The sequence below is a fragment of the Kitasatospora sp. NRRL B-11411 genome, assembly GCF_000721345.1.
GTDB lineage: Bacteria > Actinomycetota > Actinomycetes > Streptomycetales > Streptomycetaceae > Kitasatospora > Kitasatospora cineracea.
Genome location: NZ_JOGH01000007.1, coordinates 57,672 through 114,721 on the forward strand (window position 1 = coordinate 57,672; position 57,050 = coordinate 114,721).

Genomic DNA, 57,050 nt, shown 5'->3' on the forward strand with positions numbered 1-57,050 from the left:
CACCACCGAGGGCTCGTTCAGCACGATGCCCTTGCCCCGGACGTACACCAGCGTGTTCGCGGTGCCTAGGTCGATCGCCAGGTCCCGGCCGAGAAACGACAGGTTGTTCGCCATGGGATGTCGAGTGCCTTCCCGAGTTCGGATCAAGGGCGGGGAGCGGACCGACCGCGTGGGCCCGCGAGCGGGCTGACGTCGGCTGAGCAGCCGTTCCGTGCCCGTGAGTTGGGTCCATCGTAGTCACGCCGGTCAGCGCGGACGGCGGGTACGGCGTGCCGCCCATTCTCCGGGGGCGAATCGGCTTCTCCTGGCATTGGGACGCCGTGTCGGAGGGTAGGGTTCCGTGATTTGAGGATTAACGCTCGGAGGGAGCAACCCGGGCCGCCGTCCGGCCCCTGAACTGCGACTTCCCCCGAAACGGCGCCCCATGCCCGGTGCGGGCACGGGACACCGGATCGCTACCGGATCCTCACGCGTGCGCGGGGAAGAAGATCTTGATCTCGCGCTCGGCCGACTCCGCGGAGTCCGAGGCGTGGATCAGGTTCTCCCGGGTGATGGTCGCGTAGTCGCCGCGGATGGTGCCCGCGCCGGCCGCCAGCGGGTCGGTCGCACCGGCCAGCGCGCGGATGCCGGGGATGACGTTCTCGCCCTCGACGACCAGGGCGATCGACGGGCCGGAGGTCATGAAGCCCAGCAGCGGCTCGTAGAAGTCGCGGCCGACGTGCTCGGCGTAGTGCTGCTCCAGGGTCGCGCGGTCGAAGGTGCGCAGTTCCATCGCAGCGAACCGCCAGCCGGCCTTGCGCTCGATCCGGCTGATGATCTCGCCGGCCAGGCCGCGCTGCACGGCGTCGGGCTTGAGCAGGACGAGAGTGCGCTGGGACACGGTACGGCTCCTGAGGTGTTCGGTCGTGCCTGACTGTGCCCCCGACACTACCCCGGCCGTGGGGGCGCCCCGACGCCCAGTCCCACGTCAGGCCGGTCGGGCCGCGGCGGGCGCCGCTCCGGCGGCCGCCTCGGCGGCGGTCTCTGCGGCGGCCCGCTGGGCCTTGAGCACGTCGATCTTGCGTCCGTAGTGCACCGAGCACCACCACAGGCCGCCGAAGACCACGCCGAAGGCGTACATGGTCGGCAGCACCAGTCCGCCGGCCAGCACGGCCAGTTGCAGCGCCCAGCCGACGTACACCGCGCCGGGGCGGGTGATCACGCCGCAGAGCAGCACGCACAGCGCGATCGCCACCGCGCTGACCGCCCAGATGGTGCCGGTGCCGACGTCGGTGAGCTTCATCGCGACCAGGCCGGCGAACATGATCAGCAGGGCCTCGCCGATCAGGGTGGAGGAGCACAGGGTGCGCATCGGCGGTTACTTCCTTCCGAACAGCAGGCGCGCCTCGCCCACCGTGATGACGGAGCCGGTGACCAGGACGCCGGCGCCGCCGAGGTCCTCCTCCTCGGCCAGGGTGACGGCGGCGTCGATCGCGTCGTCCAGCCGCGGCTCGACCTGCACCCGGTCCTCGCCGAAGACCTCGACGGCGATCGCGGCCAGCCGGTCGACCGGCATCGCGCGGTGGGTGGAGTTCTGGGTGATCACGACCTCGGCGAGGATCGGCTCGAAGACCTCCAGCAGGCCGGTGACGTCCTTGTCGCCGCTGGTGGCGATCACGCCGACCAGCTTGGTGAAGCCGAACGCCTCGCCGATCGCGGCGGCGGCAGCCTGCGCGCCGTGCGGGTTGTGCGCGGCGTCCAGGATGACGGTGGGGCTGCGCCGGACCACCTCCAGCCGGCCCGGGGAGGAGACGCCGAACAGCGCCTGCCGGACCTTCTCCTCGTCCAGGTGCTCGGCGCCGCCCTGGCCGATGCCGAAGAACGCCTCGACGGCGGCCAGCGCCAGCGCGGCGTTCTGCGCCTGGTGGTCGCCGTGCAGCGGGAGGAACAGGTCCTGGTACTCGTGGCCGCCGAGGCCGCGCAGGGTGACCAGCTGGCCGCCGACCGCGACCTCGCGGCGCAGCACGCCGAACTCCATGCCCTCGCGGGCCACCGTGGCGTCCACCTCGACGGCGCGGCGCAGGATCGTCTCGGCCGCGTCCAGCTGCTGCTGGGCGACCACGGCGAGCGCGCCGGGCTTGACGATGCCGGACTTCTCGACCGCGATCTCGCCGGTGGTCTCCCCCAGCTTGTCGGTGTGGTCCAGGCCGATCGGGGTGATCACGGCGACCTGGGCGTCGATCACGTTGGTGGCGTCCCAGGAGCCGCCCATGCCGACCTCGACCACCGCGACGTCCACCGGGGCGTCGGCGAAGGCGGCGTACGCCATGCCGGTGAGCACCTCGAAGAAGGACATCGCCACCGGCTGGGCGGCGTCGACCATCCGCACGTAGGGCTCGATGTCCCGGTAGGTCTCGACGAACTTCTCGGGGGTGATCGGCGCGCCGTCCAGGCTGATCCGCTCGGTGACGGACTCCACGTGCGGGGAGGTGTAGCGGCCGGTGCGCAGTTCGAAGGCGCCCAGCAGCTGCTCGACCATCCGGGCGGTGGAGGTCTTGCCGTTGGTGCCGGTGATGTGGATCGAGGGGTAGGAGCGCTGCGGCTGGCCGAGGATGTCCATCAGCGCCTCGATCCGGTCGAGCGAGGGCTCCAGCTTGTTCTCCGGCCAGCGGGTGGCCAGTTCGGCCTCGACGGCGCGCAGTTCGGAGTCGGTGCCGCCGGCGTCGGCGGGACGGACGGTGTAGGGGTTGGGCTCGGCCTTGTCGCTCACCGGGCCAGTCTAAGGACTCCGCACGCCGGGGCCGGACGGCCGCCCCGGACCGCAGGCCCTCTTGACACCGGAATTGGTCTACTCCACCGTGTGAGTCGCTCCCCCGCTCCACGCTCGAAGCTCCCCGCACCGCAACCCCATCGACACTCCCCCACATGGAGATGGCATGCGTGCACCACAGCCCCAACCACAGCCGGGCCGACGCACCGGACGGGCCCTGCTCGCCGGACTGGTCGCGGCCTCCACCGGCCTGGCCGGCCTGCTGATGGCCGGTTCCGGCACGGCCACCGCCGGCGTCGCGCCCAACGTGGACGTGATCGCCAACGGCGACTTCTCGGCCGGCAACCACATCAGCCCGTGGACCTGCGGCCCGACCGTCACCGCGGTGAACAACGCCGCCACCGGCTGGGACCTGCAGGGCGCCCCGGCCGGCACCGACTACGCCAACTGCAGCCAGACCGTCACCGTGCTGCCGAACTCGACGTACACCCTGAGCGCCGTGGTGCAGGGCGGCTACGTGTTCGCGGGCGTCACCGGCACCGGCGGCACCGACCCGTCCACCTGGAGCTCCAACTCCGGCTGGAACACCCTGACCTCGACCTTCACCACCGGCGCGGCCACCACCTCGGTGTCGGTCTGGTTCCACGGCTGGTACGGGCAGGCGCCGTTCACCGTGGACAAGGTCTCGCTGGTCGGCCCGGGCACCGCCGCCAGCCCGTCGCCGTCCGCCACCAGCCCGTCGCCGACGGTCTCGGAGTCCAGCAGCCCGCCGGCCTCGCCGTCCCCGTCGCCGAGCACCTCCACCAGCACGCCTCCGCCGCCGCCGCGCAAGCACCTGCTGACCGGCTACTGGCAGGACTTCTACAACGGCGCGACGCCGCAGCGGATCAGTGACGTCCCGGCCGCGTACGACATCATCGCGGTGGCCTTCGCGGACGCCACCAGCACCCAGGGCGGGATCAGCTTCACCCTGGACCCGACCCTGTCGTCCAAGCTGAACGGCTACACCGACGCCCAGTTCAAGGCCGACATCGCGGCCAAGCGGGCGGCCGGCAAGAAGGTGATCATCTCGGTCGGCGGGCAGAACGGCACCGTCTCGGTGGCCAACTCCACCGCGGCGGCCAACTTCGCCGACTCGGCCTACAGCCTGATCCAGCAGTACGGTTTCGACGGGATCGACATCGACCTGGAGAACGGCGTCAACTCCACCTACATGGCGCAGGCGCTGCACACCCTGGCCGCCAAGGTCGGGTCCGGGTTCGTGCTGACCATGGCGCCGGAGACCATCGGCATGCAGTCCACCGGCGGCGAGTACTTCAAGCTGGCGCTGGCCACCAAGGACATCCTGACCATCGTCAACATGCAGTACTACAACAGCGGGGCGATGCTCGGCTGCGACGGCGGCGTGTACTCGCAGGGCACCGAGAACTTCCTCACCGGCCTGGCCTGCATCCAGCTCCAGGGCGGCCTGCGGCCCGACCAGGTCGGCCTGGGCGTGCCGGCCTCCACCAGCGCGGCGGGCGGCGGCTTCACCAGCCCGTCGGTGGTCAACGCGGCGCTGGACTGCCTGGCCTCCGGCACCAACTGCGGCAGCTTCGTCCCGCCGGCCAAGTGGCCGACCATCGGCGGCGCGATGACCTGGTCCACCAACTGGGACGCCACCGCGGGCAACCAGATCGCCAACACGGTCGGCGCGCACCTGCACGCGATGCCGTGACCTGACCCGCCGGGCGCGGCCCGGGGCGGCGACCCGCCGTCCCGGGCCGCGCAGTGACGATCCGTCAGTACGTCGCGCGGGGCAGCGGCAGCCGCCCCGCGTGCCGGCGGCGCAGTTCGGCGGCGATCTCCTCGGCCTCGCCCTCCGGCAGCAGCGGCAGCATCATCGCCACCGCCTGCACCAGGCCGCCGAGCAGGTAGGTGGTGTCGGGCGTGCCGGCCACCAGGGTGCGCACCTGGGCGACGTCGCCCGCGGCGACCGCCTCCAGCAGCAGGGCGGCGCCGGCCGCCTCCTCGTCCACCGGCACCTGCGCGGTCTCGTGCGGGGCGCGCCGGGCCAGGCCGCGCAGCACCCGGTCGGCGACCTCGGGGGCGTACGCCTTGCGGACCGCCTCGGCGGCGATCCACACCAGCAGGGTGGCCACCTCGCGCTCGACGTGCTCGGCCAGCAGCCGGTCCAGCTCGGTGTCGAAGGCGATCTGGTTTCCGTGCCGGAATGCCAGCAGCAGCGTCGCCGCCCGGGCCTTTGCCGCCTCCACCTCTTCCGCCGGAAGTTCGTCCGGAAGTTCGTCGGCCAACTCCCCGGTCGCCATCATGTGCGTGCCCTCCGTTCGTGCCCCGCCCGAATGGGAACTTCCGCCCACCGTACACATCCGGTGTGCAAAGGTCGCTGAACGCGCGGGGGTGGGCAGCGCAATGCATTCCAAATGGCGCGGGCCGCCAATTGCCGCGTAATGACGCCGAATAGGGGGTGCGTCATCAGTACCGCGACGCGCGGGCAAGGGAATTGACAGACCGCCGGGAACAACTCGGGAAAAGGCGGAGGGCCGCCGCCCCCGGGGGGAGCGACGGCCCTTCCTGACGTGCGGTCAGCCCTGCGGCAGCGCCGCGAGCTGGGCGGTGATCCGCTCGATGTCGGCCTCGGCGGCCGCCAGCCGGGTGCGGATCTTGGCGACCACCTCGTCCGGCGCCTTGGCCAGGAAGGCCTCGTTGCCGAGCTTGCCGTTGGCCTGCGCCTTCTCCTTCTCGGCCGCCGCCAAGTCCTTCTGCAGGCGCTTGCGTTCGGCCGGGACGTCGATGGTGCCGGACAGGTCGAGCTCGACCGTCGTACCGGCCACCGGCAGCGCGGCGGTGGCGTGGAAGCCCTCCTCCGGCTGCGTCAGGCGCAGCAGCGAGCGGATCGCGGCCTCGTGCGCCTCCAGCCGGTGGCCGGCCAACTCCAGCCGGGCCGGGACCTTCTGGGTGTCGCGCAGGTTCTGGTCGTTGCGGAAGCGGCGGATCTCGGTGACCACCTGCTGCAGCTGGGTGATCTCCGACTCGGCGTCGGCGTCCCGGTAGCCGGAGTCCTTCGGCCACTCGGCGACGACCACCGACTCGGCGCCGGTCAGCGCCGTCCACAGCGCGTCGGTGACGAACGGGACGATCGGGTGCAGCAGGCGCAGCGTCACGTCCAGCACCTCGCCGAGGACCCGGCGGGCGCGGTCGGCCTGCTCGCCGCCCTTGTTCAGCGTGGTCTTGGAGAGCTCGACGTACCAGTCGAAGACCTCGTCCCAGGCGAAGTGGAACAGCGCGTCGGAGACCTTGGCGAACTCGAAGTCCTCGTACAGCGCGTCGACTTCGGTGACCGTGGCGTTCAGCCGGGACAGGATCCAGCGGTCCGCGGCGGTGAGCTCCTCCGGCGCGGGCAGCGGGCCCTGGACGGTGGCGCCGTTCATCAGCGCGAACCGGGTGGCGTTCCAGATCTTGTTGCAGAAGTTCCGGGAGCCCTTGACCCAGTCCTCGCCGATCGGCACGTCGGCGCCGGGGTTGGCGCCGCGGGCCAGGGTGAAGCGGACGGCGTCGGCGCCGTAGGCGTCCATCCAGTCCAGCGGGTCGACCGCGTTGCCGGTGGACTTCGACATCTTCTTGCCGAACTGGTCGCGGACCAGGCCGGTCAGCGCGACCGTCTTGAACGGGATCTCGCCGTCCATCGCGTACAGGCCGAACATCATCATCCGGGCGACCCAGAAGAAGATGATGTCGTGGCCGGTCAGCAGCACGTCGGTCGGGTAGAACTTCTCCAGGTCCGGGGTCTTCTCCGGCCAGCCGAGGGTGGAGAACGGCCACAGGCCGGAGGAGAACCAGGTGTCCAGGACGTCCGGGTCCTGGGTCCAGCCCTCGCCGGCGGGCGGCTGCTCGTCCGGTCCGACGCAGACGACCTCGCCGTCCGGGCCGTACCAGACCGGGATCCGGTGGCCCCACCAGAGCTGGCGCGAGATGCACCAGTCGTGCATGTTGTCGACCCAGTCGAAGTAGCGGCGCTCCAGCTCCTTCGGGTGGATCTGCACCCGGCCGTCCCGGACGGCGTCGCCCGCGGCCTTGGCCAGCGGCTCGACCTTGACCCACCACTGCAGCGACAGCCGCGGCTCGACCACGGTCTTGCAGCGCGAGCAGTGGCCGACGGCGTGGTCGTAGGGGCGCTTCTCGGCGACGATGCGCCCCTGCTCGCGCAGCGCGCCGACCACGGCGGCCCGCGCGTCCAGCCGGTCCAGGCCGAGGAACGGGCCGTGCACCGTGATGGCGCCGCGCTCGTCCATCACCGTCAGGTTCGGCAGGTCGTGGCGCTGGCCGATGGCGAAGTCGTTCGGGTCGTGCGCGGGCGTCACCTTGACGGCGCCGGTGCCGAACTCCGGGTCGACGTGCTCGTCGGCGACGACCGGGATCTCCCGGTCCGTCAGCGGCAGCTTGACCGTCCGGCCGACCAGGTGCGCGTAGCGCTCGTCGGTCGGGTGGACGGCGATCGCGGTGTCGCCCAGCAGGGTCTCGGCGCGGGTGGTGGCGACCACGATCGAGTCCTCGCCGTCGCCGTAGCGGATCGAGACCAGCTCGCCGGGGACGTCCTCGTGGTCGACCTCGACGTCGGAGAGCGCGGTCAGGCAGCGCGGGCACCAGTTGATGATGCGCTCGGCGCGGTAGATCAGGCCGTCGTCGAAGAGCTTCTTGAAGATGGTCTGGACGGCCTGGGAGAGGCCCTCGTCCATGGTGAAGCGCTCGCGCGACCAGTCCACGCCGTCGCCGAGGCGGCGCATCTGGCCGAGGATCCGGCCGCCGTAGTTCTCCTTCCACTCCCAGACCTTGTCGACGAAGGCCTCCCGGCCCAGGTCGTGCCGGGACAGGCCGGCCTCGGCGAGCTGCTGCTCCACCTTGTTCTGGGTGGCGATGCCCGCGTGGTCCATGCCGGGGAGCCAGAGCGCCTCGAAGCCGAGCATCCGCTTGCGGCGGGTCAGCGCGTCCATCAGCGTGTGCTGGAAGGCGTGGCCCAGGTGCAGCGCGCCGGTGACGTTCGGGGGCGGGATGACGATGGTGTACGCCGGCTTCTCGCTCTTCGCGTCGGCCGTGAAGTAACCGCGCTCCACCCAGCGCTCGTACAGCTCGCCCTCTACCTCGGCCGGGGCGTAGGTCGTCGGGAGGGTGGCTGCGTCGTCCCCGGCGTGGGAGCTCACGGGGCGCTGGTTCGTCGTGTCGGTCACGACGAACAGTTTACGGAAGGCGGGACCGCGGTTACGAACCGATTGTGTCCGGACCACTCGGGCGCGGTGGGGGGGCCGTACGATAGCGTGCCGCATACTCGACCACTCAACCGACCACAGGGCCGCGCAACTCGTAAGCGGCGGGGGAGACGACGACGATGTACGGCCAGGGGCAGGGACCGCAGCAGTATCCGCAGGGGCAGCCGCAACAGCCTTACGGCGCTCCCCCGCCGCAGCCCGGCTACGGCCAGCCGCCGGCCTACGGCGCCCCCCAGCCGCCCGCGTACGGTGCCCCGCAGCAGCAGGCCCCCGGCTACGGCTACCCGCAGCAGCAGCCCCCGGCCCCGCAGCCCGGCTACGGCCAGCCGCCGCAGGCCCCCCAGCAGTGGGGCGCGCCCCAGCAGCCCGGCTACGGCGGCTACCCGCCGCCGCCCGCGCCGTCCAAGGGGAAGGGCGGCATCATCGCGCTGGTGGTCGTGCTGGGCGTGGTCGCGGTCGGCGGCGGTCTGTGGTGGGGGCTGAAGGGCGGCAGCGGCGGCGGTTCGGACACCGCCGGCAAGTACAAGCTCGCGGTGCAGGACAGCGTGGCCGGCTACACCAAGAAGTCGTCCAACGAGAAGGGCGAGCTGAAGGGCCTGGAGGCCATCGGCACCTTCGAGGGCTCGCTGAGCGTCACCTACCAGAAGAACACCACCGACCTGGCCAGCTTCGGCGGCAGTTGGGGCACCGTGAAGGACCCCGGCAAGGCGATGGACGCCCTGGTCGCCAAGATGAACGACGCGATGAACAGCTCGGACGAGTCCGGCGGCTCCGGCAGCGGCGGCAAGGCGGTCTGGAAGCAGAAGCTGACCGACGTCGACGCCAACGACCCCAAGGACTCCGGCAGCCAGCTGCGCTGCGGCTCCCTCGGCGCCGAGGGCGGCAGCTCCTCCGCCGCCGCGCAGAGCGTGCCGGTGTGCGTGTTCGCCACGCACTCCACCATCGGCACCGTGACGACCAGCAGCCTCGACCCCAAGGGCAAGCAGCTCTCCGTCGACCAGGTGGCCGCGCTGGCCCGCCAGCTCCGGGACGCCTCCACCGTCGCCAAGTAGGACCCCCCACCAGCACCACCTTCACGTGTGAACGGAGCACCAGCCGTGTCCGACAACCAGTTCGGCCCGCCGCAGCCCGGTTTCGGGCCGCCGCAGACCCCCGGCGCCCCGATACCCCCGCAGGGCGCGCCCGCCCCGCAGGCCGGATACGGCTACCCCGGCCCGCAGCAGCAGCCGCCGCAGCAGCAGTCCTGGGGCGGCGCCGCGCTGCCGCAGCAGGGCTACCCGGCCGGTGCGCCCGGCGGCTTCCCGCCCGGGTACCCGGCTCCGCAGAAGAAGTCCCGCAAGGGCCTGTGGATCACGCTGTCCGTGGTCTCCGCGGTGATCCTGGCCGGCGCCGGCGTGGTCGGCTACTTCGCCTACGACACCGTCTCGAAGACCGGCAAGTACAAGGTCGTCATGCCCCCGACCTTCCAGGGCATGAGCAGCGAGGCCGGCGCGGACACCGCGCAGCAGATGGCCGAGCAGATGAAGCAGGACACCGCCTCCGACCCGGACTCGCTCCAGCCGGAGCAGACCGTCGCCGCGCTCTACGCCACGGAGGACGGCAGCCGGATGGTGATCGCGGCCGGCGCCTACGGCAAGGTCTCCCGGCCGTCCGCCCAGGTCGACCAGCAGTTCAAGGACATGGAGAAGGAGGGTGACACCGTCACCCAGAAGAAGTCGGTGGACGCCGGTCCGCTCGGCGGCTCGATGTCCTGCGCCATGGTCAAGAGCAGCGACACCCCGGACCTCGCGGTCTGCGTCTGGGCCGACTACTCCTCCGTGGTGCTGGTGATGGAGAAGTCCGACAGCGTCGACCTCGACAAGGCCGCCGCCGACACCCGCGAGCTGCGCCAGGCCGCCGAGGTGCTCAAGTAGCCTTCGCCGCAAGGCGGTTGGGCGGCCCGGAGGCCGCACGCGGAAGGGGCCCCGCACCGGTCGACCGGTGCGGGGCCCCTTTCCGTCCGGGCCGGGCGGCGCCTCAGGCGCTCTTCTCCCGGCGCTCGCGCTTGATCATGTCGCGCGGGACCAGGGTCGGGATGGCGTGCTTGGAGACGACGTCCCCGGTGACCACCACGCGGGCGACGTCCTGCCGGGACGGCACCTCGTACATCACGGACATCAGCACCTCCTCCATGATGGCCCGCAGACCGCGCGCGCCGGTGCCGCGCAGGATCGCCTGGTCGGCGATCGCCTCCAGCGCGTCCCGGGTGAACTCCAGCTCCACGCCGTCGAGTTCGAACAGCTTGCGGTACTGCTTCACCAGCGCGTTCTTCGGCTCGGTGAGGATCTGCAGCAGCGCCTCGCGGTCCAGGTTGTGCACGCTGGTGATGACGGGGAGGCGGCCGATGAACTCCGGGATCATCCCGAACTTCACCAGGTCCTCCGGCATCACCTGGCGGAAGTGGTCCGCCGAGTCCACCTCGCGCTTGGAGCGGATGGTCGCGCCGAAGCCGATGCCCTTGGCGCCGGCCCGGCCCTCGATGATCCGCTCCAGGCCCGCGAACGCACCGCCCACGATGAACAGCACGTTGGTGGTGTCGATCTGGATGAACTCCTGGTGCGGGTGCTTGCGGCCGCCCTGCGGCGGCACCGAGGCGGTGGTGCCCTCCAGGATCTTCAGCAGCGCCTGCTGCACGCCCTCGCCGGAGACGTCCCGGGTGATCGACGGGTTCTCGCTCTTGCGGGCGACCTTGTCGATCTCGTCGATGTAGATGATCCCGGTCTCGGCCTTCTTGACGTCGTAGTCGGCCGCCTGGATCAGCTTCAGCAGGATGTTCTCGACGTCCTCGCCGACGTAGCCGGCCTCGGTCAGCGCGGTGGCGTCCGCGATGGCGAACGGCACGTTCAGCATCCGGGCCAGGGTCTGCGCCAGCAGCGTCTTGCCGGAGCCGGTCGGGCCCAGCAGCAGGATGTTGGACTTGGCCAGCTCGATCGCGTCGTCCCGGCCGCTGCCGGAACGGCCGGCCTCGCCGGCCTGGACGCGCTTGTAGTGGTTGTAGACCGCGACCGACAGCGCCTTCTTGGCGAGGTCCTGGCCGACCACGTACTGGTCCAGGAACTCGTAGATCTCGCGGGGCTTCGGGAGTTCCTCGAAGCGCACCTCGGAGCTCTCGGCGAGCTCCTCCTCGATGATCTCGTTGCACAGGTCGATGCACTCGTCGCAGATGTACACGCCTGGCCCGGCGATCAGCTTCTTCACCTGCTTCTGCGACTTGCCGCAGAACGAGCACTTGAGCAGGTCGCCACCGTCTCCGATGCGTGCCACGAGGTGCTTCCCCTTCGCCAGGGGCCCCGCGGGGGTCGGGGCCTGGTGCTGTGAGACCGGCTTCGCCGTCGGCGGTCGGTCTGGTATCCGACGGTACTCTGCCGAGCCGCTGTTTCCGCCGACTTCGACCGCTCTGCCCTACGCCCTGGGCGAATTGATACCGAACAGATGCCGTCGCGGGCGCATGGACCCGACTGCCCATTGTGCGGGACGGGAGCCCGGACCGGAACGCCCCGGAGCGGGGCGTACGTCACGTACGCACCGCCCCGGGGCGGGGGTTCAGTCGGTGTAGGAGTTCTTCCGGGTCGAGACGATCTGGTCGATCAGCCCGTACTCCAGCGACTCCTCGGCGGTGAGGATCTTGTCGCGCTCGATGTCCTCGCGGACCTGGTCGACCGACTTGGTCGAGTGCTTGGCCAGCATGGTCTCCAGCTGCTCGCGCATCCGGAAGATCTCCTTGGCCTGGATCTCCAGGTCCGACACCTGGCCGCGACCGGTCTCGGTGTACGGCTGGTGGATCAGCACCCGGGCGTTCGGCAGCGCGAGGCGCTTGCCGGGGGTGCCCGCGGCCAGGATCACCGCGGCGGCCGAGGCGGCCTGGCCCATGCAGACCGTCTGGATGTCCGGCTTCACGAACTGCATGGTGTCGTAGATCGCGGTCAGCGCGGTGAACGAGCCGCCGGGCGAGTTGATGTAGAGCGAGATGTCCCGGTCCGGGTCCATCGACTCCAGGCAGATCAGCTGCGCCATGATGTCGTTCGCCGAGACGTCGTCCACCTGCGAGCCGAGGAAGATGATGCGCTCCTCGAACAGCTTGGCGTACGGGTCGTACTCGCGGATGCCCTGCGAGGTGCGCTCGACGAAGCGCGGGACGATGTAGCGGCCCTCGGCGCGCATGTCCTCCAGGCGGGCCTGGGCACCGGACAGGCTGGGGATGTTCATGGTTTCTGGTCCTCCGAAGCGTGCGGTCAGGGTTGCGATGCCGGTCAGCCGGCCAGGCCCGCGCCGGTGCCGCCGCCACCGGGGACGTCCGCGGCGCTGTGCATGATCTCGTCGATCAGGCCGTACGCCTTGGCCTCCTCCGGGGTGAACCAGCGGTCGCGGTCGGAGTCCGCGGTGATCTGCTCGAAGGACTGGCCGCTGTGGTGCGCGATGAGCTCGGACATCCGCTTCTTGGTGCGCAGCAGCTGCTCGGCCTGGATCCGGATGTCGGTGGCGGAGCCGCCGAGGCCCGCGGAGGGCTGGTGCATCAGGATGTTGGCGTTCGGCAGCGAGAAGCGCTTGCCCTTGGCGCCCGCGGTCAGCAGGAACTGGCCCATCGACGCCGCCATGCCCATCGCGATGGTGACCACGTCGTTCTTGATGTACTGCATGGTGTCGTAGATCGCCATGCCGGCCGAGATGGATCCACCCGGGGAGTTGATGTAGAGGTAGATGTCCTTCTCGGGGTCCGCCGCGAGCAGCAGCAGCTGGGCGGTGATCTTGTTGGCGATGTCGTCGTCGACCTGCTGGCCGAGGAAGATGATGCGCTCGTTGAGCAGCCGGTTGTAGACCTGGTCGCCCAGGCCGCCACCCACGTCGCCGCCGGCGGCGTGCGGTGCCATCGGGCCAGGCATCTGCATCTGCGGGAACGTCACTTAGCCACCTGCTCAGTCGATCTGCGTGTGTGTCGCTGTCCACCGACCCTAACGCGCAGGCCCCGCCGCTGAATCCCCCACGCAGAACTGTTCGCTGTGAGCGCAGGGTGAGCGGGCCGGGGCCGTCCGGAGCGCGCGAACGGGCCCGGACACCGTGCGGTGTCCGGGCCCGTTCCCGGTCAGGCGTCCCGTCGGTGGCCGACGGTCACGAGGCTCAGGCCTCGGCGGACTCCTCGGTGGACTCCTCCGCGGCGGCCTCGGCAGCCTCGGTGGTCTCCTCCTCGTCGTCCTCGAAGGAGACGGTCTCGCCGTTGGTGTCGGTCACCTTGGCGGCCTCGACCACCAGGGCCAGCGCCTTGCCGCGGGCGACCTCGCCGACCAGCAGCTGCACCTGGCCGCCCTGGACGACCTGCTGGGCGAACTGGTCCGGGGTCAGGCCGGAGCCGGCGGCGCGGCGGATGAGGTGCTCGGTGAGCTCCTCCTGGTTGACGCCCAGCTCCTCGTTCTTGACGATCTGGTCCAGCACGAACTGGGTCTTGATGCCCTTCTTCGCCTGCTCCTCGGTCTCCTTGTCGTAGTCCTCGCGGGACTTGTCCTGGGAGGCGAGGTAGGTGTCGAGGGTCAGGCCCATCGGCTCCAGCTGGTGGTGCTCCAGGTTGTGCTTGCGGGTGCCGATCTCGTCCGCGAGCAGCTTCTCCGGGTACTCCATCTCGACCCGCGCGAGCAGCTCGTCGAGGACCTTCTCCTGGGCCTGGGTGGCCTGGTCGAACTCCTTCATGCGCTCCAGGCGCTTGACGGAGTCGGCACGGAGCTCCTCCAGGGTGTCGAACTCGCTCGCCAGCTGCGCGAACTCGTCGTCCAGCTCCGGGAGTTCCTTCTCCTGGACGGTGGTCACGGTGACGGTGACCTCGGAGTCCTTGCCGACCTGGGTGCCGCCCTTGAGGGTGGTGGTGAAGGTCTTGGACTCGCCGGCGGACAGGCCGATCACGGCCTCGTCGATGCCGTCCAGCAGGCGGCCGGAGCCGATCTCGTAGCTCACGCCGGTGGCGGTGCCGTCCTCCGGCACCTCGCCGTCGACCTTGGCCTCCAGGTCGATCACCACGATGTCGTTCTCGCCCGCGGCACGCTCGACGTCCTTGACGGAGGCGAAGCGCTCGCGCAGCTGCTCGAGGGACTTCTCGACGTCCTCGTCGCCGACCACGACCGGGTCGACGACGACCTCGATCTCGGCGAACTCGGGGAGGGTGACCTCGGGGCGCACGTCGACCTCGGCGGTGAACTTGAGGTCCCCGCCGTCGGCCAGGTTCTCGACACCCTCGATGTCGGTGATGTCGGGCTGGCCCAGCACGTCGATCTGGCCCTCGTCGACGGCCTGCGTGTAGAAGCGCGGAAGCGCGTCGTTGACGGCCTCCTCCAGCACCGCGCCACGACCGAAGCGCTGGTCGATCACCTTGTTCGGGATCTTGCCCTTGCGGAAGCCCGGAACGGTGACCTGCTGGTTGATCTTCTTGTACGCCGCGTCGAGGCTGGGCTTGAGCTCCTCGAAGGGCACCTCGACGGTGAGTCGAACCCGAGTGGGGTTCAGAGTCTCGACGGCGCTCTTCACGGTTGGGTCTCCTAGGGGGCTTGCGGTCAGGGCGATAGGCGGTTGGGGCTGCAATGCTGTCCGTACTACCGCCAGCGGTCCATCCTACCGGTACCACGAAAGCGACTGTGCCCGGCACCTGGGTGCGGACGGGAGCGGGGACGGCGGCGCCGGGCCGCAACGACAACAGGGCCCCGCCGCCGACGAGACCCTGCCGCACACGGTCGGGGTGACCGGATTCGAACCGACGGCCTTCCGCTCCCAAAGCGGACGCGCTACCAAACTGCGCCACACCCCGTGGTGCCGAGCAGAAGAGTACACGTCGACCCGCCCCCGACCGGGGCGATATCGGCGAGCCGACAACGGGGAAGGAGTGTGCAATCCACCGACCCGACCAGGTACGCTGGGGCCGTCCTCACCACCGCTGCGGTGGCGGGGCGCTTTCCTGCGGGTGTAGCTCAATGGTAGAGCCCCAGTCTTCCAAACTGGTCACGCGAGTTCGATTCTCGTCACCCGCTCCACGACAAGGCCCCGACCGCGACGCGGTCGGGGCCTTCGCCGTTCCCCGCCCGCGGGCGGCCCCTCCCCTCCGTCCCGGCCCCCCGGACGGCCCGAAGGCCCCGCGCAGCGGAGCGCGGGGCCTTCGGGGGTGTGGTGCCGGGGGTCAGACGTTGACGCCGTGGGCGGCCAGGTAGGCGACCGGGTCGATGTCGGAGCCGTAGTCCGGGGTGGTGCGGATCTCGAAGTGCAGGTGCGGGCCGGTGACGTTGCCGGTGGCGCCGGACAGGCCGATCTGCTGTCCCGCCGTCACGGACTGGCCGGCCGAGACGGAGATCGAGGAGAGGTGCGCGTACTGGGCGTACTTGCCGTCGGCGAGCTTGATGACGACCTGGTTGCCGTAGGCGCCGCCGTTGCCGGCCGAGACCACGGTGCCGTTGGCGACGGCCTTGAGGCTGGTGCCGGTGGAGACCGGGAAGTCGATGCCGGTGTGGTAGCCGCTGGACCAGTTGGAGCCCGCCACCTTGTAACCGGTGGTGACGCTGCCCGGCGCGGGGGCGACGTAGCCGGAGGAGGAGCTCGCGGCGGAGCTGCCGGAGGTGGTGGCGGTCGACGACTTCGCGGCGGACGAGGAGGAGGACGAGGACGCCGACTTCTGGGTCGGGGCCTGGGCCTGGGTCTGCGTCTGCGCCTTGGCCTTCGCGGTGCCGGTGCTGCTCGACTTGGTCGAGGTCTTCGGGGCGGCGGCGGGGGCCGCGGCGTCCGAGGAGGAGGCGGCCGGGGCGGACGAAGTCGCCGCGGCGGCCTGGCCGTTGACGGTCAGCTGCTGGCCCGGGTAGATCAGGTTCGGGTTGCCGCCGATGACCGAGCGGTTGTCCTGGTAGAGCTTCTCCCAGCCGCCGTCCACGTTCTTCGCGGCGGCGATCTTGGAGAGGGTGTCGCCGGAGGCGACCTTGTAGGTCTCGGCGGCCTGCTGGGCGGCGGAGCCGGTGGTGTCGGCGACGGGGGTGGCGTCGACCGAGACGTTGGCCCACTGGCGGCCGCCGTCGTGCTGGTCGGCGGTGTGCGCGGAGGCGGCGGTGACCGGGAGGCCGACCGCGGCGCCGGCGACGCCGGCGGCGATGGCGATGCGGACGACGGTGGCCAGGCGCGGCTTGCGGTGCTTGCCCTGAGCGGACATGAAGCTGTTCCTCTCCGACGCCTGCGAGGTGAGCTGTCGGGTTCGGGCGAGAGTTGCCCGGCCGCGGTCTCCGCGGCTTCACCCCGAGCCGTCCCCGTGCGTTCCGGGTCCGGCGTACTACCTGTGGTTCCCCCGCTCCTGCCGTGGCGTGGTCTCTGGTCGGCACCGGGCGGCGGCAGGACTAGGCGTTCCGCTCGGCGGCCAGCCCGGCCGATGTCCGGGCTGCGGAGGAAGCAAAACCCACGGTTCGCGGAGCTGGCAAGCGCCGGTAGGCCCCGGTCCCGGGATCGGGAGGGGGCTGACGGTCCGCCAGGTCACGCTCCGCCGACGGCGGGCTGCGGTGCGCGTACGGGATCATGACGATGCGCCCACGAACCACATACGGTGGGCGACTTCGGCCACCGTATGCGCCCGGGCGCTGACCTGGCGTGACGGAGCGGGTGACCCTGGTCACCCGCGGGCAGGACTTCGGTCCGGAACGGGGGTGCCCCCGCCCGTCGGAACGCGCTCCCCCCGGTGCCGGCGGGGCGTCAGCCCGCGATGCCGGCGATGGCCTTGGAGACCGAGTTGAGGAACTGCTGGATCGGACCGGCCATGGTCGACTGGCTGAGCATGAAGCCGAACAGCGCGGCGACGATGGCGTGCCCGCCCTTCATCTGCTTGTTGCGGATGAAGATGGCGACGATGACGCCGAACAGGACAAGGGCGGAGACGGAGAAGGCCACCGGGACTCACTTCCTCGATTCGTGGCGGGGATTCAGGTCGGAACCGCCGACGGCTCCAGGCGGAAACCGGCCCCTGCCCCCCGTGTCCCCACCACTCCATCCGGACTCAGTGTGGTCGCTCGTGCGGACTGCGTAAAGGACTTGCCCCGTCGCCGGGGGCTCCAACCCGGGTGGTGGGACTGATTTCCGCCGACCGTGACGATAGCGGACGGGTTCTGACGGAACGTCGGCGGGAGGCGGTCCGCGGCGGCCCGGGCGGCAAACCGGCAGGCAGGCCGGTCGGCGGCCCACCGGCCGGGCCGGGCACCGGAATTGGCCGAAGATCAACGCCCGGGTTTGACACTCCGTGGGCACTCCGTGCACACCGCTCCCCCGCACCCGGCCGCGCCTCCGCACCGCCGCTTCACCGGCGCCGCTCGACCGCGCCCCCGGCGGGGCTCAGCGGCGCCAGACCAGCAGCACCGCCCGGTCGTCGTTGACGTGCTTGGCCACGCTGTCGATCAGCCGGACCGCGGCCCCGGGGCGGCCGGCCGCCGGGATGGTGGCGACCAGCCGGTCGGCCTCGCCCATCAGCCGGTCCATGCCCTCGCCCAGGTCCCGGCCGGGGACCTCCACCATGCCGTCGGTGCACAGCATCAGCACGTCGCCGGGTCCCAAAGTACCGCGCACGCCCTCGAACTTGGCGCCGTCGTAGACGCCGAGCAGCGGGCCCTCGGCCTCCTTGACCTCCCAGTGGCCCGCTCCGGCCAGGCGGTGCATGCCGGGCAGGTGGCCGGCCGAGAGGAGTTCGTACTCGCCGGTGTCCAGGTCGACCACCAGGTGGACGGCGGTGGCGAAGCCCTCGGCCCAGTCCTGGCGCAGCAGGTAGCCGTTGGCGGCAGGCAGGAAGTCGTGGGCGGGCAGCGAGCCGAGCAGGCCGCCGAAGGCGCCGGAGAGCAGCAGGGCGCGGCTGCCGGCGTCCATGCCCTTGCCGGAGACGTCGGCGAGCACCACTTCGAGCACCGGGCCGGTGCGGGCGGCGACCATGAAGTCACCGGAGAAGGACTGGCCGCCGGCCGGGCGGAGCGCGGTGTCGGTGTGCCAGCCGTCGGGCAGGTGCGGGACGCGGCCCTGCACCCGGATCCGTTCGCGCAGGTCGAAGAGCATGGTGGAGCCGCCGCGCCAGGGCACGCCGATCCGGCGGCGGAACTGGGCGACCAGCAGTCCGGCGACGCCGACCGCGCCGACCACCAGGGCGGCGCCGGGGGTGACGCCGTGGGTGTACGCCTCGGGGCGTTCGCTGGCCACCTGTTCGCCGGTGTGCACCAGCGACTCGGTGATCAGCCCGGCGGCGGCGACGGCGTACAGCAGCACCAGGGTGCCGGGGCGCAGCAGCAGCGCGCCGGCCAGCACCGGCAGCACCAGGGCGGTGGGCGGGGCCCAGTCCGGGACGAGGATGTTGAGCAGCACCAGCAGCGGGACGAGCAGGGCGAGCGCGGCGAACGCCCACCAGTCGGCGCCGTCGCCGCGGAAGTAGTCGACCCCGGTGCGGCGCAGCCTGCGCCGGGCCCGGTACAGCGCCGCGCGCAGCCGGGCCGTCACGGGTTCGCGGGACGGTCCGCCGTCCCGGCCCGTCGCACTGGGACGCGCGCTGCCGACCATGGGGACCGACCTTATCCACCGCGGGTGCCCGCGTCGACGGGGCGGGTGGCACCGGGTGCAGCGGGCGGTGCCGGGCCCGGCGGGTTTCGGCCGCCGGGGACACGCCGGCGGCGGGGCGGTTATTCGCTCGCCGGGGGTGGGGGGCGGTGATAGGGAGGGCGGCATGACGATTCGACACCCCGAGCTGACCGTACGGCCGTTGCGCGCCGAGGAGTGGGAGAGCTGGTACCGGAACCTGGAGGTGGCCTTCGGCGGTGACGAGGAGGCGCCGGAGGCCCGGGCGCTGTGGCGGGAGTTGACCGAGGTGGAGCGCTCGCTGGCGGTCTGCGAGGGCGGGCGGCCGGTGGGCGGGGCGGGGGCGTTCAGCTTCCGGCTGGCGGTGCCGGGCGGGGCGGTGGTGCCGGCCGCGGGGGTGACGATGGTGGGCGTGCTGCCGACCCACCGGCGGCGCGGCGCGCTGACCGCGCTGATGCGCCGGCAGTTGGACGACGTGCGGGCGGCCGGGGAGCCGGTGGCGGTGCTGACGGCGTCCGAGCCGGTGATCTACGGCCGGTTCGGGTACGGGCCGGGCAGCCGGAAGACGGTGGTGTCGGCGCTGCGCGGCAAGGTCCGGGTGCACACCCCGGAGCGGCGCGGCGGCCTGGTGCTGCGGCTGGCCGACCCGGTGGCGGAGCTGGCGCGCTGCGAGGAGCTGTACGGCCGGCTGGCCACCGGGCGGCCGGGCACCCTGGTGCGGCGGCCGGGCTGGGAGAAGCTGCCGGTGCTGGACCCGCCGGCCGACCGGAACGGCTACTCGCCGCTGCAGTGCGTGCTGGCCGAGGACCCGGACGGCGGCGAACTGCTGGGCTACGCCCGGTACGCGGTGAAGCCGGAGTGGAACGAGCGCGGCGCGGCCGGGGTGGTGCGGGTGCGGGCGGTGCAGGCGGAGCGGCCCTGGGTGTACGCCCGGCTGTGGGAGTTCCTGCTGGACCTGGACCTGACCGAGCGGGTGGAGGCGTACAACCTGCCGGTGGACGACGCGCTGCTGCACCTGGTGTCGGACGTCCGGCACCTGGCGCCGCGGATCGTGGACGGCCTGTTCGTGCGGCTGGTGGACCTGCCGGCGGCGCTGGAGGCGCGCGGCTACCCGGCGGCGGTGGACGTGGTGCTGGAGGTGACCGACGCGTTCTGCCCGTGGAACGCGGGGCGGTGGCGGCTGACGGCCGCGCCGGGCGGTCCGGTCAGCTGCGTGCGGACCGGCGAGGCGGCCGAACTGGAGCTGGACGTCCGCGAGTTGGGCGCGGTGTACCTGGGCGGCGGTTCGCTGGCGGCGCTGGCCGCGGCGGGCCTGGTGCGGGAGCTGCGGCCGGGGGCGCTGGAGCCGGCCGCGGCGGCGTTCCGCTCGGGCCTGGAGCCCTGGCTGCCGCACGGGTTCTGACGGCGCCTCGGGCGGGGGGACGCGCGGGCGTCCCCCCGTCCGCTCAGCCCTGCGGGTGGTGCGCCGGGATCGGCGGGAGCTCGCCGGTGGTCTCGTACTCGGACAGCATCTCGATCCGGCGGGTGTGCCGCGGCTCGCCGCTGTACGGGGTGTTGAGGAAGATCTCGACGAACTTGGTGGCCTCGTCGACGGTGTGCATCCGGCCGCCGACCGAGATCACGTTGGCGTTGTTGTGCTCGCGGCCGAGGGCGGCGGTCTGCTCGCTCCAGGCGAGGGCGGCCCGGACGCCCTTGACCTTGTTGGCGGCGATCGCCTCGCCGTTGCCGGAGCCGCCGATCACCACGCCCAGCGCCTCGGGGTCGGCGGCGGTGCGCTCGGCCGCCCGGAGGCAGAACGGCGGGTAGTCGTCCTCGGCGTCGTAGATGTGCGGGCCGCAGTCGACCGGCTCGTGCCCGGCCCCCTTCAGCCACTCGACGAGGTGGTTCTTCAGTTCGTATCCGGCGTGGTCGGAGCCCAGGTAGACGCGCATGCCCACGAGTGTGACATGCCGCCGGGCCCGCTCCCCGACAGGGGCGCGGACCCGGCGGTGGTGACGGTGCGTCAGCGGCGGCCGAGCAGCTTCCAGGTGAGCGGCAGGGCGCCCATGGCGAGCACCAGCTTGAGCGCGTCGCCGACCAGGTAGGGGTACAGGCCGAGGTGGGCGGCCTCGGCCAGCGGGACGTCCAGGGCGAAGGCCAGGTAGGGCACGCCGACGGCGTAGATGGTCAGGCTGCCGAGCGCCATCGCGCCGGCGGTGGCCAGCGGGCTGCGGTCGGCGCCGCGGCGGGCCAGCGCGCCGGTCAGCGCGGCGGCCAGCACGAAGCCGATCACGTAGCCGAAGGTGGCCAGGCCGGCGCCCGAGGTGCCCTCGGCGAACCAGGGCAGGCCGGCCGCGCCGGCCGCCAGGTAGAGGCCGAGCGCGGCGGCGCCGCGGCGGGCGCCGAGCGCGGTGCCGACCAGCAGGGCGGCGAAGGTCTGGCCGGTCACCGGCACCGGGGAGCCGGGGACGGGCACCGACAGCTGCGCGGCCAGGCCGGTCAGCGCGGCGCCGCCGGCCACCAGGGCCAGGTCGCGGGTGCGCGCACCGAGCCGGGTGGACGCCTGCGGCAGCAGGTCGGCGAGGACGGCGGTGGAGGGTGTCGGCGCGGCGATGGCCATGGCTGCTCCCGGGGGTCCGATGCGGGTGATCACCTGTGAACCTACGCGGGGTCAGGTGCTTCCCGCCGCGTCGGCCGTGACAAAAGCCGACCGTCCCGGCTTGTCGGGTCCGGCCTGTGACCGAGCCCTCACCCGCACCGCGGGTGCCCGCCTCGTCGCGCTGCGTGTCCCGGCCGTCCGGATGGCGGTACCGCCCTGGGAGGCCGCGGACGGATGCCGAATAGTGGACAGATCCCCGCGAAAGCGCCCGGTAGTCGAACAGTCTGGATCCTTCCGCATGACCCGCACCCCCACTCCCGAGACGGCGGCCGCCCCGCGGCCGGGCACCGAGGACGCGGGCCTGGCCCACGGGCTGAAGCAGCGCCACCTGTCGATGATCGCGCTCGGCGGGGTGATCGGCGCCGGGCTGTTCGTCGGCTCCGGCGCCGGGATCGCCGCCGCCGGGCCGGCCGTGGTGCTGGCCTTCGCCGCCTCCGGGCTGCTGGTGATGCTGGTGATGCGGATGCTCGGCGAGATGTCCGCGGCCCGCCCGGCCTCCGGTTCCTTCTCGGTGCACGCGGACCGGGAGATCGGGCCGTGGGCCGGGTTCACCGTGGGCTGGCTGTTCTGGGTGCTGCTGTGCGTGGGCGTCGCGGTGGAGGCGATCGGCGCGGCCGGGATCGTCTCCGGCTGGCTGCCCGGCGTGCCGTCCTGGGCCTGGGTGGCGGTCTTCATGGCGTTCTTCTGCCTGACCAATCTGGCGGCCGTGCGCAACTTCGGCGAGTTCGAGTTCTGGTTCGCCGCGGTCAAGGTGCTGGCCATCACCGCCTTCCTGGTGATCGGCGTGCTGGCGGTCTGCGGCCTGCTGCCCGGCACCCCCGCGCCCGGGCTGTCCAACCTGACCGGCCACGGCGGTTTCCTGCCGGGCGGCGCGAGCGGGCTGATCACCGGCCTGCTCGCCTCGGTCTTCGCGTACGGCGGGCTGGAGACCGTCACCATCGCCGCCGCCGAGTCCGAGGACCCGCGGCGCAGCGTGGCGATCGCGGTGCGCACGGCGATGTGGCGGATCGCGCTGTTCTACGTCGGTTCGATGGCGGTGATCGTCACGCTGGTGCCGTGGGACGACCCGGCGGTGGTGAAGCCGGGACCGTACGTCGCGGTGCTGGACGCGCTGGGCATCCCCGGGGCGGCGCAGCTGATGAACGTGGTGGTGCTGATCGCGCTGCTGTCCGCGATGAACGCCAACATCTACGGCTCCTCCCGGATGGCGCACTCGCTGATCGCCCGCGGCCACGGGCCGCGCCCGCTGGCCCGGCTCTCCGGCGGGGTGCCGCGCCGGGCGGTGCTGGCCTCCTGCGGGTTCGGCTTCCTCGCGGTGCTGCTCTCCTACTGGTGGCCGGAGACGGTCTTCTCCTGGCTGCTCAACATGGTGGGCGCGGCGGTGCTGGTGGTCTGGGCGTTCATCTGCGTGGCCCAGCTGCGGATGCGCCGCCGCTCCCCGGCGGCCGAACTGCCCGTCCGGATGTGGGCGTTCCCGTACCTGACGTACCTGGCGCTGGCCGCGATCCTGGCGGTGCTGGTGCTGATGACGCTGGACTCCGCCAACCGCGTGCAGCTGTACTTCACGGCCGGGCTGACGCTGGTGCTGGCCGTGGTGGGCGCGCTGCGGAGCAGGGGGGCCGGGACGGCGGGAACCCCGCGTCCCTGACGGGGCGCGGGGTTCCCTCCCCCTTCCGCGGGGGTGCTGCTCGGGGTGCTACTCGAAGGACGGGCCCGCGGTGCGGGTGCGCTTGATCTCGTAGAAGCCGGGGGTGGAGGCGACCAGGATGGTGCCGTCCCAGAGCCGGGCGGCGGCCTCGCCGCGCGGGGTGGGGGTGACGACCGGGCCGAAGAAGGCGACCCGGTCGCCCTCCGGGCCGTCGACGGCGATCACCGGGGTGCCGACGTCCTCGCCGACCAGGCCGATGCCCTCGGCGTGCGAGGCGCGCAGCGCGTCGTCGTACGCGTCGGTGTCGGCGGCGTCGGCGAGCTCCTCCGGGAGGTTGGCGGCGCGCAGCGCGGCGACGATGGTCTCCCGGTTGTTGGGCAGGCCCTGGTTGTGGAAGCGGGTGCCGAGCTCGGTGTAGAGCGGGCCGAGCACCTTGTCGCCGTGCGCCTGGGCGGCGGCGATCAGCACCCGGACCGGGCCCCAGCCGGCGGCCAGCATCTCCCGGTAGAAGTCGGACAGGTCGTCGCGGCCCTCGTTGAGGACGGACAGGCTCATCACGTGCCAGCGGGTGTCCACCGGGCGGAGCTTCTCGACCTCGAGCATCCAGCGGGAGGTCATCCAGGCCCAGGGGCAGATCGGGTCGAACCAGAAGTCGGCGATCTTGCGGGAGTCTGCGGTCGTCACTGACGGCGTCCTTCGGGTCGGCGGGCGGAGGCGTTCGGGAGTCCCCCGGGGGTGCAACCGCAAGGTGCCCGCGATGATTCCGCCTCCAGTGCAATGGCACAGCTCGGGGGGCGTGAAAGGATGCCCACGACGGAGTGCCATGAGCGCTCCGAAACCGTGTGTTCCGTACAGAGGAGTACCGACGTGCCGGGCAAGAACCTGAGCCGTGAGGAGGCCCGCGACCGGGCCGCGATCATCCGGGTGGAGAGCTACCGCGTCCACCTGGACGTCAGTGCGGCGGCCGACCCCGGCCGGCCCACCTTCCGTTCCACCACCCGGATCTCGTTCGACTGCGCGGAGCCGGGCGCCACCAGTTTCGCCGACCTGCTGGCCCCCGAGGTGGTCTCGGTCGAGCTGAACGGCCTCGCGCTGGACCCGGCGGAGGTGTTCGACGGCGCCCGGGTGACGCTGCCGGTGCTGGCCGCGCACAACGAGCTGACCGTGGTCGCCGAGTGCGCGTACAGCCGTACCGGCGAGGGCCTGCACCGCTTCGTCGACCCGGCGGACGGCGAGACCTACCTCTACACCCACTACGAGCCGGCCGACGCCCGCCGGGTCTTCGCGAACTTCGAACAGCCGGACCTGAAGGCCCCGTTCACCTTCACCGTGACCGCCCCGGCGGCCTGGGACGTGTACGCCAACGCGGTGCAGGAGCGGATCACCGACGAGGGCGCCGCCCGCACCTGGGAGTTCGCGCCGACCCGGCCGATCTCCACCTACCTGACCGCCGTGGTGGCCGGCCCGTACCACGTGGTGCGCGACCACTACACCCGCGAACTCCCGGACGGCACCCGGCTGGAGATCCCGCTGGCCGCCACCTGCCGGCGCTCGCTGGCCCCGCACTTCGACGCCGACGAGATCCTCACCGTCACCAAGCAGGGCCTGGACTTCTTCCACCAGGAGTTCGACTACCCGTACCCGTTCGGCAAGTACGACCAGTGCTTCGTCCCCGAGTACAACATCGGCGCGATGGAGAACCCCGGCTGCGTGACCTTCCGCGAGGAGTTCGTCTTCCGCTCGAAGGTCACCGAGGCCGCGTACGAGTCCCGGGCCAACGTGATCCTGCACGAGATGGCCCACATGTGGTTCGGCGACCTGGTCACCATGAAGTGGTGGGACGACCTGTGGTTGAAGGAGTCGTTCGCCGACTTCATGGGCTCCTACGCGCAGATCGGCGCCGGCACCAAGTACCGCTCCGCCTGGATCACCTTCGCCAACCGCCGCAAGGCGTGGGCCTACCGGCAGGACCAGTTCCCCACCACCCACCCGATCACCGCGGACATCCGCGACCTCGAGGACGCCAAGCTCAACTTCGACGGCATCACCTACGCCAAGGGCGCCTCCGTCCTCAAGCAGCTGGTCGCCTACGTCGGCCGGGACGCCTTCTTCGAGGGCGCCCGCGCCTACTTCAGGAAGCACGCCTTCGGCAACACCGTCCTGACCGACCTGCTGGACGCCCTGGAGGAGACCAGCGGCCGCGACCTGCGCGCCTGGTCCGCCGCCTGGCTGCAGACCTCCGGCGTCAACACCCTGACTCCCGAGCTGGTGCACGACGCCGAGGGCCGGATCACCGAGCTGGCGGTCCGCCAGGACGGCACGCCGCTGCGCCCGCACCGGATCGCGGTCGGCCTGTACGACCTGGCCGAGGACGGCGCGCTGCTGCGCACCGACCGCTACGAGCTGGACGTGGCCGGGGAGCGCACCGTGGTCGCCGCGGCGGCCGGGCGCCCGGTGCCCGCGCTGGTGCTGGTCAACGACGACGACCTGACGTACTGCAAGGTCCGGTTCGACGAGCGCTCGCTGGAGACCCTGCGCACCGGCCTCGGCGGCCTCGCCGACGAGGCCGGGCCCGACGCGCCCAGCCTGGCCCGGGCGCTGGCCTGGTCCGCGGTGTGGAACCTGACCCGGGACGGCCTGATGCCCACCCGGGACTACCTCGACCTGGTGCTGCGCTTCGCCGGCCGGGAGTCCGACGTCGGCGTGCTGCAGTCGCTGCACCAGCAGGCCGGCGACGCGCTGGCGGTGTACGCCGACCCGGCCAGGCGCGCCGAGTACGGCACCGCGCTGGCCGAGTGCGCGCTGCGCGAGCTGTCGCAGGCCGCCCCCGGCAGCGACCACCAGCTGGCCTGGGCCCGCTTCCTGGCCGACACCGCCGAGCGGGCCGACCACCTGCAGCTGCTGCGCGGCCTGCTGGACGGCACCGGCCGGATCGACGGCCTGACGGTCGACCAGGAGCTGCGCTGGAGCTTCTGGCTGGCGCTCGCCTCGCACGGGCGGGCCTCCGCCGAGGAGCTGGCCGCCGAGCTGGAGCGCGACAACACCGCCGGCGGCCGCCGCCAGCGGACCCAGTGCCTGGCCGCGCTGCCCACCCCGGAGGCCAAGGCCGCCGCCTGGGCCGCGGTGGTCGACTCCGACCAGCTGCCCAACGCCCTGGTCGAGGCCGAGATCGCGGGCTTCAACCGGCCCGGGCAGCGGGAGCTGACCGCGCCGTACGCCGCGCCGTACTTCGAGGCGCTGGAGACGGTCTGGGCGGAGCGCTCGATCGAGATCGCCATGCGGATCGTCGGCGGCTTCTTCCCGCGCTACCAGACCACCCCGGAGACCCTGGCGGCCACCGACGCCTGGCTGTCCACCCGCCCGGACGCCGCCCCGGCGCTGCGCCGGCTGGTGCTGGAGTGCCGGGACGACCTGGCCCGCGCGCTGCGCGCCCAGGAGTGCGACGCCCAGTGACGCAGAGTGGGGCGACTCCCTTCTCTGGAAAGGGAGTTGCCCCACGTGCGAGGGTACTGCGGCTACTTCAGGGTGGCCGAGGTCAGGCCCGCCTGGACCTGGCGCTGGAAGGACAGGTACACCACCAGCACCGGCAGCATGGCGATCGTCATGCCGGCGAACAGGCCGGGGAAGTCGCTGGCGTAGCCGGACTGCTGGGCCAGGTTCATCAGGCCCTGGGCCAGCATCGAGCGGTCCGGGTCACTGCTGCTCTGCTGCTGCATCAGGGTCAGCGGCAGCAGGTACTGGTTCCACTGGCCGAGCACGTTGAAGATGAACACGCTGATCAGGCCGGACTTCGCCATCGGCACCATGACCTGGAAGAACGCCCGGCTGTGCGAGCAGCCGTCGATCATCGCGGCCTCGTGGACGGCGCTGGGCAGCGACCGGAAGAACGAGTGCAGGAAGAACACGGTGAACGGCAGCGAGTAGGCCGTGTAGACCAGGATCAGGCCGGCGTACTGGTTCAGGCCGAGCCACGGGATGACGGTGCCGAGGTTCTTCATCATGAAGAACAGCGGGACGAGCGCCAGGTAGACCGGGAACATCGCGCCGGCCACGAAGAAGTAGTAGATGACCCGGTTGCCGCGGAACTCGTAGCGGGCCAGCACGTAGGCGGCCATCGAGCCGAGCAGCATGGTCAGCGTGAGCGAGCCCGCCAGCACGATCACGGTGCTGACGAAGAAGTCGCCGATGCCCTTGTCCCAGGCGCGGGTGAAGGCGTCGAAGCCCCAGTGCGAGGGCCAGCTCCAGGCGCTGTTGCCGATCTCGGTGTTGTTCTTGAACGAGCCGAGGACGATCCAGATCAGCGGGACGATGATCAGCACGGCCCACAGGGCCAGGAAGCCGTGCGAGAAGACGTTGAGGACTCCCCCGCCGTCGGCGAAGCGCTGGTTCTTGCCGGGCTTGCGCGGCTTGTCGTTCCCTCCGCTGCGCTGGGCCGGGACTCCGGTGGTCGCGTCGGTGTTGGTGCTCATGCCGGGAACCTCAGAACTCGATCTTCTCACGCCGGGTGACCCGGAGCGAGACGACGGACAGGACCAGGGTGATGAAGAAGATCACCACACCCATGGCGCAGGCGTAGCCGGCCTTGCCGTAGGTGATGAAGTTGCGCATCAGCAAGGTCGCCATGATCTCGCTGTGGTGGTCCGGGCCACCGCCGTAGTACGCGCCGGGGGTCATGGTGGAGACCAGGGCGAAGGCGTCCATCGCGGCGATCGCCAGGTAGACCCAGGCGGTCTGGATGCTCTCCCAGAGCAGCGGCAGCGTGATCTTGAAGAAGGTGGTGCCGCGCTTGGCGCCGTCCAGCAGGGCGGCCTCGTAGATGTCCTTCGGGATGCTCTGCATGGCGGCCGAGAACAGCACCAGGTAGAAGCCGACGCCGGACCAGATGATCACGCCCATGACGCACCACAGGCCGAAGGTCGGGTTGGACGCGAAGTCCCAGGGGTGCTGCTCGTCGACGATGCCGAGCGCGATCAGGACGCCGTTGAGCAGGCCGCCCTTGTCGGTCCGGTACACGCCCTGGAACAGCACCGACAGGATGGCGACCGACAGCACCTGCGGGAAGAAGAAGACGACCTTGTAGAAGGCCGAGCCGCGCACGCCCTGCACGCCGCCGGTGCCGCTCTTGCCGCCCACGTTGAGCATGAAGGCGAAGAACAGCGCCAGCAGGATGGTGGCCAGCGGCAGCACGATCAGCAGCAGCAGGTTGTGCTGCAGCGCGTCGAGGAAGGCGCTGTCCTGGAAGAGCTTGGTGTAGTTGTCCAGCCCGATGAAGTTCATGTCGGGCGAGGCGCCGGACCAGTCGGTCAGCGAGTAGCCGAAGGTCTGCAGGTAGGGCCAGATGACCAGGGCGATGTACAGCACGACGGGAACCACGAGGAACCCGAAGATGAAGGGTGTTTTACGGTGTCGCATGGGAGCTGCTCCTGTCCGCCGACAGCCTGTGGTCAGACAGGCCTGGAACTGCGGTATCGCGTGGAACGGCCGGGGCCCGCGTGCGGGCCCCGGCCTTGCGGTGACAAGCCGTCGGCCTGCTGGGGGGTCAGACCTTCTTGGAGGTGGCGGCCTTGCCGCGGGAGACCCACTCCGCCGGGGAGATGCGCTTGTTGACCAGCTCGTTGGTGGCGTTCTCGACCTCGGCGTCGAACGCGGTCTGCAGGTCCTGGAAGCTGAAGTTGAAGGTGACGTCGCCGGCCGCCTTGACCGCCGCGGCCGAGGACTTGGTGCCCGGCTTGAGCGGGACGTCCGCGTTGACGCCGTCCTTCAGGACGGTGAGCGAGTTCGCGGTGGCCACGAACTTCGAGGAACCGTCCTTGGTCAGCATCATGCGCAGGAACTCGAGGCCGCCGGCCTTGTTCTTGGCCTTGCTGGGGACCATGAACGGCTCGCCGGCGCCGGCCCAGAGGGCGGTGGCGGGCAGCTTGTCGTTCGGCAGCGACGGGATGGGCAGGAAGGCCATGTCGAAGTCGGCCGGGGTGGAGGCCAGCATCTCGTTCTCCAGCCAGGAGCCGGACGGGATGAAGGCGGCCTTGCCCTGGCACCAGGCGGTCTGCGACTCGGTGTGGGTCATGCCGTTGGTGCCGGGGAGGAGGAAGTCACCCTCCATGATCTTGTTGAACGCGGTGACGCCGGCCAGCACCGCCGGGTCGTCCCAGGCCGTCGCGTCGCAGGCGTTGATCTTCTTGACCAGGTCCAGGCCGCCCTGCTTGGCGATCAGGCTGAAGATGACGTAGTTCGCGTAGTAGGGGTACTTGCCCTGGTGCGCGAACGGGGCGATGCCCGCGGCCTTGATGGTGCCGCAGAGGGTGATGAACTCGTCCCAGGTCTTCGGCGGGGTCCAGCCCTTCTCCTTGAAGAGCTTGGCGGAGTACCACAGGCCGAACACGGTGTAGACGTAGTTCAGCGAGTACATCTTGCCGTTGATGGTGCCCTGCTCGACGGTGCCGGGCAGCAGCACGTCGCGGATCTTCTTGGACGGGTCGTCCAGGTACGGGGCGTCCAGCAGGACCGTCAGGTCGGTCAGCTGGTCGGCGCTGACCAGGACGTCCGCCTTCATGGCCTGGGCGCCGGAGTTGTCGAAGACGTCCGGCGGGCTGCCGGCGTTGAAGCGCGGCTGCAGCTTGCCGCTGATCTCCTGGGTGCCCAGGTGGGAGACGTTCGCACCGGCGTACGCCTTCTTGTAGGCGTCCTCGAAGACCTTGGCGTAGTCGTCGCCGTAGCCGCCCTTGAAGATCACGACGTCCAGCGCGTCGCTGGCCTTGACCCCGAACGGGTTCTTGCTGTCGCTGCCGAGCGACGGCGCGGCGCTCGACTTGCTGTCACCGCTGCCGGAACCGCCGGCACAGGCCGCGAGCAGCGAGGTGCCGCCGGCCGCGAGGACGGTGATCGCAGCCGCGCGCTTGAACAGGTCGCGGCGGTTGTACTCGGTTGCAGAGCCCATGCGTGCCCTAACCCCTCAGTTCCAGAAGAAGTGGACCGGAGCTGACGTATCGTCAACTCCCGTAGCCCGAAAGGTGCCCAGCGGCGAAGGTGCCGGTCAGAGGCGGTGTGATGATGCTGCAAAGGTATAGTCCACTGTTCACTCAGCGGCAATAGTCAGCGGGTCTGATAACAAACCTGACAGTCGAACCGTTGTCCGCGATGCAGCATGTGCAATGTGCAGGGACCCTGCAGATTACGTGTTCGCGCCAGGCATGCACCGGAATCTAGCGCGTTGATGCTCGCAAGAACATAGAAATGCGCAGCTTCGCGCAACACGGCGATCGAACCGTGATGTGCGAAGCTGCGCACGGAACCGCCCGACGGCGGTCAGTCCTCCCGGAGGCCCTTGTCCAGGGCGGCGACCAGGCTGCCCCGGGCGTCGTCGTTGTCCAGCGACCAGGCCATCACGCCGCCCAGGTCGTTCTGCTCGACGTAACGGGCCTTGCGGGTCAGCAGGTCCGGGGTGTCGTACGTCCAGAACTCGGTGCCGTCGTACTTCCAGGTCGCGCCGTGCGCGCGGTCGGTGAAGACCGTGCCCGGCAGGTCCTTGATCTGGTTGTACGGCAGGTTTCCGCCCCGGGACAACCCGGTGGCGGACTGGTACAGGCCGTCGCCCTTCGGGCCGGCCGGCACGCCCGTCCAGCCGTAGCCGTAGAACGGGACGCCCACCACGGCCTTCTTCGCGGGCAGGCCGCGGTCCAGGTAGGTCCGCACCACCCGGTCGACGCTGAGCTGCTGCCCGGAGGCGTCGGCCCGGTCCGAGTACAGGTTGGCGTCGTGGTTGGTCGGCCCCTGTGCCTCCCACGGGCCGTGCAGGTCGTAGGTCATCAGGTTCAGCCAGTCCACCGACTTGGCGACCTTCTTGACCTCGATCTGGTCGATCTTCGACTCGCCGGCCGGGACCGCCGCGGTGAGCAGGTAGTGCGGGCCCTTCTTGCCGGACAGCGCGTCCAGCTGGCGGCGGAACTCCTGCATCAGCAGGGTGTAGTTCCTGCCGTCCTCGGGCCGCACCACGTTGCCGCCGTCACCGCCGCCGCCCGGGTACTCCCAGTCGATGTCGATGCCGTCGAACACCCCGGCGCCCGCGCCCGCGCCGCCCTCGGCGGAGCCCAGCTGCGGCAGGTTCCCCCTGAGGTACAGGTCGATGCAGGAGGAGACGAACTTCTTCCGCGAGGCGTCGGTGAGCGCCGCGTCCGAGAAGTACTTGGACCAGCTCCAGCCGCCCAACGAGACCACCGCGCGCAGCTGCGGGTTCTGCGCCTTGAGCTTGCGGAGCTGGTTGAAGTTGCCCTTGAGCGGCTGGTCGGCGGTGTCGGCCACGCCGTCCACCGACTCCTCGGCGCCCACCGGGCGCTGGTAGTCGGCCCAGGCGTCGCCCACCCCGGCGCCGTTGGCCTCGAAGCAGGTGCCGTCGGCGGAGACGTTGCCGAAGGCGTAGTTGATCACGGTCAGCTTGCCGGCCTGGCCGCTGTCCTGGACCTTCTTGGCGGTGAAGCCGCTGTAGATGCCCCACTGGGTGAAGTAGCCGACCCGCTGGCCCTCCAGCCGGTGGTTCTTCTCGTGGGCCTGCGCCGGGGCGGCCGCGAAGGCGGAGGCGGAGGCGAGCAGGACGGCGGCGAGGACCGCGGATGTGCGTCTGGTCATTCCGTGAATCTCTCCGATTCAGCGTCAATTGGTATGGACCATGTGCTGAGGGAGAGGTTTAGTCCATTGGCCGGGAACGCACAAGGGGCCGGACCGCACGATGCGGTCCGGCCCCTCGCGGCCTACTGGCGCCGTCAGCCGATCAGGCTGCGCAGCACGTACTGCAGGATGCCGCCGTTGCGGTAGTAGTCCGCCTCACCGGGGGTGTCGATGCGCACCACCGCGTCGAACTCGGTGCTCGTGCCCGCCGGGCCGACCGCCTTGACCTTGACGGTCTTCGGGGTGCGGCCCTCGTTCAGCTCGGTGACACCGGTGAACTCGAAGGTCTCCTCGCCGGTCAGGCCCAGCGAGTCGGCGTTCTCGCCGGCCGGGAACTGCAGCGGCAGGACGCCCATGCCGATCAGGTTGGAGCGGTGGATGCGCTCGTAGGACTCGGCGATGACGGCCTTGACGCCGAGCAGCGCGGTGCCCTTGGCCGCCCAGTCGCGGGACGAGCCGGAGCCGTACTCCTTGCCCGCCAGGACCACCAGCGGGGTGCCCGCGGCCTGGTAGTTCTGCGAGGCGTCGTAGATGAACGACACCGGCGCGTCGGCCTGGGTGAAGTCGCGGGTGTAGCCGCCCTCGGTGCCGGGCGCGATCTGGTTGCGCAGGCGGATGTTGGCGAAGGTGCCGCGGATCATCACCTCGTGGTTGCCGCGGCGCGAGCCGTACGAGTTGAAGTCGCGCTTCTCCACGCCGTTGGCGGTCAGGTACTGCGCCGCCGGGGTGCCGGGCTTGATGTTGCCGGCCGGGGAGATGTGGTCGGTGGTGACCGAGTCGCCCAGCTTGGCCAGCACGCGGGCGCCGGAGATGTCGCTCACCGGGCTCGGGGTCTTGGCCATGCCCTCGAAGTACGGGGGCTTGCGGACGTAGGTGGACTCGGCGTCCCACTCGAAGGTGTTGCCGGTCGGGATGGGCAGCGACTGCCAGCGGTGGTCGCCGGCGAAGACGTCCGCGTAGTCCTTGGCGAACATGTCCTGGTCGATGGAGTTGGCGACCGTGTCGGCCACCTCCTGCTCCGACGGCCAGATGTCGGCGAGGAAGACGTCGTTGCCGTCGGCGTCCTGGCCCAGGGCGTCCTTGGTGATGTCGACGTTCATGTTGCCGGCCAGGGCGTAGGCGACCACCAGCGGCGGGGAGGCCAGGTAGTTCATCTTGACGTCCGGGTTGATCCGGCCCTCGAAGTTGCGGTTGCCGGAGAGCACCGAGACCACCGCGAGGTCCGACTCGTTCACCGCGGCGGAGACCTCCTCGGGCAGCGGGCCCGAGTTGCCGATGCAGGTGACGCAGCCGTAGCCGACCAGGTTGAAGCCCAGCTTCTCCATGTACGGGAGCAGGCCGGCCTTCTCGTAGTAGTCCATGACGACCTTGGAGCCGGGCGCCAGGGTGGTCTTGACCCAGGGCTTGACGTGCAGGCCCTTCTCCACGGCCTTCTTCGCCAGCAGGGCGGCGCCCAGCATGACGGAGGGGTTGGAGGTGTTGGTGCAGGAGGTGATCGAGGCGATCACGACCGCGCCGTTGTCGATCTCGTAGGTCGAGCCGTCGGGGGAGGTGACGGTGGTCGGCTTCGAGGCCTCGGCCGAGTAGGTCGGCAGCGCCTCGGCGAACTTGGTGGCGGCCTCGGCCAGGACCACCCGGTCCTGCGGGCGCTTCGGGCCGGAGATCGACGGGACGACGGTGGAGACGTCCAGCTCCAGGTACTCGGAGTAGACCGGCTCGACCGACGGGTCGTGCCAGAGGCCCTGCTCCTTGGCGTACGCCTCGACCAGGGCGAGCTGCTGCTCGTCGCGGCCGGTGAGCTTCAGGTAGTTGATGGTCTCGGCGTCGATCGGGAAGATCGCACAGGTCGAGCCGAACTCCGGCGACATGTTGCCGATGGTGGCGCGGTTCGCCAGCGGGATCGAGGTGACGCCCTCGCCGTAGAACTCGACGAACTTGCCGACCACACCGTGCTTGCGCAGCATCTCGGTGATGGTGAGCACCAGGTCGGTGGCGGTGGTGCCGGCCGGGAGCTGGCCGTTCAGCTTGAAGCCGACCACGCGCGGGATCAGCATCGAGACCGGCTGGCCGAGCATCGCGGCCTCGGCCTCGATGCCGCCGACGCCCCAGCCCAGCACGCCCAGGCCGTTGACCATGGTGGTGTGCGAGTCGGTGCCGACGCAGGTGTCGGGGTACGCCTGGCCGTTGCGGACCATGACGGTGCGGGCCAGGTGCTCGATGTTGACCTGGTGGACGATGCCGGTGCCGGGCGGGACGACCTTGAACTCGTCGAACGCGGTCTGGCCCCAGCGCAGGAACTGGTAGCGCTCCTTGTTGCGGCCGTACTCGATCTCGACGTTCTGGACGAAGGCGTCCGGGGTGCCGAACTTGTCGGCGATGACGGAGTGGTCGATGACCAGCTCGGCCGGCGCCAGCGGGTTGATCTTGGACGGGTCGCCGCCCAGCTCCTTCACGGCCTCGCGCATGGTGGCCAGGTCGACCACGCAGGGCACGCCGGTGAAGTCCTGCATGATCACGCGCGCCGGGGTGAACTGGATCTCCTCGGACGGCTCGGCCGTCGGGTCCCAGCCGCCCAGGGCGCGGATGTGGTCGGCGGTGATGTTGGCGCCGTCCTCGGTGCGGAGCAGGTTCTCCAGCAGGACCTTGAGGCTGTACGGCAGCCGCTCGGCACCCTCGACGGCGGAGAGCTTGAAGATCTCGTACGACTCGTCGCCCACCTGCAGCGAGCTGCGGGCGTCGAAGCTGTTCGCGGACACGACTGACTCCTTCTTGGTCCACCCGGTGATAAGGTAAGCCTTAGCTAACCTGCCTGCTGTCGCTTACCGGGCCGATGATGGAGGTCCGCACCTCTGGACCCCTCGGCAAGTATCTTGACGTCAAGATAAATCGTAACGCGGAATGTATCTCGATGTCGAGATAAACCATAGTGCATGGGCTCCGCCCACACTCCACCGGCTCGCCCCACCACCGCGCTGCCGTGCTTCCCACCAGGGTGCACCTCCCGACCCCCCGAGCACGACCGGGGCGTAACGCAACCGGCCGCCCCGCGCGTCTGTCTTCTGAGTACGGGGACGGCGACAGGGGTGCGCGGGTGGTGGTGGGACGACGCAGGGCCGCCGAGGAGCGGCGCGAGTTCGAGGAGTTCGCGCACACCCGGGGCGCCGCGCTGTTCCGCACCGCGCTGCTGCTGTGCGGCGACTGGCACCTCGCCGAGGACCTCACCCAGACCGCCCTCGCCCGGATCTACGCCTCCTGGCACCGGGTCAAGCACGCCGAGAGCCCCGCCGCGTACGCCCGCACCGTGCTGGTCCGCTGCTACCTCTCGCACCGGCGGCTGCGCCGCAGCGCCGAACTCCCCGTGCTCCACAGCGTCCCCGAGCAGGCCGCCCCCGACCACGACCCCGCGCTGCGGGTCGCCCTGCTCGCCGCGCTCGCCGAACTGCCGCCCAAGGACCGGGCGGTGCTGGTGCTGCGCTACTGGGAGGACCGGAGCGTCGACGAGACCGCCGCCGAACTCCAGCTCTCCCCCGGCACCGTCCGGGTCCGCGCCCTGCGCGCCCTGACCAGGCTGCGCCGCCAGCTCGCCCCGCACCTGGACAGCCTGGTGCCGTGACCGCACCGACCGCCGCACCGGCCGACCGACCGCATTGACCACACCGACCGCACCGACCGTCAGAGAGCGAGAAACCTCCCGATGCCCGAGCAGGAGCTGAGCGACGTCTTCGTGCGGGCGGTCGGTGGCAGCGCGCCCGACCTCGGCCTGCTGGTCGCCGGGGCCACCGCCGAGGGGCGGGCCATCCGGGTGCGGCGGCGGCTCGCGCTGGCCGGGGCGGTCGCCGTCGTCGCCGCGCTCGCGGTGGGCGGCGGGCTGCTGCTGCGCCCCGGCGCGGGCCCCGGGCCGTCCGCGGTGGCGGCCGCCCGGCCCGGATCCGGATCCGGACTCGGACCCGGATCCGGTGGGCCGTCCGCCGTCCCCGCGCCCTCGGTCACCAAGGCCAGGCCCGTGGTGCTCGACCGGCTGCTGGTGTTCGTCCCGGACCTGGTCCTCGACAGCTGGAGCGAGGAGGGCTCGACCGCCGACGGCACGCGGACCGACACCGTCCGGGCCCGGTTCCGCACCGCCTCCGGCGCGGACGCCGGGACGGTCGAGGTGCGCGTGCAGCAGCCCGGCGGGACGCCGCGGGGCGTCGGCGAGAGCTACGACTGCCGCAACCACCGGGACACCGAGGAGTGCGCCCCGGTCACCGGCAAGGACACCAACGGCGTGCTGCTCGCGCTCTCCGACCAGCAGCACCGGACCACTTACCGGGCGGACCTGCTCGACCACCACGGCGTCCGGACCGTCCTGACCGCCACCGGCCCGGAGGGCGGCGACCCGCCGTTGGACCGCAACCGGCTCGCCAAGGCCGCCGCCGGACTGGACGCGCTGGCCAGCACCGAGGAGGAGCAGGCCCGGGAGTCCGCCCGGCAGCGGGCCCTGACGGCCGACACGAGCCCGCCCGCCACCACCGGCCCCTCCGCCTTCCCGCCCGCCGCCCCTTCCGCCACCCGGCCGCCGAACGCGGCGGATGGCGGGGCGGGTGGCTCGGCGGGCCCGGTCGGCGGCGGATGAGCACCCCGGTGGCGGGGCGGCCGGGGCGAACGGACTAGCGTGAGCCGAATGATCGTGGTGGACGCTTCCGCAGTGGTGCTGTCGCTCGCCGACCGGGGCCCCCGGGGCGACGCCGCCCGGGCCGCGCTGGCCGCCGACCCCGAGTGGGTGGCGCCCGAGCACGTGGTGATCGAGGTGATGCAGTCGCTGCGCGGGCTGTACCTCGCCAAGGAACTGACGGCCGAAGAGGTCACCGCCCTGACCCGCCGACTGCCCGGACTCGCCATCCGCAAGGTGGAGGTCGCCCCGCTGCTCGGCCGGATCTGGGAGCTCAAGGACAACCTGACCCCGGACGACGCCGCCTACGTCGCGGTCGCCGAGCACCACCATGCCCCGCTGATCACCGCCGACCTGCGCCTGATGCGCGCCAGCGGCCCGCGCTGCGAGATCCGCGGCATCACGGCGACGGGCTGACTGCCCGATGGCCGACCGGGCGGCGGGACGGCCTGGGTCGGGACGGGATGGGCCGGGACCGGACGGGCCGGGGACGGGATCGGACGGGCCGGCTGACCGTAGCGGTGCTGTTCGAGTGCCGGTTCCCGTACGGGTGACTGCGGGTGGCGGTGCGGCACGGCGGCGTGCGCGGCGGGGCGGGGGCGGCCACCGTGTCGGGTGTTGTTCTCCCTGACGGCCCGTCGGAAGGTCCGCGATGCCCCTGTCCTCCGCTGCCGGTGCGCTGCTGGTGCCGCTCGCCCTGCTGCCGATCGCTCCGCCCGCCGCCCAGGGCCCGGCCGGTGCTCCCGGACCGGCCAGTGCCTCCGGGGCCGCCGGCGTTCCCGGGACCGACCGGGTGGTGGACACCCGGTTCGACCGGGCGGACGGCTTCGTCCCGGCCCGGGCGATCACCCACGCGCCCGACCTGGTGCCGTACGGCTCGCAGGTGCGGGTCACGGTCGGCCGCGCGGCCGGGCACACCTCCGTCACGCTGGAACTCGCCGGGGTGGCCGGTGCGCACGAGTTCCCCGCGCACGTGCACACCGGGCGCTGCGGCGCCGACCCGGCGTCCTCCGGGCCGCACTACCAGCAGGTGGCCGGGTCGGACGCCGCCGACAACGAGGTGCGGATGACCGTGCGCACCGCCCCGGACGGGTCCGGCACCGCCTCGGTGGCCGTCCCGTGGGAGTTCCGGCCCGACGAGGCGCACTCGCTGGTGCTGCACGCGGGCACGCCCGCCGGTCCGCACGCCGCGGCCGACCGGGCGGCCTGCGTGGACGTCGACTTCTGAGGCCCTCAGGACCCGGGACCCCTCAGGACCCGAGGGTCGCCACCATCACGGCCTTGATGGTGTGCAGCCGGTTCTCGGCCTGGTCGAAGACCACCGAGTGCGCCGACTCGAACAGCTCGTCGGTGCACTCCAGTTCCGACATGCCGGTGAGCTCGTGCATCTGCCGGCCGACCTCGGTGCCGAGGTCGTGGAACGCGGGCAGGCAGTGCAGGAACTTGACCGCCGGGTTCCCGGTGGCGCGCACCGTGTCCATCGAGACCTGGTAGGGCTTCAGCAGCGCGATCCGCTCGGCCCAGACCTCCTTGGGCTCGCCCATCGACACCCAGACGTCGGTGTAGAGGAAGTCCGCCCCCGCGACGCCGGCCGCCACGTCCTCGGTGAGGGTGATCCGGGCGCCGCTGGCCCCCGCCAGCGACTCGGCCGCCTTGCGGACCTCCTCGGCGGGCCAGAGCGAGGCGGGCGCGACGATCCGGATGTCCATGCCCAGCAGCGCGCCGGTGACCAGGATCGAGTTGCCCATGTTGAAGCGGGCGTCGCCGAGGTAGACCAGGGTGGTCTCGTTCAGCGGCTTGCCGGAGTGCTCCTGGATGGTGAGCACGTCGGCCAGCATCTGGGTCGGGTGCCACTCGTCGGTCAGGCCGTTCCAGACCGGGACGCCCGCGTGCGCGGCCAGTTCCTCGACGATCTCCTGCCCGTCGCCGCGGTACTCGATGCCGTCGAACATCCGGCCCAGCACCCGCGCGGTGTCCTTGATCGACTCCTTGTGCCCCATCTGCGACCCGGCCGGGTCCAGGTAGGTGGTGGACGCGCCCTGGTCGTGGGCGGCCACCTCGAAGGCGCAGCGGGTGCGGGTGGAGGTCTTGGCGAAGATCAGCGCGATGTTCTTGCCGCGCAGCCGGGGCTGCTCGGTGCCCGCGTACTTGGCGGCCTTCAGCTGGGCCGCCAGGTCGACCAGGTGGCGGAACTCCTGGGGAGTGAAGTCGAGCTCCTTGAGGAAGTGCCTGTTCCGGAGGTTGAACGCCATACCGGTCTCCTGGGTCGATCAACGGACTGAGACGGGAAGTGTATACGAGGATTCGAATATTCATGCAACACTGTGATGGCCGACGCGTTGCCGGGGCCCGGACGGCCCGCTCCAGGCCGTCCGGGCCCCCGAGCCCTCCGGGCCCCGGGGTTTGCCCGGGGGCCCGGGACGCTTCGGGGTCAGAGCCGGGGGTCGACCGGTTCGGACTCCAGGGCCAGCACCGCGAACACCGCCTCGTGCACCCGCCACAGCGGTTCGCCGGCCGCCAGCCGGTCCAGCGACTCCAGGCCGAGCGCGTGCTCGCGCAGGGCGAGCGAGCGCTTGTGGCCGAGCGAGCGCTGGCGCAGCCGGTCCAGGTGCCGGGTGTAGTCCGGGCCGTAGATGATCCGCAGGTACTCGCGGCCGCGGACCTTCAGCCCGGGCTGGACCAGCCGCCCGGAGCCGTCCCGGTGCAGCGGGTCGACCGGCTTGACCACCACGCCCTCGCCGCCGGCCCCGGTCAGCTCCTCCCACCAGGCGACGGCGGCGGCGACCGAGGACTCGTCCCCGGTGTCGACCAGCAGCCGCCCGGTGCGGTGCAGCACCGGCTCCACGGCCGCCCGGTCGGCGGCCAGCCGGTCGGCCTCCACCAGCCGGTCGATCAGGGCGAGGTGCTCGGTGTGCGGGCGCAGCGCCAGGTTGGCGCCCTCGGCGGCGAGCAGCTGGAACGGGGCCAGCCGGATGCCTTCGAGGCCCTCGGTCGGCCAGCAGTAGCGCCGGTACGCCTCGGTGAAGGACCGGGCGTCCTCGGCCCGCTCCTGCTGGCGGACCGTCAGCTCCGCCACGTCCATCCCGCGGTCGGCGGCCCGGGCGAGGGCGTCGAGCGCGGCGGGCAGGGCGGCCCCGGCGGCCGCGCCGACGGCGGCGTACTGGCGGCGCAGCAGTTCGACCGCCTTGAGCGACCAGGGCAGCAGCTCGGCGTCCAGCAGCAGCCAGCCGGTGTCGAGTTCGTCGAACAGGCCGGCGTCCTCGGCGGCGGCCCGCAGCCGGTCGAGGATCGCCCCGGTGAGCTGCTGGTCGTTGAGGAAGGCGCGGCCGGTCCTGGTCCAGATCGCGCCGGGGCCGGGCAGGCCGAAGCGCTTCTCCAGGGCGGCCTCGTCCCGGGCGACCAGGACGACGGCCCGCGAGCCCATGTGCTTCTCCTCGCAGACCACCTGCTGCACCCCGTCGTGCCGGTAGGCGAAGAACGCCTCCTCGGGGTGCTCCAGCAGGCCCTCGCGCCGGGAGGTCGGCGAGGGGGCCATGGTGGGCGGCAGGTAGGCGAGCAGCCTCGGGTCGAGCGCGAAGCGGCTCATCACCTCCAGCGCGGCGGCGGCGTTCTCCTCCCGGACGGCGACGTTGCCGAACCGGGCGGTCTCCACCACCCGGCGGCCGGCCACGTCGGCCAGGTCGAGCGGACGGCCCTCGCGGCCGCCGGGCGCGTCGGTGTGCATCGGGCGGACCGGCTCGTACCACTCCTGCTCGGCCGGGACGGCGACGATCTCCCGCTCCGGGTAGCGCAGCGCGGTCAGGCTGCCGCCGAACACGCAGCCGGTGTCCAGGCAGATGGTGTTGTTGAGGAAGCTCGCCACCGGCACCGGGGTGTGGCCGTAGACCACCAGGGCGCGGCCGCGGTACTCCTCGGCCCACGGGTAGCGCACCGGCAGGCCGTACTCGTCGGTCTCGCCGGTGGTGTCGCCGTACAGCGCGTGCGAGCGGACCCGGCCGGAGGCGCGGCCGTGGAACTTCTCCGGCAGGCCGGCGTGGCAGACCACCAGCGCGCCGCCGTCCAGCAGGTAGTGGCTGACCAGGCCGCGCATGAACTCCCGCACCCGGGCCCGGAACTCGTCGCTCTCGGCGGACAGCTGGTCGATCGACTCCTGCAGGCCGTGCGAGACGGTGACCTTGCGGCCGCCCATCCAGCGGCCGAGCTTGTTCTCGTGGTTGCCGGGGACGCAGAGGGCGTGGCCGGCCTCGACCATGCCCATCACCAGGCGCAGCACGCCCGGGGTGTCCGGGCCGCGGTCGACCAGGTCGCCGACGAAGACCGCGGTGCGGCCCTCGGGGTGCGCGGCGTCCACGGCGCGGCCCTGCTCGTCGCGGGTGATCCGGTAGCCGAGCCGGCCGAGCAGGGTCTCCAGCTCGGAGCGGCAGCCGTGGATGTCGCCGACGACGTCGAACGGGCCGGTCAGGTGCCGCAGGTCGTTGTACCGCTTCTCCGGGACGATCTCGGCGCGCTCGACCTCCTCGACGCCGCGCAGCACGTGCACCTTGCGGAAGCCCTCGCGCTCCAACCCGCGCAGCGAGCGGCGCAGCTCGCGCTGGTGACGGGGGATCACGTGCGCCGGCAGCTGCCGGTCCGGCCTGGCCCGGTTGCGCTCGGCGCACACCTCGGCCGGGATGTCCAGCACGATGGCGATCGGCAGCACGTCGTGCTCCCGGGCGATGGCGAGCAGCTGGCGGCGGCTCTCCTGCTGGACGTTGGTGGCGTCGACCACGGTGAGCCGGCCCGCCGCGAGCCGCTTGCCGACGATGTAGTGCAGCACGTCGAAGGCGTCGGCGGAGGCGGACTGGTCGTTCTCGTCGTCGGCGACCAGCCCCCGGCAGAAGTCGGAGGAGACCACCTCGGTGGGCTTGAAGTGCCTGCGGGCGAAGCTGGACTTGCCGGAGCCGGTGCTGCCGATCAGCACCACCAGCGAGACGTCGGTGACGGGCAGCCGGCGGCCGGCCCGGGCAGGGGTCGGCTCCGGGGTTTCGGTGGTCATCGGTGGGCGCTCCCTTCCGGGGCGTGGTCGTGCGACGGGGTGCCGGTGACAGCGGGTCCAGCGGCGTCGGGTTCGGTGGTGACGGGTTCGGTGGCGGCGGGTTCGGCGGTGGCGGGTTCAGTGGTGGTGACGGGTTCGGTGGCGGCGGGTTCGGCGAGGCGGAAGTGCGCGAGCTGGGTGGGTGCGCCGACCTCGGGGTCGACCGGACCGACCGGCTCCAGTTCGACGGTGTAGCCGTAGTCGGCCGCGACCTGCTCCGTCCAGGCCGCGAACTCGGCGCGGCTCCACTCGAAGCGGTGGTCGTCGTGCCGCTTGTGCCCGGCGGGCAGGGTCTCCCAGCGGACGTTGTACTCGGCGTTCGGAGTGGTGACCACGACCGCACCGGGCCGGGCCGCGCCGAACACGGCGTACTCCAGCGCGGGCAGCCGGGGCAGGTCGAGGTGCTCGATGACCTCGCACAGCACCGCCGCGTCGTAGCCCTTCAGCCGGGCGTCGGTGTACGTCAGCGCACCCTGGACCAGCTTCACCCGGCGGGCCTGACGCTCCGGCAGCCGGTCCAGCCGCAGCCGGCGGGCGGCGATCGTCAGCGCGAGGGAGGACACGTCCACCCCGAGCACCTCGGTCACCCGCGGTTCCTTGAGCAGCGCGCCCACCAACTCGCCCTGCCCGCAGCCCAGGTCGAGCACCCGGGCCGCGCCGGTGCGGGCCAGCGCCGCCAGGATCGCCGTCCGCCGCTGCGCGGCGAGCGACTCCCCGCGCTCCCGGCCGTCCTCCGCAGCACCGGCGGTCTCCGCCACCGCCGTGATCGGTCCGGTCGACCCGGTGACGTTCACCTCCTCAGTGGTAGCCGTGACAGTCGTGACAGTCGTGACATCTGCGATGTCTGCGGTCTCCGGAGCGTCCGGGACGTCCGGGACGGCGTTGTCGATCTCCTCGGCCTCGCGGTCGTCGGCCTCGGCCAGCCGGGCCAGCGCCAGGCGCTCGGTGGCGAGCCTGGTCAGCGACCAGCGGCGGGAGAGGTAGCGGCGGATGATCAGGGCCCGTTCGGGGTGGTCGGCGAGCCAGCCCTGGCCGGCCGCGAGCAGCTTGTCGACCTCGTCGGGGGCGACCCAGTAGTGCTTGGACCCGTCGAGGACCGGCAGCAGCACGTAGAGGTGCTGCAGCGCGTCGGCGAGCCGCAGGGTGCCGGTCAGTTCGAGCCGCACGTACCGGGAGTCGCCCCACTCGGGGAAGGACTCGTCCAGCGGGACGGGCCGCGCGTCGACCTGCCAGCCCAGCGGGGCGAACAGCCGCTCCACCAGCCCGGGGCCGTCGCCGCCGGCCACCGGGACGGCGGGCAGCGCGATCCGCAGCGGCAGCGCCCGGCCGGGCAGTTCGGGCCGGTGCGCGCACTCGCCCTTCATCGCGGACCGGTAGACCGTGCGCAGCGCCACCGCGAGCAGCGAGGAGGCGGCGTACGGGCGGTCGTTGACGTACTGGGCGAGCGCGAGGTCGGGCGAGCCGGACCGGCCCTTGCCGCGGCCTTGGCGGAGCAGCGCGGTGGGGTCGATTTCCAGCAGCAGCGCGGCGGTGCACGCCTGCTCCCCGGCCTCGGGGTAGAAGACGTGGGCCGTGCCGTGCGCGGTGGCGAACCGCTGCACCTTGTCGGGGTGCTTGTGCAGCAGGAAGCCCAGGTCGGAGGCGGGGTTCTCGGCAGTGCCGGTGGTGGAGATCGATACGAACACCCGGCCGAGTATGGCCCGCCGGCCTGTTCGGGGGCACCAGGTTTTGTCCGTCCGGTGAGCGTGTTGGTCAGCCCTCGGCCCGATTGGTTACGGTGCGGGATGTGACTGCTGAAACCTCCACCCCCGCAAGCGGCGCGGTGGCCGCCGGCCTGGCGACCATCGCGGCCGACGGCACCGTCCTCGACACCTGGTTCCCCGCGCCCGAGCTGGCCGCCGCTCCCGGCCCGTCCGGCACCGTCCGGCTGAGCGCCGAGGAGGCCGAGCTGGCGCTCGGCCCGGGCGCCGCCGAGGCGCTCCGCACCGACGCCCGGCGCGGCGTCGAGGTGGTGGCGGTGCGCACCGTGATCTCCTCGCTGGACGAGAAGCCGTTGGACGCGCACGACGTCTACCTGCGGCTGCACCTGCTCTCCTCCCGTCTGGTGAAGCCGCACGGCCAGAGCCTGGACGGCATCTTCGGCCTGCTGGCGAACGTCGCCTGGACGTCGATCGGCCCGACCCCGGTCGCCAACGTGGAGCGGGCCCGGCTGGCGGTGCGCGCCGAGGGCGGGCAGCTGGCCCTGTACGGCATCGACAAGTTCCCCCGGATGACCGACTACGTGGCGCCGGCCGGCGTCCGGATCGCCCACGCCGACCGGGTGCGCCTGGGCGCGCACCTGGCCGAGGGCACCACGGTGATGCACGAGGGCTTCGTCAACTTCAACGCGGGCACCCTGGGCACCTCGATGGTCGAGGGCCGGATCAGCGCGGGCGTGGTGGTCGGCGACCACAGCGACGTCGGCGGCGGCTCCTCGATCATGGGCACCCTCTCCGGCGGCGGCAAGCAGGTCGTCTCGGTGGGCGAGCGCTGCCTGCTGGGCGCCAACGCGGGCATCGGCATCTCGCTCGGCAACGACTGCGTGGTCGAGGCCGGCCTGTACGTCACCGCCGGCACCCGGGTCACCACCCCGGACGGCTCGGTGGCCAAGGCCGTGGAGCTGTCCGGCCAGGACAACCTGCTGTTCCGCCGCAACTCGCAGTCGGGCGCGGTCGAGGTGATCGCCCGCTCCGGTTCGTGGGGCGGTCTGAACGCGGATCTGCACTCGCACAACTGACCTCCTGTCAGGCGGTGTTCGTCCGTCGGCCGGGCTCCTGCTCCCCAGCAGCCCGGCCGACGGCGGTCCCGGCGGCCCCGACGGCCGGGCCTCGCTCGTGCCCGGCGCCGTAGCCCAGCGGGGGCGGGCCCCGCAAACTCGGCTCACTCCTGCGGCTGACCAGGGCCGCCGGTTGGACCTCAACGGGTGGTCCGGGGTGACCGCGCGCGGCGGGGGCTCGTTGGACCGGCGGCGCCGACCCCCGGCGCTTCACACCGCACCACCGAGCTGAAGGGGCCCCCTCATGTCCGAGCCCTGGACCGAGCCGCCCACTGCGGACACCGCCGACGGCGACGCGCCCGCCACCCCGAAGTCGCTGTTGGAGCAGATGCAGGAACTGCTCGCCTCGATCAACACCGACCTGGCCGGACTCGACTCCGACCTGCGCTCCGCCGCCACCCGCGGCGAGCAGGACACCCCGGCGGACGGTTCGCCCCGCACCTGAGCGCCGCACGCCGCCGGGACCGGCGGGCCCAGCGGGACCACGAGCCTCGGCTCCTCCCGCCGGGCCGCACCCGGCGCCCCCGCGCCGAACAGGTCCTCCCCGCCCTCCTCCCGTTCCTCCCGTTCCTCCCTCTCCGCCCGCTCTCCCGGTCCGTCGTCCGGGGCCCGCGCACCCGCTGGACCCCGCTGCTCGCGCAGGAGTTCGGCCACCAGGTCGCGGCACTCGGAGCCGGCGTCCAGCCCGTCGATGCAGCTCCAGTACAGGCTCTCGGTCTCGGCCCCGCAGGCGAGCACCACCAGGCTCTCGTTCATCTGCTCCAGCAGCAGGGCGAGTTCGGTCAGCACCGGCTCCAGTTCGCCGAGCGCGCTGAACCGCTCGACCAGCGTCGGCCCGGACCACTCCGGGTACACCCCGACCGGGCCGCCGGGCAGGTCGTCCAGGCCCGGTTCGGGTGGCTGCCGCAGGCAGCTCGCGGTGTGCGCGCCGGCCTCGCAGAGCAACTGCCCGAGGGTGGCGAAGGACTCCCCGTCGTGGTCGGCGATCCGGGCTCCCACCGCTTCGGTGAGCAGCCCGGACTGCCAGGCCTCGTGCAGGATGTCGCCGGTCGTCCGGGCCTCGGTCAGGGCGTGCCGGACGGTCTTGATCAGCCGCAGCGCCTCCATGGTGCGCTCCCCTCGTCCACCGCCGCCGTCCTTCGGCGGTCGGTCACGGGGATCAGCGTGCCGCCGCCCGCGCGCTGCTCCCAGCGGGTTCGGCGCACCTGTGGACAACCCGGCCCTGTGGACAACCCGGGTCCCCCGCACGAGGGAATTCCGGCTGATTTCCCGGCACTTCGGGAACCCTCCCTAGGGCACCGGGAACCTGCTCTCGTTGCGCTCGATCTTCTCCGCCAGCGCCCGCAGCGGGTCCACCTCCAGCACGGTGCACAGCTGGAACAGGTAGGCCAGCACGTCGGCCACCTCGTCGCGGACCCGGTGCGCCGCCCGTTCGTCCGACATCACGTCGGCGGCCTGTTCGGGCGTCAACCACTGGAAGATCTCCAGCAGTTCGCCGGCCTCGACGGTCAGCGCCGAGGCCAGGTTCTTCGGGGTGTGGTACTGCTGCCAGTCGCGGGCGGCCGCGAACTCGGCCAGCCGCCGCTGCAGCCCGGACACCGTCAACCCCGGCCCTGGCACCGTCAACTCATTCCCCGGCACCGCCCCGGACACCGCCGCCCCGGGCTCCGCGTCCGGCACCGTCCGCTCTTCTTCGTCGCTCATTCCCCCAGGTCTACCACCGCGTCCTCGCCGCGCGCCGCGCCCTGCACCGGCACCCGGGCGGCGGGCTCGGTGCGGCGCAGCAGGCTGTGGCCGGTGGCCGGATCGCGTCGGCACTCGACCAGTTCGACGCCGTCCAGGCCGAGGGCCGCGCCGGGTTCCTGGAGGGTGGCCAGCAGCCGGATGTCGCCCTTGCCGGTGACCTCGCGGGCCAGCCGGAGCAGGGCGGCGGCCTGTTCGGCGGCCAGGCCCGCCCCGACGTCCTCGGCGAGCAGCACCAACTGGCGGTGCGCGTCCGGTACTTCGATGGCGGGGTCGACGTCCAGCACGGCCGCGCCGGTGAGCAGGACGGCAGCGAAGGCGAGCAGCCGCAGCATGCCGTCGGAGGCCTGGTCGGCGCCGGTGCGGCCGAGCACGCCCTCGTCGAAGACGGCGATCAGCCGCTGCCGTTCGGCCTCGCCGCGGCGGGCGACGCCGAGGCCGAGCAGCGGGTGCGGGGCGGCGGCCTGGACGGCGCGCAGCAGGCGGGCCCAGCGGCGCGGGCACTCGTGCTCCAGCCGGTGGAGCACCGCGGAGATGTTGCCCGCGGTACCGCGCAACCGGGCCTGCGGCTCGGGCCGCCCCCAGCCGCGCATCGCGGCCGGCACGGGGTGCAGCGCGAACATCTCGCGCAGCGCGGTGAGCACCTGCTCGGCGGCGGCCAGCACCTTGCGCTCGCCCTTGGAGGATCCGGCGACCCGCAGCGGGAGTTGGGCGGTGATCAGGCTGCCGCTGGGCAGCGGGGCCCGGATGTCGCCCTGCCGGGAGTCGTTGTGCCAGGTGACGTTGACCCGGCCGCGGGCAAGGTCCTGTTCGCCGGTCTCCATCAGGGTCCGGCCGTCCAGGGTGAGCAGTTCGCGGGCGATCCGGACGCGTTCGTCGGTGCGCACCACCACTTCGAGCCGGATCGTTCCGACGCAGGAGCGCACGGTGCAGCCCAGGATGATCGCGTTGCGCCCGTGCGGCACGCAGCCGATCAGCCCGCCGCGCACGGGGGCGGCGAGCGGGCCGCGCGGGCCGCCGACGCCGTCCAGCGAGGGCCTGATCTCCTCCCCGAGGGCCAGCCGGGAGAGCACGCTCAACGCGTCCAGCGCGTTGGACTTGCCCGCCCCGGACGGCCCGTGCACCACCGTCAGCGGCGCCATCGGCAGCACGGCCCGCCGGTAGGATTTGAAGGAGGTCAGCCGCAACTCCTCGATGATGGGGCGCTTCACCTCCGGCGCGGACGCGGTCGCGGGCGCCGTCACCGGTACGGGCGCCACCGTCGGAACGGGCGCCACCGTCGGAACGAACGGCTGCCGCGCCTCGCGGGGGGCGGCAGGCAGGGGCGGGGCCAAGGAAGCTTCGCTGGTCACCCGGAGCACTCTAGGTGCGCCCTGAGGTGCAGAAACGTCCCTCCTGACGCCCTTTCACCCCTTCGAGTCCCAACCGTCCCCGGCGCCGCCCGGCCCCGTCACTCGTACGCGGTGACCAGCACCGAACCGGTGACCTCCACCGGTTCGGGCAGCGCCGCCAGCGCGGCGGCCAGCGCGGCCGGTTCGGTGTGCCAGGCACTCGGGCCCATGCCGACCACGGCGGCGGCGTCCGCCCGCGACAGCCGCAGCGCGAACTCCACCTCGGTGCGCTCCACCGGCGCGAACCAGGGGCCGAGCTTCTCGCCGATCCGCCGCTCCTTGTCCTCGTCCACTGACAGCAGGCCCAGCGCGCCCACCAGTTCCCGCAGGTGGCGGGAGGTGGGGGCGGCCACCAGCAGCCGGCCGCCGGGGCGCAGCACCCGCCGCATCTCGGGGCCGTTGCGCGGCGCGAACACGTTCAGCAGCACGTCGGCGGCGCCGTCCCGCAGCGGCAGCGGCCGCCAGGCGTCGCAGACCACCGCGCCGATCCGCGGGTGCGCCTTCGCGGCGCGCCGCAGCGCGTACTTGGACAGGTCGAGCGCCGCGCCCGCCGCGTCCGGCCGGGCTTCCAGCACCCGGGCCAGGTAGTGGCCGGTGCCCGCGCCGAGGTCCGCGACCAGTCCGCTCTCCGCTGCGACCCCGGCGGCGGCCGCGGCCAGCGCCCGTTCCAGCGGGGCGTAGTGGCCGGCCGCCAGGAAGTCGCCGCGGGCCGCGACCATCTCGGCGGTGTCGGCGGTGCCCTGCTTGGCGTCCCCCGCCAGCAGGCTCACGTAGCCCTGCCGGGCCTGGTCGAAGCTGTGGCCGTCGGCGCAGCGCAGGGTGCGGCCGTCCAGTGCCAGCGGGCGGGCGCAGTGCGGGCAGACCAGGTAGGGCTCGATGTCCTGCAGCAACTCGCTCGCATCCTCGGCGCAGATCGTTCGGTGCCCGGGAACCGTCAGGGGCCGGGGGAACGTCGAGGGTATCCCGCCCGCGGGCGCCTCGTCGCTCTCCCGGCCCCTGACGCGTCGGGGCCGCCCGGTGGGGCTCCTCACTCCTCGCCGTCGTCGCCGACCTCTTCCTCCTCCGACTCGTCGACCACCCACATCGCCAGCCGCTCCGCCACGCCGGTGATGCCGAGCTTGCCCTCCCGGATCGCCCGGGCCAGGCTGCGCACCTCCCGCGCGGTGGTCGCCACCCGGCAGCCGCTGGCCACCAGGTACGCGTAGGCCACGGCGGTGGCGAACAGCTCGTTGTTGCGCTCCAGCGCGGGGACCCGGATCAGCTGGTGCATCAGCGCCGCCGCCCGGTCCTGCGGCTCGGGGTAGACCGCGATGTCGAAGACCTCGGCCTGGTGCCTGGTGATCGCCGCGAGCAGCGATCCGTAGTCGGTGACCTGCGGGTCACCGGGCGTGTACTGCTCGGCGGTCATGAGCAGCCACGAGAGGTCGACCTCAAGCTTCAACGGCGCACGTCCTGGAGTTCGCCGGGCGACCCGAACTCGGCGAGGAACACCGCCTCGTGCTCCTTCATGAACTGCGCCGCGGCGTCCACGAAGTTGCGCCCGGCCTCGCCCATGTCCTGCTGCACCAGCCGTTCGATGTACTGGTTCATGCTGATCCCCTGCTGCTCCGCCCGCTCGCGGGCCATCTCGGCGGTGGTCGCGTCCACCCTGACGTTCAGCTGCTTCTTGGCCATCCTTCAACGCTAGCGCCGAGGTGCTAGCACAACAAGGGCGCAAACCGGCCGCTCCCCCGCTCCCCCACCATGTCCGCCCACGCCCCCGCGAAAACCGGCCAACCGTCTCGATCCGCCAACTCCCTTGCCCGCCAAGCGGATCCCCCCGCCGCACGCCAGTACGACGGACGCCCGCCGGGACTACTCCACCTCGACGCCGTACCCGCGCACCAGCGCCTCCAGGCCGTGGTCGTAGCCCTGGCCGACGGCGCGGAAGCGCCACCGCGGGCCCCGGCGGTAGATCTCGGCCAGGAGCAGGGTGCGCTCGCTGGTGGCGGCGTCCAGCGTGGCCTGGGCGACGGCTGGGGCGTCGACGCCCGGGGCGAGCACCACCTGGACCGCCCCGACGCTCCCGAAGGTCTCGGCCCCGTCGATGGCCGCGGCGACCGCGATCCGGTGGGCGGCGGGCGGCAGCGCCGCGAGGTCGACGGCGATGCTCTGCTCGGTGGGGCCGTCGCAGCGGAGCCGGACGGATCCGTCGGGGCTCTCCGGCGCGCCGTAGAAGACGAAGTCCTCGTCGCAGGAGACCTGTTCGTCCTCGTCGAGCACGAAGGCGACGACGTCGATCTCGCAGTCCGCCAGCTGCGCCCAGGAGGCGGCCACGTGCCACTGCCCCGAGGTCGGCAGGTCGATGACTCCGCCGCGCGACAGGACCTCGGCCACCGCGCCGTTCCCGGCCGGGGCGTCCGCCGGCTCCGCCACGGGCGTTCCGAGCCAGCCCTGCGGGTGCACCGGGAGCCCCAGTGCCGTGACGCGGGCCATCCGGCGGTCGAGCTCTCCGCCCGGGAGGAGGACGACGTCGGTGACACCGGCCGAGAGGTTGATCGCTGCCGCCCCGCCCAGTTCGACGACCCGGGCCCGCACGACGGACGCCTCCTGGTGGGTGCCGCCGAGGACCAGGACCCGCCGACGGCCGAACGGCCTGGCCGTGTACGAGGCGGCGGACCGCTGTCGCGGGGGCGCCTCGGCCGGGCTGGGAACAGGCGCCTCGGCGGGGCTGGGAACAGGCGCCTCGGCGGGGCTGGGAACGGGCGGTGCGGCAACCGCGCTCGGCACGGCGGGGGCAGCGGGGCGCTCCGCCACCGACGGCTTCCCCCTCGTCGGCCCTTCGTGCGGCGTCCCCGGTCTCACGTCCGCCAACAGCTTGAGGAACGTGTGCTCGTCGACGACCGTGACGCCCTCAGCGGCCGCCCTCCGCGCCTTCGCCGAACCCGACGCCGAGTCGTTGGTGACCAGGACGCCGGTGTGCCGACTGACCGACGACATGATGTTCAGACCGGCGTCGACGGCTCGAGCCACCAGCTCCGCCCGGGAGGTGGCGGTCTCACCCGTGACCGCGATCTTCATGCCCTGCACCAGCGGGTCCCCCGGCGCCGGACGTCCTGGATTCCGGTAGGCGCACGGGGTCTTCGGCGGCTTCGGCGCGAACTGCGCGTCCTGCCGGGGCGGACAGGCCACCAGTGGCAGCGGGACGCCCAGCCGTGCGGCCTCGGCCAGCGAAGAACGGAAGATCCCCGCGAGGACACGCGTGTCGTCCAGCGCGTCGTGCGCACTGGTCTGCGGCACGCCGTAGTACTCGGCCAGGGCGGCCAGGCTGAGGCTCGCGACGGGTGGTTCCACCCGCCGGTTCAGGGCCAGGGTGCACAGGCGCTGCGCGACGGGGAGGTAGAGCCGGGCCCGGGCGAACTCGTGGGCCAGGAAGTCGTAGTCGAACTGGGCGTTGTGGGCCACCATGACGCGGTCCTGGAGGAGCGCCCCGATCCGGCCCGCCACCTGTTCGAAGGTCGGGGCACCGCTCAGCCGCTCCGCCGTCAGGCCGTGGACGTGCACCGGCCCGGGGTCGCAGCCCGGGTTGAGCAGGGTCGCGTACTCACCGGTCTGGACGCCGTCCGGCCCGAAGGTCAGCACCGCGATCGAGAGGACCCGGTCGCGCCGGGCGACCAGGCCCGACGTCTCGACGTCGACCAGGGCCCAGTCGTGCGCGTAGTCGGACAGGTGTGACACGTCGGGCGGGGAAGCGAGCGGCATGGCTGCAAGGATGGGCCGGGCCCGATCACCGCTTCAAGCCGAACGCCGATTTTCCCCGGCCCGTCCCCGGAAACGCCGCACGGGCGCGGGAAGGGCTCCCGCGCCCGTGTGGAGTGCCCCGTGCGCCGTTACCGGACCGGCTCCAGGATGGCGACGCACTCGAAGTGCTGGGTCATCGGGAACAGGTCGAAGGCCCGCAGCGAGACCGGGCGGTAGCCGCCCTCGCGGAAGAAGGCGAGGTCGCGGGCGAGGGCGGCCGGGTCGCAGGCGACGTAGGCGATCCGGCGGGCGGACAGGGAGCTGAGGTGGGCGACGGTGTCGCGGCCGGCGCCGGCCCGCGGCGGGTCGAGGACGATCAGGTCGGTGGAGGTGATGCCGGTGCGGGGCAGCAGGGTCTCGACCTTGTCGCACTCGATCCGGACGTGCTCCAGCGCGGCCAGGTTGTGCCGGGCGTCGGCGACCGCCTGCTTGCCGGACTCGATGCCGAGCACCGCGCCCTCCTCGCCGACCCGCTCGGCGAGCGCGCCCGCGAACAGGCCGACGCCGCAGTACAGGTCGAGCGCGCTCTCGCCCCACTGCGGGTCGAGCCCGGCGAGGACGGCGTCGACCAGGGTGTCGGGGGCCTCGGGGTGGACCTGCCAGAAGCCGCCCTCGGAGACCCGCCAGGTGCGGTCGGCGGCGCGCTCGCGGACGAAGGTGCGGCCGTGGACGCGGTGGAACAGGTCCTGCTCGTCGATCCGGGCGATGGACGTCTCGCGGTCCAGCTCGACCAGCGGCAGCTGCTCGCCGGGCCGCGGCCGCAGGATCACCTGCCGGTCGGAGGAGCCGGCCGCGGCGATCGCCTCGACGGCGGCCACCCCGGTCCAGTCGCGGGACTCGATGCCGAGCTCGCTGACGCCGGGCGCGGCGATCAGGCAGCGGTCGATCGGCTGGACGTCGTGCGAGCGGTGCTTGCGCAGGCCGATCACGCCCTCCTCGTCCACCGCGTACTGCACCCGGGTGCGCCAGGCCGGGACCTCGCCCGCGGGGAGCTTGCCGCCGACCGGCTCGACCGAGCCGTCCCAGCGGGCCTCCTCGGGGGTGAGGCCGGCCAGCTTGGCGAGCTGCTCGGTGAGGACGGCGGCCTTGAGCTTGCGCTGCCCGCCGGGGGTGACGTGCTGCCAGTCGCAGCCGCCGCACTTGCCGGGGCCGGAGAACGGGCAGGGCGCCTCGATCCGGTCCTTGGAGGCCTCCAGCACCTCCACCGCGTCGGCCCGCAGGAAGCGCGAGGTGGTGGTGCCCTCGGTGACCTGCACGACGACCCGCTCGCCGGGCAGCGCGTGCCGGACGAACAGCACCCGGCCCTCGTGCCGGGCCACGCAGTGCCCGCCGTGCGCGACCGGCCCGACCTCGACCTCGTAGCGCTCGCCGACCAGCGGGTCCCCGGAGGGCTGCCGCAGCACCGGCTGCGCGGGCCGCAGCACCTTCGGCGGGCGCACCGCCCCGGGCTTGCGCCCCTGCCGGGCCGGCTTCTTCCCGCCCGTGCCCCCGGCAGCGCCCTGCGCCTGCTTCGCCGCCTTCGCCGCCTTCTCGGTCTTCTCGGTCTTCGGCGCGGCCTTCCCGGCCTTCGCCGCCTTCTCGGTCTTCGGGGCAGCCTGCTCGGCCTTCGCGGGGCGCTGCTCGGCGGGCACGGGCGGCAGGCTGCGGGCGGTGTTGCCCTCCCGGTCGGTGGCCTCCGGCCGGGCGGGTCGGCTGCTCCAGCGCGGGTGCGCGACCTGCCCCGGCTTGGCGCCGGACGTGCGGCCGGGGCGGCCCTGGCGACCGGAGGAGCGGGGCGGGTTGTTGCGGGTCACGGGGGTCGCTTCCTTACGGGAGACAGCGGGAGGACGAGCGGGGTGGAGCGGGCGGAGCGGGTGGAGCGCGCCGTGCGGCAAACACGGCGGCCCGCGGCGGACCGGGAAGGATCCGCCACGGGCCCATTGAAGGCCATGCGGGGGTCGGACGGGCCGCGCGAGCCTCAGTCGCGCGGCGCGGTGTCCGTCCCGCCCCGGCCCTCGTCGGCCGGACCGGTCGAACCGGCCGAACCGGCCGGACTCGCCGAACCGGCCGGCGCCGGCCGCCGCCGCGGCTCGCCGCGGCGCACCGCGCCGGGCGCGGACCACGCCTTGGGCGGCTTGCGCCGCTCCGAGGACTCCAACTGCCAGGGTACGGAGGTCACCATCACGCCGGGCTTGAACAGCAGCCGCCCCTTGAGCCGCAGCGCGCTCTGGTTGTGCAGCAGGTGCTCGTACCAGTGGCCGACCACGTACTCGGGGATGTAGACCGCGACGACGTCGCGCGGGCTGGAGCGGCGCAGGTTCTTGACGTACTCCAGCACCGGCCCGGTGACCTCGCGGTACGGGGAGTCCAGGACCTTCAGCGGGACGTCGAGGCCGCGCTCGTCCCAGTCCTGCCGCAGCGCCGCGGTGTCCTCGGGGTCGACGTTGACGGTGACGGCCTCCAGGGTCTGGGCGCGGGCGAGGCGGGCGTACGCGAGGGCGCGCAGCGCGGGCTTGTGGATCTTGGAGACCAGCACGATGGCGTGCACCCGGGTCGGCGGGGCGGCGTCGTCGGGCTCCTCGGCGGCCTTGAGCTCGGCGTTGACCCGGTCGTAGTGGCGGCGGATCGCCTTCATCATGACGAACAGCACGACCATCAGGGCGATGGCGATCCAGGCGTGGCCGATCTTGGTGGCGAGCACCACGATCAGCACGGCCATGGTCATCACCAGGCCGAAGGTGTTGATCGCCCGGCTGCGCTGCATGTGGGCGCGCTTCTTCGGGTCGGTCTCGGTCTTCAGCAGCCTGGTCCAGTGCCGGATCATGCCGGACTGGCTCATGTTGAACGCCACGAAGACGCCGACGATGTACAGCTGGATCAGCCGGTTCGGGTCGGCGCCGAACGCCACGATGAACAGGATCGCCGCGCCGGCCAGCAGCACGATGCCGTTGGAGAAGGCGAGCCGGTCGCCGCGGGTGTGCAGCTGCCGGGGCAGGTAGCGGTCCTGGGCGAGGATCGAGCCGAGCACCGGGAAGCCGTTGAAGGCGGTGTTGGCGGCCAGCACCAGGATCAGGCCGGTGGTGGCGGCGACGAAGTAGAAGCCGGGCGTGAAGTTGGAGAACACCGCTTCGGAGATCTGCGCCAGCACGGTCTTCTGGTGGTAGTCCGCGGGCGCGCCGATCAGCTGCTCGGCCGGGTTCTCGGCCATCTGCGTGCCGGTCAGGTGGGCCAGGTAGATGATGCCCATGAACATCGTCACGGCGATGGAGGCCATCATCAGCAGCGTGGTCGCCGCGTTCTTGCTCTTCGGCTTGCGGAACGCCGGGACGCCGTTGGAGATCGCCTCCACACCGGTCAGCGCGGCGCAGCCCGAGGAGAACGCCTTCAGCAGCAGGAACACCAGCGCGAACCCGGCCAGCGAGCTGTTCCCGGGCGTCGCCGCCAGGTGGTACGAGGAGCTCTCCGCGGGCAGCGCGGCCCCGAACCCGAAGTGCCTGATCAGGCCGTACACCACCATGCCCATGACGCCGACCATGAACGCGTACGTCGGGACGGCGAACGCCGAGCCGGACTCGCGCACGCCGCGCAGGTTCATCCCCATCAGCAGGATGACCAGGAACACCGACAGCGCCATCTCGTGCCCGCGCAGCGCGGGCACCGCCGAGACCACGTTGGCCACGCCGGAGGTGGTCGACACCGCCACGGTGAGGATGTAGTCGACCATCAGCGCGCTCGCCACCACCAGGCCGGAGTTCGGCCCGTGGTTGACGGTGGCGACCTCGTAGTCGCCGCCGCCGCTCGGGTAGGCGTGCACGTTCTGCCGGTAGGAGGCGACCACCGCGAGCATCACGATGGCGACCACGACGCCGATCTGCCACGAGAAGTGGATGGCCGAGGCGCCGGCCAGCGACAGCGTCAGCAGGATCTCCTCGGGCGCGTACGCGACGGAGGAGAGCGCGTCCGAGGCGAACACCGGCAGCGCGATCCGCTTGGGGAGGAGCGTCTCCCCCAGCTTGTCGCTGCGCAGCGCACGCCCGATCAGGATGCGTTTCGGTAGGTCAGCAGGCATAGGCACAACAAGGGATCGTAAGGGCTCCGGGTGGCACCGGATGCCTCGCGGGGCCACCTTGCTCGCGACTGTGTTCGGCGGACCGGCTAGCGTGTCGGCAGAAGGGTTTGCGGGCAACACCGAGTTGCCCCCTCGCGTCGGATCACAGGCGCGGCCGACAAGTGGCCCCCGAAATCGGGTGCACGGAAGGACGATGAGCGGTGTTTACGCAGGTCATGACCCCAATGGATCGGGTGAGGTAGGCGCGTGCACATCGTCATCATGGGCTGCGGACGCGTGGGCTCCGCCCTGGCCAGAACGCTCGAGAAACAAGGCCACTCGGTCGCGGTCATCGACCAGGACCCGACCGCTTTCCGACGGCTCGGCGCGGGCTTCAACGGCCGCCGGGTCACCGGCGTCGGCTTCGACCAGGACACCCTGAAGGAAGCCGGCATCGAGGAGGCGGGCGCCTTCGCCGCCGTCTCCAGCGGTGACAACTCGAACATCATCGCGGCCCGGGTGGCCCGGGAGAACTTCGGCGTCGAGCACGTCGCGGCCCGCATCTACGACCCGCGCCGCGCCGAGGTCTACCAGCGGCTGGGCATCCCGACCGTGGCCACCGTCCGCTGGACCGCCGACCAGATGCTGCGCCGGCTGCTGCCCAGCGGCGCCGAGCCGGTCTGGCAGGACCCGTCGGGCTCGGTCCAGCTCGCCGAGGTCGCCTTCACCCCCGCCTGGGTCGGCCACCGGCTCTCCGAGCTGGAGGAGGCCGCCGGCGTCCGGGTGGCGTTCGTCACCCGGGTCGGCGAGGGCGTGCTGCCCACCCCGCAGATGGTGGTCCAGGAGGGCGACCTGGTGCACGTGATGCTGCGCCGCAACGAACTGACCGCGGTCGAGGCGGCGTTCGCCAAGGGCCCCGAGGAGGCTGGTCACTGATGCGCGTCGCCATTGCCGGAGCCGGAGCCGTCGGCCGTTCGATCGCCGGGGAGCTGCTGGAGAACGGCCACGAGGTCCTGCTGATCGACAAGAACCCGAACTCCATCTCGGTGGAGCGGGTCCCGCTCGCCGAGTGGCTGCTCGCCGACGCCTGCGAGATCACCTCGCTGGACGAGGCCGCGCTGCAGCGCTGCCACGTGGTGATCGCCGCCACCGGCGACGACAAGGTCAACCTGGTGGTGTCGCTGCTCGCCAAGACCGAGTACGGCGTGCCGCGGGTGGTCGCCCGGGTGAACAACCCGAAGAACGAGTGGCTGTACAACGAGTCCTGGGGCGTGGACGTCGCGGTCTCCACCCCGCGCCTGATGTCGGCGCTGGTCGAGGAGGCGGTGAGCGTCGGCGACCTGGTCCGCCTGATGCGCTTCTCGCAGGGCAACGCCAACCTGGTCGAGCTGACCCTGGCCGCGGACACCGCCCTGGTCGGCACCCGGGTCGGCGACGTCGCCTGGCCGGTGGACACCGCGCTGGTGACCATCATCCGCGAGGGCCGGGTGCTGGTCCCCGGCGGCAGCGACACCCTGGAGGCCGGGGACGAGCTGCTGTTCGTCGCCGCCCAGGAGCGCGAGGAGGAGCTGGAGACGCTGCTGGCCGGCTGATCCCGCCCCGCTCCACGACGGAGGGCCCCGCGCGGTGCGCGGGGCCCTCCGGTCACTCCTGCGGCTCCGTCACTTCCGCGGTTCCGCCTCGTCCTCGTCCAGCTCCGCCTTGATCGGCGGCGGCGCGGTCAGCAGGATCCGCCAGGTCACGTACATCGCCAGCAGCAGCGGCGGGATGCCGAGCGCGACCTTCAGCCAGCCCAGCAGGTTGATGTTGTGGGTGAAGTACAGCGGGAACAGGATCACCGGCTTCAGGCCCATGATCAGCACCCAGGCCCAGGTCGCCCTGGTGTAGGCGGCCAGCCGGCCGGGGTTCTGCTTGCGCCAGGTGAACATCTCGCCGGTGATCGGGCCGAGCATCAGGCCGATCATCGGCCAGCGCACCAGGGCGGAGACCGCCAGCGCCAGGCAGTAGCCGACGTTCCACAGCAGGCCC

Annotated in this window: 47 protein-coding genes, 2 tRNA genes and 1 riboswitch (2 of these 50 cut by a window edge); of the genes, 14 read left to right on the forward strand and 35 right to left on the reverse strand. The window is 72.2% G+C overall.

The genetic code is table 11. The annotated features are described in order from the left end of the window. The 4 genes from IH44_RS0105420 to IH44_RS0105435 all read right to left on the reverse strand — a co-directional run. Positions 1-102 carry the start of a rod shape-determining protein gene (locus tag IH44_RS0105420; protein ID WP_030458241.1) on the reverse strand. It extends 924 nt beyond the left edge of the window, so the window shows 102 of its 1,026 coding nt (coding positions 1-102); it begins with the start codon at positions 100-102; its stop codon lies beyond the left edge, outside the window. 364 nt (positions 103-466) lie between these two features. Then, a complete protein-coding gene (ndk, locus tag IH44_RS0105425) occupies positions 467-880 on the reverse strand; it encodes a nucleoside-diphosphate kinase (RefSeq protein WP_030458242.1) in 414 nt (137 codons plus the stop codon). An 87-nt stretch (positions 881-967) separates the two neighbouring features. After that, entirely contained in the window at positions 968-1,351 is a 384-nt protein-coding gene (locus IH44_RS0105430) for a DUF4233 domain-containing protein (RefSeq protein WP_030458243.1), read from the reverse strand. 6 nt (positions 1,352-1,357) lie between these two features. Then, complete coding sequence (locus tag IH44_RS0105435; protein WP_030458244.1) at positions 1,358-2,749, reverse strand: folylpolyglutamate synthase/dihydrofolate synthase family protein; 1,392 nt, start codon at positions 2,747-2,749, stop codon at positions 1,358-1,360. 166 nt (positions 2,750-2,915) lie between these two features. On the opposite strand from IH44_RS0105435, the gene IH44_RS0105440 reads away from it, so the two are divergent. Next, positions 2,916-4,466, forward strand: coding sequence for a chitinase (locus IH44_RS0105440; RefSeq protein ID WP_051816573.1), 1,551 nt, complete (start codon positions 2,916-2,918; stop codon positions 4,464-4,466). Between the two features lie 64 nt (positions 4,467-4,530). Here the strand turns inward: IH44_RS0105440 and IH44_RS0105445 are convergent, their stop codons facing one another. Both IH44_RS0105445 and IH44_RS0105450 read right to left on the reverse strand, forming a co-directional pair. Beyond that, positions 4,531-5,061, reverse strand: coding sequence for a hypothetical protein (locus tag IH44_RS0105445; protein WP_030458246.1), 531 nt, complete (start codon positions 5,059-5,061; stop codon positions 4,531-4,533). Positions 5,062-5,334: 273 nt separating this feature from the next. Then, positions 5,335-7,974 carry a valine--tRNA ligase gene (locus IH44_RS0105450; protein ID WP_030458247.1) on the reverse strand — a complete coding sequence of 880 codons (2,640 nt, stop codon included), beginning with the start codon at positions 7,972-7,974 and terminating at the stop codon, positions 5,335-5,337. A 158-nt stretch (positions 7,975-8,132) separates the two neighbouring features. Between IH44_RS0105450 and IH44_RS42385 the strand changes: the two genes are divergently transcribed. Next, positions 8,133-9,065: a hypothetical protein gene (locus IH44_RS42385; RefSeq protein ID WP_051816574.1), complete on the forward strand. Its 933-nt coding sequence runs from the start codon at positions 8,133-8,135 to the stop codon at positions 9,063-9,065. Between the two features lie 45 nt (positions 9,066-9,110). After that, positions 9,111-9,926: a hypothetical protein gene (locus IH44_RS46230; protein WP_030458249.1), complete on the forward strand. Its 816-nt coding sequence runs from the start codon at positions 9,111-9,113 to the stop codon at positions 9,924-9,926. Between the two features lie 103 nt (positions 9,927-10,029). Here IH44_RS46230 and clpX read toward each other — a convergent pair whose 3' ends face one another. The 5 genes from clpX to IH44_RS0105485 form a co-directional block, all read right to left on the reverse strand. Further along, positions 10,030-11,316, reverse strand: coding sequence for an ATP-dependent Clp protease ATP-binding subunit ClpX (clpX, locus tag IH44_RS0105465; protein ID WP_014135752.1), 1,287 nt, complete (start codon positions 11,314-11,316; stop codon positions 10,030-10,032). 279 nt (positions 11,317-11,595) lie between these two features. Then, the gene (locus IH44_RS0105470; protein WP_030458250.1) at positions 11,596-12,258 is read right to left on the reverse strand and encodes an ATP-dependent Clp protease proteolytic subunit; all 663 of its coding nucleotides are present in this window, start codon (positions 12,256-12,258) and stop codon (positions 11,596-11,598) included. Positions 12,259-12,302: 44 nt separating this feature from the next. Next, a complete protein-coding gene (locus IH44_RS0105475) occupies positions 12,303-12,932 on the reverse strand; it encodes an ATP-dependent Clp protease proteolytic subunit (protein WP_051816579.1) in 630 nt (209 codons plus the stop codon). 235 nt (positions 12,933-13,167) lie between these two features. Continuing rightward, positions 13,168-14,559: a trigger factor gene (gene tig, locus IH44_RS0105480; RefSeq protein ID WP_030458252.1), complete on the reverse strand. Its 1,392-nt coding sequence runs from the start codon at positions 14,557-14,559 to the stop codon at positions 13,168-13,170. A 203-nt stretch (positions 14,560-14,762) separates the two neighbouring features. Further along, positions 14,763-14,836, reverse strand: a tRNA-Pro gene (locus IH44_RS0105485). A 149-nt stretch (positions 14,837-14,985) separates the two neighbouring features. Between IH44_RS0105485 and IH44_RS0105490 the strand changes: the two genes are divergently transcribed. Continuing rightward, positions 14,986-15,059: transfer RNA gene (locus IH44_RS0105490), tRNA-Gly, on the forward strand. Positions 15,060-15,202: 143 nt separating this feature from the next. Here the strand turns inward: IH44_RS0105490 and IH44_RS0105495 are convergent. The 3 genes from IH44_RS0105495 to IH44_RS0105505 form a co-directional block, all read right to left on the reverse strand. Next, positions 15,203-16,216, reverse strand: coding sequence for a LysM peptidoglycan-binding domain-containing M23 family metallopeptidase (locus tag IH44_RS0105495; RefSeq protein WP_030458253.1), 1,014 nt, complete (start codon positions 16,214-16,216; stop codon positions 15,203-15,205). A gap of 5 nt (positions 16,217-16,221) precedes the next feature. Further along, positions 16,222-16,341: riboswitch (cyclic di-AMP (ydaO/yuaA leader) on the reverse strand. Between the two features lie 405 nt (positions 16,342-16,746). Then, the gene (locus IH44_RS0105500; RefSeq protein WP_030458254.1) at positions 16,747-16,941 is read right to left on the reverse strand and encodes a hypothetical protein; all 195 of its coding nucleotides are present in this window, start codon (positions 16,939-16,941) and stop codon (positions 16,747-16,749) included. 438 nt (positions 16,942-17,379) lie between these two features. Beyond that, positions 17,380-18,582 carry a PP2C family protein-serine/threonine phosphatase gene (locus IH44_RS0105505; protein WP_369794899.1) on the reverse strand — a complete coding sequence of 401 codons (1,203 nt, stop codon included), beginning with the start codon at positions 18,580-18,582 and terminating at the stop codon, positions 17,380-17,382. A gap of 163 nt (positions 18,583-18,745) precedes the next feature. Between IH44_RS0105505 and IH44_RS0105510 the strand changes: the two genes are divergently transcribed. Next, positions 18,746-19,999 carry a GNAT family N-acetyltransferase gene (locus IH44_RS0105510; RefSeq protein ID WP_030458256.1) on the forward strand — a complete coding sequence of 418 codons (1,254 nt, stop codon included), beginning with the start codon at positions 18,746-18,748 and terminating at the stop codon, positions 19,997-19,999. 43 nt (positions 20,000-20,042) lie between these two features. On the opposite strand, the gene IH44_RS0105515 is transcribed toward IH44_RS0105510, so the two are convergent. Further along, positions 20,043-20,528, reverse strand: a complete 486-nt coding sequence (locus tag IH44_RS0105515) for a ribose-5-phosphate isomerase (RefSeq protein WP_030458257.1) — start codon at positions 20,526-20,528, stop codon at positions 20,043-20,045. A 71-nt stretch (positions 20,529-20,599) separates the two neighbouring features. Continuing rightward, entirely contained in the window at positions 20,600-21,196 is a 597-nt protein-coding gene (locus IH44_RS0105520; protein ID WP_030458258.1) for a biotin transporter BioY, read from the reverse strand. A 277-nt stretch (positions 21,197-21,473) separates the two neighbouring features. Here IH44_RS0105520 and IH44_RS0105525 point away from each other — a divergent pair, with 277 nt between their 5' ends. Beyond that, positions 21,474-22,883, forward strand: coding sequence for an amino acid permease (locus IH44_RS0105525; RefSeq protein ID WP_030458259.1), 1,410 nt, complete (start codon positions 21,474-21,476; stop codon positions 22,881-22,883). Positions 22,884-22,931: 48 nt separating this feature from the next. On the opposite strand, the gene IH44_RS0105530 is transcribed toward IH44_RS0105525, so the two are convergent. Next, positions 22,932-23,501 carry a disulfide bond formation protein DsbA gene (locus IH44_RS0105530; RefSeq protein ID WP_232794830.1) on the reverse strand — a complete coding sequence of 190 codons (570 nt, stop codon included), beginning with the start codon at positions 23,499-23,501 and terminating at the stop codon, positions 22,932-22,934. A gap of 249 nt (positions 23,502-23,750) precedes the next feature. On the opposite strand from IH44_RS0105530, the gene pepN reads away from it, so the two are divergent. After that, positions 23,751-26,336: an aminopeptidase N gene (gene pepN / locus IH44_RS0105535; protein WP_030458261.1), complete on the forward strand. Its 2,586-nt coding sequence runs from the start codon at positions 23,751-23,753 to the stop codon at positions 26,334-26,336. 62 nt (positions 26,337-26,398) lie between these two features. Here pepN and IH44_RS0105540 read toward each other — a convergent pair whose 3' ends face one another. The 5 genes from IH44_RS0105540 to acnA all read right to left on the reverse strand — a co-directional run bounded on the left by IH44_RS0105540 (position 26,399) and on the right by acnA (position 34,300). Further along, the gene (locus IH44_RS0105540) at positions 26,399-27,352 is read right to left on the reverse strand and encodes a carbohydrate ABC transporter permease (RefSeq protein WP_030458262.1); all 954 of its coding nucleotides are present in this window, start codon (positions 27,350-27,352) and stop codon (positions 26,399-26,401) included. Between the two features lie 10 nt (positions 27,353-27,362). Then, positions 27,363-28,295: a carbohydrate ABC transporter permease gene (locus tag IH44_RS0105545; protein WP_030458263.1), complete on the reverse strand. Its 933-nt coding sequence runs from the start codon at positions 28,293-28,295 to the stop codon at positions 27,363-27,365. A gap of 127 nt (positions 28,296-28,422) precedes the next feature. Continuing rightward, positions 28,423-29,820, reverse strand: coding sequence for an N-acetylglucosamine/diacetylchitobiose ABC transporter substrate-binding protein (gene ngcE / locus IH44_RS0105550; protein WP_030458264.1), 1,398 nt, complete (start codon positions 29,818-29,820; stop codon positions 28,423-28,425). 368 nt (positions 29,821-30,188) lie between these two features. Beyond that, positions 30,189-31,505 (reverse strand): glycoside hydrolase family 18 protein, encoded by a 1,317-nt coding sequence (locus tag IH44_RS0105555; RefSeq protein ID WP_030458265.1) that lies wholly within the window; start codon positions 31,503-31,505, stop codon positions 30,189-30,191. A gap of 134 nt (positions 31,506-31,639) precedes the next feature. Beyond that, positions 31,640-34,300: an aconitate hydratase AcnA gene (gene acnA, locus IH44_RS0105560; RefSeq protein ID WP_030458266.1), complete on the reverse strand. Its 2,661-nt coding sequence runs from the start codon at positions 34,298-34,300 to the stop codon at positions 31,640-31,642. A 335-nt stretch (positions 34,301-34,635) separates the two neighbouring features. On the opposite strand from acnA, the gene IH44_RS0105565 reads away from it, so the two are divergent. The 4 genes from IH44_RS0105565 (at position 34,636) to IH44_RS42395 (ending at position 37,420) form a co-directional block, all read left to right on the forward strand. Beyond that, positions 34,636-35,157: a SigE family RNA polymerase sigma factor gene (locus IH44_RS0105565; protein WP_030458267.1), complete on the forward strand. Its 522-nt coding sequence runs from the start codon at positions 34,636-34,638 to the stop codon at positions 35,155-35,157. Between the two features lie 81 nt (positions 35,158-35,238). Next, positions 35,239-36,156 (forward strand): hypothetical protein, encoded by a 918-nt coding sequence (locus tag IH44_RS0105570; RefSeq protein WP_030458268.1) that lies wholly within the window; start codon positions 35,239-35,241, stop codon positions 36,154-36,156. 48 nt (positions 36,157-36,204) lie between these two features. Beyond that, positions 36,205-36,609, forward strand: coding sequence for a type II toxin-antitoxin system VapC family toxin (locus tag IH44_RS0105575; RefSeq protein ID WP_030458269.1), 405 nt, complete (start codon positions 36,205-36,207; stop codon positions 36,607-36,609). A gap of 235 nt (positions 36,610-36,844) precedes the next feature. Then, positions 36,845-37,420, forward strand: coding sequence for a hypothetical protein (locus IH44_RS42395; RefSeq protein WP_051816575.1), 576 nt, complete (start codon positions 36,845-36,847; stop codon positions 37,418-37,420). A gap of 22 nt (positions 37,421-37,442) precedes the next feature. Here the strand turns inward: IH44_RS42395 and argF are convergent, their stop codons facing one another. From argF to IH44_RS43930, 3 genes are all read right to left on the reverse strand, one after another. Next, positions 37,443-38,444 carry an ornithine carbamoyltransferase gene (gene argF, locus IH44_RS0105585; RefSeq protein WP_030458271.1) on the reverse strand — a complete coding sequence of 334 codons (1,002 nt, stop codon included), beginning with the start codon at positions 38,442-38,444 and terminating at the stop codon, positions 37,443-37,445. A gap of 179 nt (positions 38,445-38,623) precedes the next feature. After that, positions 38,624-41,227: a polynucleotide kinase-phosphatase gene (locus tag IH44_RS0105590; RefSeq protein WP_030458272.1), complete on the reverse strand. Its 2,604-nt coding sequence runs from the start codon at positions 41,225-41,227 to the stop codon at positions 38,624-38,626. Continuing rightward, positions 41,224-42,951, reverse strand: coding sequence for a 3' terminal RNA ribose 2'-O-methyltransferase Hen1 (locus IH44_RS43930; protein ID WP_081966733.1), 1,728 nt, complete (start codon positions 42,949-42,951; stop codon positions 41,224-41,226). The genes IH44_RS0105590 and IH44_RS43930 overlap by 4 nt, the downstream gene beginning before the upstream one ends. 101 nt (positions 42,952-43,052) lie before the next feature. Here IH44_RS43930 and dapD point away from each other — a divergent pair, with 101 nt between their 5' ends. After that, entirely contained in the window at positions 43,053-44,042 is a 990-nt protein-coding gene (gene dapD, locus IH44_RS0105600; protein ID WP_030458274.1) for a 2,3,4,5-tetrahydropyridine-2,6-dicarboxylate N-succinyltransferase, read from the forward strand. Positions 44,043-44,291: 249 nt separating this feature from the next. Here dapD and IH44_RS46235 read toward each other — a convergent pair whose 3' ends face one another. The 9 genes from IH44_RS46235 to IH44_RS0105645 all read right to left on the reverse strand — a co-directional run bounded on the left by IH44_RS46235 (position 44,292) and on the right by IH44_RS0105645 (position 55,043). Beyond that, positions 44,292-45,188: a DUF6099 family protein gene (locus IH44_RS46235; RefSeq protein ID WP_030458275.1), complete on the reverse strand. Its 897-nt coding sequence runs from the start codon at positions 45,186-45,188 to the stop codon at positions 44,292-44,294. A 183-nt stretch (positions 45,189-45,371) separates the two neighbouring features. Continuing rightward, positions 45,372-45,785, reverse strand: coding sequence for a nucleotide pyrophosphohydrolase (locus IH44_RS0105610; RefSeq protein WP_081966734.1), 414 nt, complete (start codon positions 45,783-45,785; stop codon positions 45,372-45,374). Next, the gene (locus IH44_RS0105615) at positions 45,782-47,176 is read right to left on the reverse strand and encodes an AAA family ATPase (RefSeq protein WP_157852116.1); all 1,395 of its coding nucleotides are present in this window, start codon (positions 47,174-47,176) and stop codon (positions 45,782-45,784) included. Before IH44_RS0105615 ends, IH44_RS0105610 begins: the two co-directional genes overlap by 4 nt. A gap of 98 nt (positions 47,177-47,274) precedes the next feature. Then, positions 47,275-48,105 (reverse strand): putative RNA methyltransferase, encoded by an 831-nt coding sequence (locus IH44_RS0105620; protein ID WP_030458278.1) that lies wholly within the window; start codon positions 48,103-48,105, stop codon positions 47,275-47,277. Positions 48,106-48,242: 137 nt separating this feature from the next. After that, positions 48,243-48,656, reverse strand: coding sequence for a hypothetical protein (locus IH44_RS0105625; RefSeq protein ID WP_030458279.1), 414 nt, complete (start codon positions 48,654-48,656; stop codon positions 48,243-48,245). Beyond that, the gene (locus IH44_RS0105630; protein WP_030458280.1) at positions 48,653-48,889 is read right to left on the reverse strand and encodes a toxin-antitoxin system HicB family antitoxin; all 237 of its coding nucleotides are present in this window, start codon (positions 48,887-48,889) and stop codon (positions 48,653-48,655) included. The genes IH44_RS0105625 and IH44_RS0105630 overlap by 4 nt, the downstream gene beginning before the upstream one ends. A 180-nt stretch (positions 48,890-49,069) precedes the next feature. Further along, positions 49,070-50,956 (reverse strand): TerD family protein, encoded by a 1,887-nt coding sequence (locus tag IH44_RS0105635; RefSeq protein ID WP_030458281.1) that lies wholly within the window; start codon positions 50,954-50,956, stop codon positions 49,070-49,072. Between the two features lie 128 nt (positions 50,957-51,084). Beyond that, entirely contained in the window at positions 51,085-52,416 is a 1,332-nt protein-coding gene (locus IH44_RS0105640; protein ID WP_369794900.1) for a class I SAM-dependent RNA methyltransferase, read from the reverse strand. 536 nt (positions 52,417-52,952) lie between these two features. Next, positions 52,953-55,043 (reverse strand): APC family permease, encoded by a 2,091-nt coding sequence (locus tag IH44_RS0105645; RefSeq protein WP_030458283.1) that lies wholly within the window; start codon positions 55,041-55,043, stop codon positions 52,953-52,955. A 246-nt stretch (positions 55,044-55,289) separates the two neighbouring features. On the opposite strand from IH44_RS0105645, the gene IH44_RS0105650 reads away from it, so the two are divergent. Together IH44_RS0105650 and IH44_RS0105655 are read left to right on the forward strand one after the other, a co-directional pair. Next, the gene (locus IH44_RS0105650) at positions 55,290-55,958 is read left to right on the forward strand and encodes a TrkA family potassium uptake protein (RefSeq protein ID WP_030458284.1); all 669 of its coding nucleotides are present in this window, start codon (positions 55,290-55,292) and stop codon (positions 55,956-55,958) included. Then, complete coding sequence (locus IH44_RS0105655; protein ID WP_030458285.1) at positions 55,958-56,614, forward strand: TrkA family potassium uptake protein; 657 nt, start codon at positions 55,958-55,960, stop codon at positions 56,612-56,614. Before IH44_RS0105650 ends, IH44_RS0105655 begins: the two co-directional genes overlap by 1 nt. Before the next feature lie 69 nt (positions 56,615-56,683). Here IH44_RS0105655 and IH44_RS0105660 read toward each other — a convergent pair whose 3' ends face one another. After that, positions 56,684-57,050, reverse strand: the 3' portion of a protein-coding gene (locus IH44_RS0105660; RefSeq protein ID WP_232794828.1) for a DUF3159 domain-containing protein. It continues 362 nt past the right edge of the window; 367 of the gene's 729 nt are visible here — the last part of the coding sequence; its start codon lies beyond the right edge, outside the window — the gene reads right to left on this strand; its stop codon occupies positions 56,684-56,686.

Bases quoted from the DNA above. Each gene is read 5' to 3' on its own strand.
- IH44_RS0105430 (WP_030458243.1), bottom strand. From the start codon at position 1,351: ATGCGCACCCTGTGCTCCTCCACCCTGATCGGCGAGGCCCTGCTGATC.
- IH44_RS0105440 (WP_051816573.1), top strand. From the start codon at position 2,916: ATGCGTGCACCACAGCCCCAACCACAGCCGGGCCGACGCACCGGACGG.
- IH44_RS0105445 (WP_030458246.1), bottom strand. From the start codon at position 5,061: ATGATGGCGACCGGGGAGTTGGCCGACGAACTTCCGGACGAACTTCCG.
- IH44_RS42385 (WP_051816574.1), top strand. From the start codon at position 8,133: ATGTACGGCCAGGGGCAGGGACCGCAGCAGTATCCGCAGGGGCAGCCG.
- IH44_RS0105470 (WP_030458250.1), bottom strand. From the start codon at position 12,258: ATGAACATCCCCAGCCTGTCCGGTGCCCAGGCCCGCCTGGAGGACATG.
- IH44_RS0105475 (WP_051816579.1), bottom strand. From the start codon at position 12,932: ATGCCTGGCCCGATGGCACCGCACGCCGCCGGCGGCGACGTGGGTGGC.
- IH44_RS0105495 (WP_030458253.1), bottom strand. From the start codon at position 16,216: ATGTCCGCTCAGGGCAAGCACCGCAAGCCGCGCCTGGCCACCGTCGTC.
- IH44_RS0105505 (WP_369794899.1), bottom strand. From the start codon at position 18,582: ATGGTCGGCAGCGCGCGTCCCAGTGCGACGGGCCGGGACGGCGGACCG.
- IH44_RS0105510 (WP_030458256.1), top strand. From the start codon at position 18,746: ATGACGATTCGACACCCCGAGCTGACCGTACGGCCGTTGCGCGCCGAG.
- IH44_RS0105515 (WP_030458257.1), bottom strand. From the start codon at position 20,528: ATGCGCGTCTACCTGGGCTCCGACCACGCCGGATACGAACTGAAGAAC.
- IH44_RS0105520 (WP_030458258.1), bottom strand. From the start codon at position 21,196: ATGGCCATCGCCGCGCCGACACCCTCCACCGCCGTCCTCGCCGACCTG.
- IH44_RS0105525 (WP_030458259.1), top strand. From the start codon at position 21,474: ATGACCCGCACCCCCACTCCCGAGACGGCGGCCGCCCCGCGGCCGGGC.
- IH44_RS0105530 (WP_232794830.1), bottom strand. From the start codon at position 23,501: ATGACCTCCCGCTGGATGCTCGAGGTCGAGAAGCTCCGCCCGGTGGAC.
- IH44_RS0105540 (WP_030458262.1), bottom strand. From the start codon at position 27,352: ATGAGCACCAACACCGACGCGACCACCGGAGTCCCGGCCCAGCGCAGC.
- IH44_RS0105545 (WP_030458263.1), bottom strand. From the start codon at position 28,295: ATGCGACACCGTAAAACACCCTTCATCTTCGGGTTCCTCGTGGTTCCC.
- ngcE (WP_030458264.1), bottom strand. From the start codon at position 29,820: ATGGGCTCTGCAACCGAGTACAACCGCCGCGACCTGTTCAAGCGCGCG.
- IH44_RS0105555 (WP_030458265.1), bottom strand. From the start codon at position 31,505: ATGACCAGACGCACATCCGCGGTCCTCGCCGCCGTCCTGCTCGCCTCC.
- IH44_RS0105570 (WP_030458268.1), top strand. From the start codon at position 35,239: ATGCCCGAGCAGGAGCTGAGCGACGTCTTCGTGCGGGCGGTCGGTGGC.
- IH44_RS0105575 (WP_030458269.1), top strand. From the start codon at position 36,205: ATGATCGTGGTGGACGCTTCCGCAGTGGTGCTGTCGCTCGCCGACCGG.
- IH44_RS42395 (WP_051816575.1), top strand. From the start codon at position 36,845: ATGCCCCTGTCCTCCGCTGCCGGTGCGCTGCTGGTGCCGCTCGCCCTG.
- argF (WP_030458271.1), bottom strand. From the start codon at position 38,444: ATGGCGTTCAACCTCCGGAACAGGCACTTCCTCAAGGAGCTCGACTTC.
- IH44_RS0105590 (WP_030458272.1), bottom strand. From the start codon at position 41,227: ATGACCACCGAAACCCCGGAGCCGACCCCTGCCCGGGCCGGCCGCCGG.
- IH44_RS46235 (WP_030458275.1), bottom strand. From the start codon at position 45,188: ATGGAGGCGCTGCGGCTGATCAAGACCGTCCGGCACGCCCTGACCGAG.
- IH44_RS0105610 (WP_081966734.1), bottom strand. From the start codon at position 45,785: ATGAGCGACGAAGAAGAGCGGACGGTGCCGGACGCGGAGCCCGGGGCG.
- IH44_RS0105630 (WP_030458280.1), bottom strand. From the start codon at position 48,889: ATGGCCAAGAAGCAGCTGAACGTCAGGGTGGACGCGACCACCGCCGAG.
- IH44_RS0105635 (WP_030458281.1), bottom strand. From the start codon at position 50,956: ATGCCGCTCGCTTCCCCGCCCGACGTGTCACACCTGTCCGACTACGCG.
- IH44_RS0105645 (WP_030458283.1), bottom strand. From the start codon at position 55,043: ATGCCTGCTGACCTACCGAAACGCATCCTGATCGGGCGTGCGCTGCGC.
- IH44_RS0105655 (WP_030458285.1), top strand. From the start codon at position 55,958: ATGCGCGTCGCCATTGCCGGAGCCGGAGCCGTCGGCCGTTCGATCGCC.